This is a genomic window from Gilvimarinus sp. F26214L (assembly GCF_054401055.1).
The window spans coordinates 159,014-215,895 of record NZ_JBTIYG010000006.1; the positions used below are offsets into that span (position 1 = coordinate 159,014).

Below are 56,882 nucleotides of genomic sequence, written 5' to 3' on the forward strand. Positions count from 1 at the left end.
CGGCGAAGGTCGTTGGTTCAAATCCAGCCCCCGCTACCAATTACGATGTAGTGCCAGTAGACAGCAGCCCGACGAGTCGGACTGTTGGCACTACAGTCGGCGAGCGGTTCTTGAGGCCGTTGCCGTGAGATGTCGGTGGCACTTTTTCCGGAAGTGGCACTCTAAGAAAGCGCCCAGTAGCTTGGGTATGGCTTTTTTCCCGGGGCGGCAGAGTCGGCAGTGCTCGTCAGGCGACGCCCAGTCTTGAAGAGCTCCAGATGTATTCTCTTCGCGGATTCAGGCGCCGATGCGCTGACGTCAAAGCCCCTTCTTAGGGGCTTTTTCGTATCTTGATGGTCTGGAGCCGAGCTCCGGGCAGCCGCTGAGATGCGGCGGCGTGAATGGGCCTTGGTGCCCATTTTTTGTATCTGCGGGCCGCGAGGCCCGCCCGAGGAGTAATCGATGGCTCGGAATGCGCCTAATCACCTGGTGGAATTGGTCGAGCCCGTGGCCAGATCCCTGGGCTGTGAGTTGTGGGGGCTTGAATACCACGCCAGTGGCAGGCATCGCGGAACACTGCGGATCTATATTGATAAGCCGGACGGAGTCAATCTGAGCGACTGCGAAAGAGTAAGCCGGCAGGTAAGCAGTGTGCTGGATGTGGAAGACCCGATTCAGGGCGAGTACAACCTGGAGGTGTCTTCACCGGGTGTGGACCGGCCGCTCTTTACGCTGGAGCAGTTCGCGGAATATGCCGGTGAGCGGGTCCAGGTGCGGCTGCGTACACCATTTGAGGGACGACGCCAGTTCAAGGGCCTGCTTACGGGCGTGGAAGACGACGAAGTAAAGGTGGTGGTGGAGGATCACGAGTATCTGCTGCCAATTGAGTGGATTGACAAGGCCAATGTGGCCCCCGGATTTTCCGATTTGTCCGGCAAAAAGGGGCGGGGCAAGTAACGAGGTTAAGCATGAACAAAGAGATTTTGCTGGTCGCCGACGCGGTATCAAACGAGAAAGGCGTAGATCGCGACGTTATCTTCGAAGCCATCGAAGTGGCGCTCGCGACAGCCACCAAGAAGCGATACGACGAAGACTCGGATATCCGTGTAGCGATCGACCGCGAGACGGGTGATTACGAAACTTATCGTCAATGGCTGGTTCGCGATAATGATACGGTCGCGGCGCTGGGCACCGAGTTCACGCTTGAAGAAGCACACGAAAAAGATCCCGGCCTTCAGCCGGGCGACGTTTATGAAGAGCAGGTCGAAAACGTGGAGTTCGGCCGCATTGCTGCACAAACTGCCAAGCAGGTGATCGTTCAGAAGGTCCGTGAGGCAGAGCGGGCACAGATCATTGAGGAGTACCAGGACCGCATCGGAGAGCTGGTCAGTGGCAGTGTCAAAAAAGTAACGCGGGACAATATCATCGTCGACCTTGGCAACAATGCCGAGGGCCTGTTGCCCCGCGATCAGCTCGTTGGCCGCGAGATCTTCCGGATGGGCGATCGTATCCGTGCCGTGCTGATGGAAGTCAGCCCGGAGGCCCGCGGACCACAACTGAAGCTGAGTCGCGCCTGCCCCGAAATGCTCATCGAGCTGTTCAAGATCGAAGTGCCGGAAATCTCAGAGGAAATCATCGAGCTCAAGGCCGCGGCCCGCGACCCCGGCTCGCGAGCCAAAATTGCCGTCAACACGAATGACGGCCGCATTGATCCGGTCGGTGCTTGCGTGGGCATGCGCGGGTCCCGCGTTCAGGCGGTTTCCAATGAGCTGGCCAATGAACGTATCGACATCGTTTTGTGGGACGACAACCCGGCACAATTTGTGATTAACGCCATGGCACCTGCGGAGATCGAGTCCATCGTAGTGGACGAAGACGCCGGTTCAATGGACGTGGCGGTGGCCGAGGACAACCTCGCGATGGCCATCGGTCGCGGCGGGCAGAACGTTCGTCTTGCCGCAGAGCTGACCGGTTGGGACATCAACGTGATGAGCACGGAAACCTGGGAGCAAAAGCAGCAGGAAGAAACCGGCAGCGTGATGCAGAATTTCATGGACGCACTGGACATCGATGAAGATGTGGCGACTGTACTGGTAGAAGAGGGTTTTACCACTCTTGAAGAAGTCGCCTACGTTCCCTTGGAGGAAATGCTTTCCATCGAAGGCTTCGATGAGGAAATCTCCGAGGAGCTCCGCTCTCGGGCCAAGGACGCCTTGTTGACCCAGGCGCTGGCGAATGAAGAGCAACTGGAGCAGGTTGAGCCTGCCGAGGATCTGTTGACGATGGAAGGCATGGACAAGCCTACGGCCTTCAAGCTGGCCAGCCGCGGCATCGTCACCATGGAAGACCTGGCGGAGCAGTCGGTCGATGAACTGCTGGATGTCGAAGGCATTGACCAGGATCGCGCCAGCGCATTGATCATGAAAGCCCGCGAGCCCTGGTTTGCGGAAGTGCAGGCCTCAGAGGGCAATCAGTAAATGTACGAATTGAGGGGTGAATCCAAAAACTAGACGACTAACGTAGTCCCTTTGCGTGGCGTGACGGCCCGATCTGGCGACTGCTCATCAATCAGCAACAGGTGATCCGCGACCGGCGGAGATACAGTTTTTAGAGATTCACCCGAAAGAGAGGCTGGGGAAACAGAATGGCAGAAGTAACAGTTAGCGAACTCGCCAAATCCGTAGGCGCCTCGGTAGAGAGGCTACTCAACCAGATGAAGGAAGCGGGGCTTCAGCACAGTTCCGCCGACCAGGTCGTGTCCGATGCGGAAAAGCAGACCTTGCTGACCTTCCTGAAGGACAGCCACGGCGCCCGTGACGCGGCACCGAAGAAGATTACCTTGCGGCGCAAAACCACCACCACACTCAAAACCGGAAGTGGGTCGGCTCGAAAAACCGTGAACGTGGAAGTGCGCAAGAAGCGCACCTACGTGAAGCGCGACGCGGAAGAAGCGGAAGCGGCGCCGGTTCCCGAGCCCGAAGCGCCACCGGCACCGGAACCGGAGCCAACTCCCGTGCCGGAGCCCACGCCAACTCCGGCCCCTGAGCCCACTCCTGCCCCGGCCGCGGCGACGCCGGAACATCGGGTCGACGAGATCGAGATGAAGCGTCAGGCAGCGATGAAGCGTCGCGCCGAAGAAGCCGAGCGCGAGCGTTTGGCCGAAGAGGAGCGCGCTCGCCGGGCTGAGGAAGAGAAGGCCAGGGCAGCCGCTGAAGCTGCGAAGGCAGAGACTCCAGCGGCCAAGGAAGCTGCCCGCCAGAAGGCCGAAGAAGAGGAACGGATCAAGCACGGAAAACGCAAGGAAAAGCATCGCGAAGAGGAAGAGGCCGAGCCGCGCAAGAAGGGCAAGCGTGCCGCTGCGGCCGGGCCCAAGAAGGCGAAGCGCCTGGACTTGCTGATTGACGACGCTCTGACGGAAGATGACGCCGGTGATGCCACCGCGGCAGATCTGATTCCGACAACACCGCGCAAGCCCAAGCAGCCGCTGAAGCTTGTTAACAAGCACAAATTCAAGAAGCCGACGGAGAAGATTATTCACGAGGTCGAGATTCCCGCAAACATCGTGGTGAGCGAACTGGCTCAACGGATGAATGTGAAGGCGGGCGTAGTGGTCAAGCAGTTGATGAAGCTGGGTGTAATGGCCAACATGAACCAGGCCATTGATCAGGAATCTGCTCAACTGGTTGTGGAAGAGCTGGGACACAAAGCGAAGCTCGTAACCGGTAACGAAGTTGAGGAGCGGCTGGAAGAAACCATCGCCGTCGAAGGTGAGCAGCTGCCGCGAGCTCCCGTTGTCACCGTAATGGGTCACGTGGACCACGGTAAAACCTCACTGCTTGACTACATCCGTAACACCAAGGTGGCGTCCGGCGAAGCGGGCGGTATCACCCAGCACATCGGTGCCTATCGGGTGAAAACCGGCCACGGCGAGGTCACGTTCCTCGATACACCGGGCCACGCCGCGTTTACCTCCATGCGGGCGCGCGGCGCTCAGAGCACGGATGTAGTCATTCTGGTGGTTGCCGCAGACGATGGCGTGATGCCGCAAACCGAAGAGGCCGTTCAGCATGCAAAAGCGGCTGGCGTTCCCATGGTTGTGGCCGTGAACAAAATCGACAAGGAAGCGGCCGATCCGGACCGCGTCAAGAATGAACTGTCTGCGAAGGATGTGATCCCTGAGGAATGGGGCGGCGATACCCAGTTCGTCCACGTTTCCGCTCTTACGGGTGAAGGCATCGACGCGCTCCTGGACGCTGTTTCTCTCCAGGCGGAAATGCAGGAATTGAAGGCCGTGGTCGACGCCCCTGCCCGAGGGGTCGTTATCGAATCCCGTATGGAAGTGGGCCGCGGCGTGGTAGCAACCATGTTGGTACAGCAGGGCACCCTGCGCACCGGTGACATCATTCTGGCCGGGCAATCCTTCGGTCGGGTTCGGGCGATGACCAACGAACTGGCTGAACGCGTGAAAGAGGCGGGCCCTTCCACCCCGGTGGAAATTATCGGCCTCGACTCGGCGCCCGCGGCAGGTGACTCCTTTGTCGTCGCCCCCGACGAGAAGAAAGCCCGGGAAGTTGCCGAGCACCGGGCGGAAAAGGAGCGGCAGGAACGTCTCCAACGCAGCCAGGCGCTGAAGCTGGAGAACATGTTCTCCTCCATGGCTGAAGGCGAGAAGAAGGTGCTGCCGGTTGTACTCAAGGCGGACGTTCGTGGCTCGCTGGAAGCGATTCAGTCAGCGCTCATGGATATTGGCAATGAAGAAGTTCAGGTCAATATCGTTTCATCCGGCGTTGGTGGAATTACTGAAAACGATGTAAACCTGGCTCTGACTGCCGGTGCAATCGTGATCGGCTTTAACGTTCGCGCTGAGAGTTCGGCCCGCAAACTGGCGGAGAACGAATCGGTGGAGGTGCGTTACTACAGCATTATCTATCAGTTGCTGGACGAGGTGAAAAGCGCTCTGGCCGGTATGCTCGCTCCCGAACGAGTGGAAGAGATCGTGGGCATTGCCGAGGTGCGGGACGTTTTCAAATCGCCCAAGTTTGGCCAGGTGGCCGGCTGCATGGTGACCGAAGGCACGGTGTATCGGAACAAGCCGATCCGTGTACTGCGCGATAACGTCGTTATCTACGAAGGGGAACTGGAGTCCCTGCGTCGATTCAAGGACGACGTCAGCGAAGTGCGCAACGGCATCGAGTGTGGTATCGGGGTGAAAGATTACGACGTGAAGGTCGGCGACCAGATCGAAGTCTTCGATGTGAAAGAGGTTGCGCGGGAGCTGTAAGCAGCTTCCGCCGTCATCAGGTAAGGTCACCCGGGGACTAGCATGCCAAAAGAATTCAGCCGCCAGGTCAGGGTGGCGGACCAGATTCAGAGAAGTCTGGCCCAACTGATTCAGAGCGAGATCTCGGATCCCCGATTGGGGCTGGTTAACATCAACCAGGTGGATGTCAGCCGCGACTACTCCAATGCACGGGTCTTTGTCACCTTTGTCGGCGACGAATCGGACGAGGGGATCAAGCAGTCCATTGCAATCCTGAACAAGGCCTCGGGCTTTCTTCGCAGCTTGCTGGCGAAGAACCTCAACAGCCGCAGCACTCCGCGTCTGAACTTTGTGTACGACAAGACCTCGGTCGAAGGCCAGCGACTCTCGCATCTGATTGACCAGGCGGTACGCCCCAGGAGCGACGATTAGCCGGCTGTTGAAAAGCTCTTTTTCAACAGACCGCAGGTCGTCTTCAATGTTTTTTACGACGCGGGCTTCCGGGCCCGTGATTGCTATGATGAGGTAAGGTTTGTCACGCAGACGGCCTAAAGGGCGCCCGGTCAATGGGGTGCTGTTATTGAATAAGGCATCGGGAATTACCTCCAATGCCGCGCTCCAGCAAGCCAAGCGCCTGTTTTTTGCCGCCAAGGCCGGACACACCGGAAGCCTGGATCCGCTTGCCACGGGTATCCTGCCCATCTGTTTCGGAGAGGCGACCAAGTTTTCACAGTACCTGCTGGACGCCGACAAGCGCTACCAGAGCACTTTCTGCCTGGGAATCGCCACTGAGACGGGCGATGCGGACGGGGAAGTAATTGCGGAAGCGGACGCAAGCCGGGTGGACCGCTCAATGGTCGACGCCGCGTTGAAGAGCTTCGTCGGCGCGATCGAGCAGGTTCCCTCCATGTACTCGGCCATAAAGTACAAGGGGCAGCCCCTCTACAAACTGGCTCGCGAGGGGAAGACTGTTGAGCGGGAACCGCGCCGGGTCCAGGTCTACAGTATTGATGTTTTGTCCTTCGAGCCCGGAAACCCCGCTGCGGTGACCCTGGACATCCACTGCAGCAAGGGGACTTACATCCGTACCATCGCTGAGGATCTCGGCAAAGCACTGGGCTGCGGCGCGCATGTAGCCAGTCTGCACAGAACCCAGGCCGGTCCGTTCCACATCGAAAACGCGTTTTTGCTGGACGAGCTGGATGCGGAACGGGGCGACCAGCGGGCGGAAACGCTGGATCATCACCTGTTGCCCAGCGATGCACCGGTTCGTCAGATGCCGCCCTTGAACCTGCCCGAGCAGAGTGCGTTTTACTTCCGTCAGGGGCAGCCGGTGATGGACCCCCAGGTCTATCAGATTGGTTCTGAAGGTGATATGGTGCGGGTCTTTTCCGCAACTGACGATTTTTTGGGCGTTGGCGAAATCACCGACGATGGTCGGGTGGCGCCGAAACGCCTGCTGGTCTGACCTGAAGCTCGTCGAGCACCGGTCAGACGCAAAGAGTTTACCGGACGGCCGCCATCAACCAGCATTGCTGGCGAAGCTTGGCGGTCCGGTAATATAGCCCACCTGTAAATGTGCACGGGCGGGCTGAACCGATGGATTCCGGCGACCTTGCTGGAGTCCGGAAACGTCGCATATTAAACGAGGAAATTGACATGTCATTGAATGCCCAAGAAAAGGCAAAGATTGTTCAGGAATATCAGCAGTCCGAGGGCGATACCGGCTCTCCGGAAGTACAGGTCGCATTGCTGACCGCCAACATCAACAAACTTCAGGAGCATTTTGCGGCTCACAAGCAGGATCACCACTCTCGTCGTGGTTTGATCCGCATGGTGAATCAGCGCCGCAAGCTGCTGGACTACCTGAAAGGCAAGGATGTCAATCGCTACGCCGAACTGATCCAGAAGCTTGGACTGCGTCGCTAAAGCTGTCGGAAGGGCTCGCATTCGCGGGCCCTTCCGCGTTTTGTTCAGAGCAGGGACGTCACGAAAACACTCGAAGCCGGAGATCGCAAAGGATCATCCGGTGCACACTGAATAAGAAGACGACCGAATATTTGAGAAGGATACTATTGTGAATCCAGTGATTAAAACATTCGAATACGGTAACCAGACCGTAACCATCGAGACGGGCCGTGTCGCCCGACAAGCGACGGGTGCCGTGCTCGTCACTATGGACGAAACCAGCGTGCTGTGTACCGTAGTTGGTGCAAAGGACACGAAGCCCGACCAGGACTTCTTTCCGCTGTCCGTGTTCTATCAGGAGCGGGCTTACGCAGCGGGCAAGATCCCCGGCGGCTTCTTCAAGCGCGAAGGCCGTCCAAGTGAAAAGGAAACCCTCACTTCGCGGCTTATCGACCGTCCGATCCGCCCCTTGTTTCCCGACGGCTTCATGAATGAAGTACAGGTTGTTTGTACTGTCATGTCCACCTGCAAGACTGTGGACCCGGATATCCCCGCAATGATTGGTACCTCCGCGGCGCTGGCCGTGTCCGGTATTCCGTTCAACGGTCCGATCGGTGCGGCGCGTGTTGGTTTCACCACCGACAAAGGTTACCTGTTGAACCCCAGCTATGAGGAGCTGAAGTCCTCCGAGTTGGACATGGTCGTCGCAGGCACAAAGCAAGCCGTTCTCATGGTGGAGTCCGAAGCAAGCGAACTGCCGGAAGATATCATGCTGGGTGCGGTTCTCTATGCACACCAGGAGATGCAGGTAGTCGTGCAGGCGTGTGAAGAACTGGCCCGCGACGCCGGCAAGTCGCGCTGGGACTGGCAGGCGCCTGCCGAAAACACCGCGTTGATCGACCGGGTCAAAAGCGGGTTCGAAGATTCCATCGGGGTTGCTTACACAATCACCGACAAGCAGAAGCGTCGCGAGCGCCTCGATGAACTGCGAGCGCAAGCCGCCGCGGAAATCGCCACGGAAGACAGTGGCATCGATGCGGACGATGTGAAGAAGGTTTTCTCTTCCGTTGAGAAGAAACTGGTACGCAAGCGCATCATCGATGGGCAGCCGCGCATCGACGGCCGCGACCAGAAGACCGTACGGCCCATCGACGTTGAAGTAGGCGTGTTGCCGAAGGCACACGGCTCGGCATTGTTTACCCGCGGTGAAACCCAGGCGCTGGTTGTGGCCACCCTCGGTGCCGTGCGCGATGCACAGATCATCGATGCGCTGGAAGGCGAGCGTAAAGATCCCTTCATGCTGCATTACAACTTCCCTCCCTACTCCGTCGGTGAAGCGGGTCGTATGGGCGGCACCGGTCGCCGTGAAATCGGCCACGGCCGTTTGGCTCGCCGCGGTGTAGCAGCGGTCATGCCTTCGCCTGAAGAGTTTCCGTACGTCATCCGGGTGGTGAGTGAGATCACCGAATCCAATGGGTCCAGCTCCATGGCCTCCGTGTGTGGCGCGAGCCTGGCCATGATGGATGCCGGTGTACCCCTCAAGGCGCCCGTGGCCGGTATCGCCATGGGTCTGGTGAAAGATGACAACGGGTTCGCCGTTCTTACCGATATTCTTGGCGACGAAGATCACCTGGGCGACATGGATTTCAAAGTCGCGGGTACCTCACAGGGCATCACCGCCCTGCAGATGGATATCAAGATCGAAGGGATCAACGAGGAGATCATGGAGACTGCCCTGCAGCAGGCACTCCAGGCTCGCCTGCATATTCTGGGCGAGATGAACAAGGTCATCTCCACCTCGCGCACGGAAGTATCCGACAACGCGCCCCGCTTTGAGATCATGAAGGTCGATACCGACAAGATCCGTGACATCATCGGTAAAGGCGGCGCAACGATTCGCGCCTTGACTGAGGAAACCGGAGCGGCGATCGACATCGATGATGATGGCACCGTGCGGGTGTACAGCGACGACGCGCAGTCCCTGAAAGCGGCAACTGATCGGATTCTTGCCATCACCGCGGAAGCCGAGATTGGTCGGATCTACGAAGGTACGGTGGTTCGGATCGTTGACTTCGGGGCCTTCGTGAATTTCCTTCCCGGCAAGGACGGCCTCGTTCATATTTCGCAGATCGCCGATGAGCGGGTGAACAGCGTATCGGACTACCTGAACGAAGGAGATGTGGTCCGCGTGAAGTGTCTTGACGTGGACCAACGCGGTCGGATCAAGCTTTCCATCAAGGAAGCCAAGCGTGACGATGCGGCTGGCACAGAAGAGCCTCAGCCTTCCGAAGGCGAGTAAACTCTGCTGCTCGAGCCATAAAAAAACCCGCCTCGGCGGGTTTTTTTATGGCTGAAGGTTGTTGAGCCTCCGACCTGTAAGGCGCGACGGACTGGGCTTTCCTTAGAACACCGCCTCGATGAGTTGCGGTCCTTCCGCGGCGAGAGCGCGCTTCAACTGCTCGTTGAATTCGTCGGCGGTGGTGGCTCGGGTGGCGTTGACCCCCATGCCTTGAGCGATCTGCTGAAAGTTCAGGTCCGGGCGGGAGATGTCGAGCATGTCCAGTGTCTTCTGGTTGGGGCTGCTGGCGCCTACCCGCATCAACTCAACCTGCAGGATCTGATACTTGCGGTTGGCAAAAATCACATTCACAACATTCAGGTTCTCTCGAGCCTGGGTCCACAGCGCTTGGATCGTGTACATGGCTCCGCCGTCCCCGTGGAGGCACACTACCTTGCGGTCAGGGCAGGCAACCGCGGCCCCGGTGGCTACGGGCAGCCCGTAGCCGATACTTCCCCCGGTCAGTTGCAGCCAGTCATGGCCTGGAATCCCCGCAGTCAGTCCGGTGGCGGGTCCGCCCGAGGTAGCCGCTTCGTCCACAATGATCACGTCCTCGGGCAGCAGGGCGCCAAGGGCGAACCCGATGCTTTTCGGACTCAGGGCGCCAGTGAGCAGTTCGGGCCGGCGCTCCTCCTGAATGCGCGGTTTGAACGTGCCCGCGTTCAGTGCCTGCACCAGGGCGTCCACCGCTCCAGCCACATCTTCGTGGGCCTCCGCCAGTACATGTTGCTGGCAGCCCTCGGGCAGCGGTGTGCTGGGTTTGTCCGGGTAGGCGAAAAACGCAACCGGGGATTTCGCCCCGATGGTTATCACGTGGTCGCAGTCCTTGAACTGCTCCTGCGCCATCTCCACGAAATAAGCGACCCGGTCGAATGCCGGGTGCCCGGCGCCGCGGCGGGTACGGCCGTTGAAGGTCTCGTAAAGAACTGTTGCGCCGCTGGCCTGGACTATTTGATCCAGCGCCGGGAGCAGAGCTTGATCAGTTCCCGGGCCACCCACGACGATGACCGTCCTGGCACCGGAATCGGAGTTAAGGACCCGGGCCACCTCCTCGATCCGCTCGCCCGAGACCGCAGGCGCCGCGGGAACCGCCAGCGGCTCAGCCGCAGAGGCGGTCTCATTCCAGGCGCAATCGGCAGGTACAATCAGGCTGGCAATCTGCCCCGGGTGAGTGAGAGCGGCGCGAACCGCCTCTGCTCCATCCGCCGCCACCGAGTCTGCATTTGCGGAGGATCTCACCCAATCGGAAAAGGCCCTCGCCAACCCGTTCACATCCGATGCCAGCGGAGCATCGTACTGCAGGTGGTAAGTGGCGTGGTCGCCGATCAGATTCACCATGGGAGAGTGCGCCCGGCGGGCGTTGTGGATATTGGCCGTGCCGTTTGCCAGACCCGGGCCCAGGTGGAGCAAAGTTACGGCCGGTTTGCCGGTCATTCGCGCATAGCCATCGGCAGCGCCGGTGCATACTCCTTCGAACAGGCCCAGCACAGAACGCATTTTCGGTTCGTTGCCGAGCGCCCGCACGAAATGCATTTCGGAGGTACCGGGGTTGGTAAAACAGGTATCGACACCGGCTTTCAGCAGGGTTTGAACCAGACTTTCTGCACCGTTCATGGCTTCGCCTCTTGTTTCGGTAAATCGTGAATCCGCAAGAGGGGAGTTTAAGGCAGATGGGCGGGAGTCTCTACCCCGCCTCGGTTTGGGGCTCGGGGGAGGATGGATCAGACCGCGGAGCCGAACTCCCCTGGGCAGCCTGTTGTGGTGCCGTACAGGAGGAAGATTGCTGCAGCTGTTCAAGTTTGCGTCGCAGCGTCGCTCGCGAAATGCCCAGTCGTTCCGCTGCAAGCTTTTTGTTACCGCCGCAGCGACTCAATACCTGCAATATCACCGCGCGTTCGAACGCCCCTACGCTGGCCTGGAGGCCGGCGGATTCCCGCTTCCACGCCGCTTCGCGAAGAACTCCGGTCCACCGGAACTCCGACGTTCCCGGCCATACGGCCAGCAGCCGGAATAGCTTCTCCTCGCTCGGGGCAGCGGTGACACGAACGACCTCGGTCTCCGTGGCGATAACCGCCAGCAGGAAAACCAGTATCGCCGACGATCCGGTTGCGACTCCGTTGATTTGCACTCCGAACTCCATCAGCACCACGACTCCGACACCTGCGACAAACAGCGGGGAAGTGGCCAGCAACAGGGCCTTGGCCCTCCGTCGAACGCTAGGGTTCTCGTTGCCCGTGACCTCCCGGGCCAGCAGAATGACTCCCCCGGCGAGCTGCGCGAGAAAAACCACCTGAAAAACCCAGTAATAGGGTCCTGCCACCCGCGACAGGCTGTATCCGATCCACTGGACTCCGGCGATACACAGGCCGGGGAGAAGGACAACGATCGATGCAAAGAGGGAACTGCCGATGGTTATCGTCTGCCATTTCACGGCGAGCTTGCCGTTGATCTGAAGGATAATGCAGACCAGAGCCCCGCTGGAGATGAAACAACTGATGTAGTACCCCTTGAGTATTGCCAGGCCGAGAACGTCCTCGTGCCGGTACAGAATGCAGAAAAGCTCAAAAAGGTTCAGGCCCAGCAGGCCGAGGAAAAAAACACAGATGCGAGGGTTTGACAGGGTCCGACGAACATTGCGGAAGAACAGCAAGGCGAACTTGATCGCCATGGATGCGAGGCTGAGAGTCGCGAAGGGAAGGAAGGATTCGGCCACGTATGCTCCAACTGTTGTCCGTGATCCTATTCCCGAAGAAGTTTTCTGCGCAGACTGGTCCTGGAAATGCCAAGAGCCGCAGCGGCGGAGGTCTTGTTCCCGTCATAGCGGGAGAGGGTCTCGGTAATCAGAGCGGCCTCGAATCGCGAAAGGGCTTCCGGCAGGCTGACTGTATCGATGTTGTAAACGACGTGTTTCAACGCCCTGATCATCTTGAATTCCTCAGTGTGAGGAACGTAGGAGAGAAACTTGAAAAGTTGGTGCTCGTTGTTGGTGATCAGAAATATCGCGAGAAACATGAGAATCGCGCAGGAGCCAATAACGGATCCGGTAATCCGGACCCCGAACTGCATCAGGCACAGAACGGTCACCACCGCCACAAAGATCGGACTGATGGATATCAGCAGCGCCTTGGCTTTTCTTCGTACCAACTGGGAGGAACTCCAGCGCGCATGAAAGGCCAAAGCGCCGACACTGCAGGCGAGGGTGCCCAGCAGGAAAGCCTGGAACACCCAGTAGAGTGGACCCGGAACCCGGGTGGAGGTGTAACCAAGGGAAACCACACCCTTGATTACAGCTCCGGGCCACACGATCAGTGCACCGAGGGCAATGATCGTGACCACAAGCCCCTGCTGCACTCGCCAGCTCAACTTTCCGGTCACCGAGAGTGCGGTTGCCAGAAAGGACAGCCCCATGGCCATCACCGAGAGGTGATAGACCGTGAGGAACATGAGCGCGAGGCGACCGCCCGCTGGATACAGGAAGCCCACCAACTCCAGAATATTGATGGAAAACAGGGCTCCGAAAAAAACCAGAAACCAGCGATTGACAGCCCTCAGCTCACCTCTGCCGATCCAGAGGATGAGGATCTTCAGAAGCAGAGCCGAGAGGCTGAATGCAGCGTAACCGGGAAGGGACGCAATCAAAATATCATTCCACCCTGAAATACCGAAATGCCGCTTCCCGAGCAGAAGAACTGAATCTTCTGTCCCCGTTGCGGTCGGTTCAAGTCCATGAGAACGGGAATCGTTGCTGTGGTCAGATTCCCGAACCTGTCGTAGCTGATTGGAGCTTTGGCCGGATCGAGATCGAAGCGCTGCGCAAGTACCCGGTGGGGAGGCGCTCCCACCTGATGGCAGTAACTAACGTCGGCGCCCGGACCAAACCAGCTCACCTTCGCCCTCGCTTTCTTGTAGACCTTCGCATGGCGGGTCAGGGTGACGGCGCAGATCTTGTCCATAACCATCTGTCCTTCGAAGCCGCCCGGTTTCTTTGCGTAGTAACAAAGCTCCGAATGCGCTCCATCGGACTCGGTCCGGAACCATTCCCAGCCCTGGTCGCGGTGTTGCTTGCGACGAATCAGCATCGCTCCGCCGGCATCGCCCACTGTTAACACTCCGAGTTTTGTCTTGAACACTCTTTTATCGGATGTGTTCTTCAGCAAAGGCATGAACAAATCGCGGGTCTGGCTCGGAACTTCGCCGGAGCACACCAGAACCGTTTCCGCCATCCCGCTGTTAATGTAGGCATCCGCGACCGAAAGGCCGGTCATGAAGCCCAGGCAGGCATTCGAGATGTCCATGCAGGCAGCGCGCGACGCACCGATCTTATGCTGTACGTTATGTGCAGTCGAAGGTTCTTCGTAGTCGCGCGTGATGCCGGTGAAGATGATCAAGTCTACCTCATCAGGACTGGCACCAGCATCCCTCAATGCGGATTGTGACGCCAAACTCGCAAGGTCCGACGGGCACTGGGATCGGTCCGCCTCGCGGCGTTCTTCAATACCAATGTGGCGTGACAGATACTCCGCCGGCACGCCGAAACGCTCGCTGTTCACTTCCTTCATCAGTTCATCCGAGCTGACCACCGCGCGAGGAAGGTAAGTGCCGATCCCTGCGATGTGTGAATTGCCCAATGTTTCCATGGTGAATCTCCTTCTTTTTCTGGTTGAGGAAGGAGCAGAATAGCGCCTGCGTCATATAGAAGATGCACCGTGGCGCGAATGCTTTCTTCTTGGCGCGTTATCAGTGGACCAAAAGCGGCCACCCCCTGAACAAAGCTGACCGGGGGGCGGACGGAAACGGATTTCTTGACAGGAAAAAAAAGAAATTCAAAGCTCCGGTGAGAGGGTGGAACAATTTCATCGAGCCATTTGGGGAAGCGCCAATGCTGCAGAAAACAATCAATAACCAGGATATTGTGGAGACGCTCAATCGAAGGGAGTGCGACGACCTGGAGGAGCAGATCCTTCAGTCCATTGACAAGGTGCAGGCACTTTGCGCCGTTCACACCCAGGTGGAAACCGGCGACAGCCGGGTCAACTCCCGGACGCGCGCAAATTTCGCCTTCGTTCTGGAGGACCAGGTGAATCAACTGCGTGACCTTCTGGAGTCACATTTCGGTGCATAGTTCGGAAGCTCGCGATCGGTTTCGTTGTTGGGCCTACGAGGGAGGCTGAAGGGCTGTTTCCTTGTACAGTGGCTTCCCCGCGACTATAGTTGGGGGACCTTCCGTAGAAATCAGTACCTCCTCACGGGCTGAAGCGCTGTGCGCTCAGTGCCCGATCGGTCAGGTGTCCTTGTTTCTCGGAACATCCCAACACCGATGCCCCGACCAATCCAGCCCATGCAGTTTCCCAAAGGCCACTTTGTTTTTCTTGATCTGGAAACGACCGGTTCCCGGGCCGGATCGGACCGCATCACCGAGGTCGGTCTGATCGAGGTTCTCGACGGGGAAGTCATCGATCAATATCAGACCCTGGTCAATCCCGAGACGCCGATTTCACCCTTCATCAGTTCGCTGACCGGTATCACCGACCCGATGGTGGCGGATGCGCCGGTATTTGCGGAGATCGCCGAAGAGCTAATGGGTCGATTGCTGGGTAGAACTCTGGTGGCTCACAACAGCCGCTTTGACCACAGCTTCCTCAAAAATGAGTTCCGGCGCCTTGGGCTGGACTATCGCACCCGGGTGGTGTGCACCGTCAAATTGTCGCGCCGGTTGACGCCCGAGTTGCGCAGCCATGGCCTGGACAGTCTGATTCACCACCACGGGCTCCATGTGGAAGCCCGGCACCGGGCCATGGGTGATGCGGACCTGCTGGTGCAATTGATGGCCAAATGGAGCCGCACGCTGGGCGCAGACTCTGTGCAGGCTGCGCTGGAGCCGCAACTGCGGCGGCCTACCCTCCCGGCCGGCCTGTCCGAGGCGGCGGTCGACGATCTGCCCAATACTCCCGGGGTTTACCTGTTCTACGACGAGAAGGACACGCTGCTGTATGTCGGCAAGTCCGTGAAGATCAGGGATCGGGTGAAATCCCATTTTTCCGGCGATCACGCCAGCGACCGGGAACTGGAGATGTGCAGCCAGATTGCCCGCATCGACTGGCGGCGCACCGGAGGAGACCTGGGCGCACAGTTGCTGGAAGCGCGGCTCATCAAAGAGCGCCGACCCATCTACAATCGTCAGTTGCGCAAGACAAAAATGCTCTGGTACCTGGCCGTGGGTCGGGATTCACGGGGTTACCTGACTCTGGCGCCCCGCAGCGCCGCGTCGCTGCCGGCCGATGATTTGAGCTCAGTCATCGGGCTGTTCCGATCGCGGCGCATGGCCGAGGAGTGTCTGCGCCAGGCCTGCGACGCGGCCCGGCTCTGTCACCGCCTGACGGGGTTGGAGAAAGCGCGAAGTGGCGCCTGTTTTGCCCATCAGCTCAAGCGATGTGCCGGCGCCTGTGTAGGTGCGGAAGATCCGGCGGCCTACAACGCCCGCCTACAGGAAGCCTTTGCACCCCGACGGTTCGCAGTCTGGCCCTATGAAGGACCGATCCTGATCCGGGAGGGGGAGGATTATCACCTGGTCGACCAGTGGTGCCACCTGGCCTCCTCCCGTTCGCCGGATACGCTGGCTCAGCACTCACAGACGCGAAACATCGAATACGACATTTACAAGATCCTGGTGAAGTTCATCGAGAAAGGACGCCTTGAGATTCTGCCCTTCAGGCAGCCGGCCCCAGTGAAATCTGAGGCCTAATCGACCTCCCATTCCGCACGGGGGCGGCCCGCCCGCAAACCTCCGCGAAGATCAGCCACTCAGGCGGCCTGATTCGCGAACCCATCGTCATCGGCCCGGCAGGCCGTCTAAAAGGGCTTTCCAGCAGCCTGCTAATTCTGCTGGCTTGCGGTCCAGGCTTTGCGGCTCCAGACCGCCACATAGTTGCCGCCGCTGATCAGTGCCAGGGCAATCACGAGCAAGGTCCCAAATTTGAAGAGGAACAGCGGAAAGACGGGGTAGACCTTCTGGGTGATGACCATCAGCACATAGCACACCTGCACCAGTGTGCTCGCCTTGCCCCAGAACGTCGGCGCCATCTGGAAGCGGCCAATCAGCCAGTGGTAGCTGAGGGCGCCGCCTACGATGACGAGGTCTCGCAGGACCACGATGATTGCCACCCCCGGCGGAATGGCGTTTACCAGTGCCAGACAGACGAATGCGCCCATGAGGAGGGCCTTGTCCGAGATTGGATCGACCACCGCGCCAAACCGGCTCTGGACTCCCATTTTCCGGGCCCACCAGCCGTCGATGCCATCAGTGAACGCGGCGATGGCGGCAATCCATAACACCTCCGCGTAGCGTTCCTGCAGAATGAAGATGCAAACGGGAACTGCGAGCAGCAGCCGCAGGCTGGTCAGCACGTTGGGAAGCTGTTTGATATAGGGGTTCATCATTCGGTCGAGTCGACGTCTGATCAGAGGTTCACATCCGGTGCTTGAAGCCATCTGCTCCCGTCAGCGGAGCAGCCTAATCGCACCGCCCGGGAGCCACGCATTATGCCCGGCCCGGGAGAAAGGCGCCAAGCCTGATCAGCGAACAAAGCCAATGATGGAGATGAAGTGGGATACGGAACCGACCAGCACGAAAATGTGCCAGATCCCGTGGGAGTGCTTCAAAAACTGCAGCCCGTCCATGACGTAGAAAACGATCCCCACTGTATAGGCCACCCCGCCGACGGTCAGCCAGATGAGTCCCTGAGTCGGGAGCGAAGCCTGCAGGGTGGGAAACTCGAACACGCAGATCCAGCCCATAAACAGGTAGACGGCCAGTTGCAGTAACTCCACGCGGTTCGGATTAAGCACGTCCAGGAGCAGGCCTGCGACTGCCAGCCCCCAGACGATCCCCAGCATTCGATAACCCACATCATTCCCGAGCGCCACCACCATGTAGGGTGTGTAGGTGCCGGCGATGAGCAGGTAAATAGTCACATGGTCCAGCTTGCGGAAAATGGATTTGATGCGATGCGGATGAAAGCTGTGGTACAGAGTGGACATGGTGTACAGCAACACCAGGGTCAGGCCAAAGATGGAGAAGCTGACGATGGTTCCGGCGTCGCCGGATTGAATGCTCACCGTGAGTAGTGCGCCGAAGCCAACCAGAGCCAGGGCGGCGCCCACCAGATGTGAAATGCTGTTAAATCGTTCGCCGTAATACATGACTCGAAGACGAGTACCCCAATCGATCATCATTGTCGGGCTTGTTGGACCGCCCGCACCGCCGGGAAGTTTAACGGTAAAGCGCGTGACTCGGAATTCCCGCCCGCAGCAGACCTTGGAAGAAGCCTACCAACGTCTACCCTTCCGCGTGCCGGTCCAGCACGTCAGTGCCTGTTCCTCGCGGAGCGTTTACGGCATATCGTAACCCTGTTCGCCTGATCGGGGACCAGGCGAACAGGCGACCGACCGCTAGCCGCCAATCCATACCTGCTGGGCATTGACGAACTCATGGATGCCGTGGGGCCCCAGTTCCCGCCCGTACCCGGACCGCTTCACACCCCCGCTGGGCAGGCGCGGGTCGGTTTTGACAATGCCGTTAACAGCCACCTGGCCACTGACGATTTCCCGGCTCAAGGCCTCGCCGCGCTTGCCGTCGGTCCAGAGAGCGGCGCCCAGACCGTATTCCGTGTCGTTGGCGATGCTCAGCGCGTGCTCGGCGTCTTCCGCCTGCAATACCACCGCCACCGGTCCGAAGGTCTCCTCGCAGGCCGCAGTCATATCGTTGCGAACGTCCGCGAGCAGGGTGACCGGATAGAAGTAGCCGGGACCTTCGGGGAACTGGCCTCCCAAGACACACCGGGCCCCTTCGGCGATGCTTTCCTCCACCTGACGGTGCAGATTGTCGCGCAGGTCGCTCCGGGCCAGCGGGCCCACGTCCGTTGCCTCATCTTTGGGGTCGCCTACCCGAAGGCCTTCGAGTCGAGCTTGCAAGCGCTCCACCATCTGCGGGTACACGGATGCCTCCACAATAATGCGTTTGGCCGCGATACACGACTGTCCCGCATTGATCATGCGGGACAGGCAGATGACTTCAGCGGCTTTGTCCAGGTCGGCGTCGGCCAGCACAATGGCCGGATCCGACCCGCCCAGCTCAAGCACGGCGGGCTTGATTTCGGAAGCCGCGACCGCAGCCACGGCGCTGCCCGCACGGGTGGAGCCGGTAAACGACACCCCACGCACGGCCGGGTGGCGAACCAGGCTCTCCACGTCTTCGGTCATCGCCGGGACATTCTGGAAGACGCCGGTCGGTGCACCTGCGGCCTCAAACAAGTCGGCAATAGCGCGGGCACAGCCGGGCACGTGGGGATCGTGTTTCATCAGGCAGGTATTTCCGGCCATCAGCGCCGGGGCGCAAAAGCGAAAAGCGAGCCAGAAGGGCGCATTCCAGGGCAGAATGCCCAGGATAGGACCGAGGGGCAAATGTTGCACATAGCTGCGCGCCGCGTCGGAGTCGATGTCCACAGGGGCCAGATACCGTTCGCCGTGCTCTGCATAATGTTCCGCGCACCAGGCGGCCTTCATGACCTCGCCGCGGGCTTCGCGAATGGGTTTGCCCATTTCCTCGGTCATCAGGGGCGCCAGTTCCTCACAGCGAGACTTCATCTGCGCAGCCACCCTCCGCAGCAGGTCCGCTCGTTCTCCGAAGCTGCTCCTGCGCCAGGTGTCGAAGGCCCGCTCGGCATGCCCGGCGGCATCGTGCAGCCGGGATTGGTCCCAGCACGGCACTTCGCGTATCGCTTCACCTGTGGTCGGGTTGACGGCTTTCAGCATGCCGATTCCTCCTGTTTCACGGGAGCTCAAGAGCTGGTCTCGTTTTTGGCAATCGCCCGGCGCTCGGTCAGGCTGGCGGGCGAGGGAAGTTGCGTCGGGCGCACCTTGCCGTGCCCCTCATCTGGCTTGACGACGAAATCCTCGTTCAGTGAGAAGAAGGATTGGCAGCTGTCCGCCGTTACGTACAGGGTGTCGGAAATTCCGCAGGTCTTGTCCCCGTCCACACCCCACATCCAGGGGATGATGTGGAAGGTCATCCCCTCTTCCATAATTGTGGCATCGCCCTGTTTCAGGCTGATGATGTAGCCTTCGTCCCAGCTTGGCGGGAAGGCAATGCCGATAGAGTAGCCGGAGCGTGTCGGCAGGCGCGCGCCCACTTCGTTTTCGGTGATGATCTTGCGAATCAGGTTGTCGGCGTCGGAAACGGTCAGGCCCGGTCGAATGATCTCCTTCACTTGTTTGAGTGCCAGTTTCATTCGTTCCTGGGCGTGATGCATGCTGTCACTCATCTCCCCGAGGATTACCGTTCGCATCATGGCTGTGTGATAGCGCCGGTAACAGCCGCCCACTTCCAAAAAGACGTGCTCGCCCGGCTGCACGATGCGCCCCTCCCAGGTGGCGTGGCCGATCATGGTACGCGGCCCCGAGGTGACGTAGGGCATGACGGCGGGCGCCTCACCGCCCGCGCGGAACATTCCACTGCATACGGCGGCTGCGATCTCATTCTCCGTCACACCCGCTGCGCAGGCCTCGAATCCCGCCTTCATCCCGGCTTCGGTCGCGGCAGCCGCCTTGTACATCAGGGCGATTTCTGCGGGAGATTTGCGAATGCGCCCTTGTTCGACGATTCCGAAACAGTCGAAAAGACGACCGTCGGTGAAGGTGGTGTGAATGCTGTCCTGATGATAGGCGGGGAAAAAGTAGCTGTTGCGTTCGTATCCGATATCCTTGCGCGCGAGACCGAACTCGCGCAGAGCCTCCACCAGCATCTGGATCGCGTCGCCTGTGTCCGGGTACGGGCGCGTTCGTTCCACCCAGGTGCGCGCGTGGATATTCGATTCCTCCATGGCTCGGGTAATCATGAAGGGCTCATCGTCCAGTGGCACCACCAGACACTGGAAAAAAGAGTAGCCTGTGGTCTGGTAATCGGTGAGGTACATGATGTTTTCCGGATCGGAAATAATCACCGCGTCCAGCAGGCGGGCGCGCATGCGCCGCCGCAGGGCCTCGATCCGGCTCTTGTATTCCTCAAAGGGAAAAGTCATATCGTCCCGGCGTTTCATTGGCCCTCCACACAATCGTCAATGGCCGCGCCGAGGATGTTCAATCCTTCGGTCAGGTCGTCAGCGGGAATCGTGAGCGGCGGCATCAGTTTGATCACCCGCCCGCCGGTACCACAGGGCCCGATCAACAGCCCTTTTTCGAAGCAGCGCGCCGCGACAGTTTTGGCGAGTTCGCCGCTGTTCAGGTCAATGGCCTGCATCATGCCCTTGCCCCGCACCGCGAAATTCTCACCGCTGTGCGTTTGGGCAATATCGCGCAAATGGTTGTTCATTTGCGCACCTTTCTCCTTCACCGCTGCGAGGAAGTTCTCATCGTCGAAATAGCTGAGCGCTTCGCGACCGGCGACGAAGGAAAACCCCTGACCGCGAAAGGTGCCCGTGTGCTCACCGGGAGACCAGTGCTGGTCGTGTTCGGGCTTGATCAGGTTCATGGCCAGGGGGGTGCCGTACCCACCAATCCCCTTGGCCAGGCAGATGATGTCGGGGTCCAGACCCATGTCATCAAAGCTGAAATAGGAGCCGGTCCGGCCGCAGCCTGCCTGAATGTCGTCCACAATCAGCAAGGCTCCCAAATCCCGGGCCAGATCCTGGAGCGCGAGCAACCAGTTCTTGCCGGCCACTTTGACTCCGCCTTCCGCCTGAATCGCTTCAACGATGAACGCGGCAGGCTTCGCCGTACCGCTGGAGGTGTCCTCGAACCGGGCGCGCATGCGCTCGATGGATTCCATTCCGCAACCCAGTTCACAGCCAGGGCAGTGGGGCTCGCAACCGAAGGGTTGGTGATCCACATGCTCCAGCGGAACGCCCGAGGCGGCCCGAAAATACCCGTTGGCCGTGCAGGCCAGCGAGCCGAGGGTCATCCCGTGAAAGCCGTGGTGAAACGCGACCACGCCGGTGCGACCCGTGACCCGACGCGCAAGTTTGAGAGCCGCTTCCACCGCGTTTGTACCCGTAGGGCCGATGAACTGCATCTTGTGTCGCATGTTGCGGGGTAGGAGAACGGTCTCGACAAACTTCTCGAGAAAGTCCCGCTTGGCACTGGTGTACATGTCCAGGCTGTGGGGAACGCCGTCGGCTTCCAGGAAGCTGATCAGGGCCTTTTTCATGCGCGCGTTGTTGTGGCCGAAGTTCAGTACACCGGCACCTGCAAAAAAGTCGATGAACGATCGACCGCTTTCATCAATCTGGCGGGCGTTGGATGCGGAAACAAATACCGTGGGGAAGGCGCGGCAGTAACCGCGAATATTGGATTCCCACTGCTCGAAGACATCGGTGTTCATGGATCGACCCCCTGGTTGCGTGGGTCGCCGCGGCGACGTAAGTGAGCCGGCCCCGTACGGAGACGGCCGGAGATTTGCTGGCCCCGACCCATTCAGCGCGCCCGCAGCCGTTGATTCACCGCTGCAGCCAGACGGCTGACAGCCTCAACTGGGTGGCGGGGCCGCGCCGACCAGGCTGGAGAAAATGCGAACTACTTGAGAAATCAGTCCGTCATTGAACTGATAGTGGGGGCTGTGAAGAGGCTCGCCGAAACGGTCGCCCTCCCGGGCGCCAATCAGCGCGTAAGCGCCGGGAATCTGTTCCAGATAGTAGCTGAAGTCCTCCGAGGCCATCACCGGCGCACGAACCTGCTGGCACTCCCAATCGTCCCCGTACTCTGTGGCAACCGCCGCACGCAGTTGTTCCGCTTGCGGAGAGTGGTTGCATGTGGGGTTGTAGCGGGGAGTCAATCGGGTTTTCGCAGTCACTCCGTAGGCGCGCGCCGTATCTTCGGCAATCTGGGTAATCAGGTTCCCAATTGCCTCCCGCGTGGCGGTTTCAGTGATGCGCATGCTGCCGCCGAGAGTGACTGATTCAGGGATGACAGTAAGCCCGCTTTTGCCGTCCAGGGACGTTACGCTGAGTACAGCGGAGTCCTTCGCGGAAATCCGTCGACTGATGATTTGCTGCAGGGCCAATACGATGGCCGCCGCGGCAAGCACCGGGTCACGGCAGGCCTCCGGCTGGCTTGCGTGTCCGCCCTGGCCTCTCACGACGATTTCAAAGGTGCCGTTTCCGGCCATCACGGGGCCATCGGGGCATAACGCCTGGCCATTGGCAATGGCTGGCCAGTTATGCCAGCCGTAAATTTCCTGGACCTCTTCAAGGGCGCCTTCGCGAATCATTTCGCGGGCGCCGTGACCTCCTTCCTCCGCAGGTTGAAACAGAAGGGTCACAGGCCCGGGAAGCTTCGATTCCTGGCGCTTCAGCCAGGCGGCAGTGGCAAGTAATGTCGCTGTGTGGCCGTCGTGTCCACAGGCGTGCATGCAGCCCTCATTGCGCGATTTCCACGCAATGGCCGCCGCCTCGGTGACCGGCAGCGCGTCGATGTCGGCGCGCAATGCGATGTGTTTGCCTCGCGCCTGGGGTGCCAGACGGGCCACCGTTCCGGTGGCTGTGCACTGGCGCCATGGAATCTGCAGATCGTCGAGTCGGCGGCGAATCAGAGCCGCGCTATGTTCCTCGTGCCAGCCGAGCTCGGGTTGTTGATGCAGCTCACGACGCAGTTCAATTGATTCATGCAGCACTGTGTCCCATGGATTCATCGGCGGCCTCCGTCGACTTGTTTCTGGCCAGTGTAACAGAGCCATGCAGGCAGGCACCGGTCGCCCGGAACATTTTGTGCAGCCCCATTCCGGGCAGCGCCCTTTTCGCCTCTACTCGTTAACCGGTCTGCGGGAGCCATTCGATGCATGCGATGAACCGAACCGAGCTGGAAGAACTGGTCAATGACGCGGAATCCAGCTTTCTGCTCGTCAACGTCCTTGGGAAGGATGATTTCGATCGCCAGCACATTCCGGGATCCGTCAACATTCCCCTGAAAGACCCCACCTTCGCTCAGCAGGTGGAGGCGGCAAACAGCGGGAAGGAGCGCACCGTGGTCGTTTACTGCGCCGGTCCGGAATGCGACGCCTCCACGAAGGCTGCTACGGAACTGGAAGCGGAGGGGTTCTCCTCGGTCTATGACTATGAAGGGGGCACAGCGGACTGGTTCGGGGCGCGTTGATGGGTTGCCGAAGCACCGGCTGGAAGAGGCTTTTCAAGCTGTCAGGCCGTGAGATCGTCGCGGCGGACAACAGGCAGCGCGGTCAGATCCACGTTATCCAGGCAGCGTACATTGATCAGGGCCATTGAATCTCCGCTGCCGACGTAGCCAAAGCCCAGCGGCGCGCAGCCGCAATGGGGACAAAAATGATGCTGAATCACATGCTTGTCGAATGTGTAGCTGCCCAGGTCGCTTTTCGACGTAGAGAGCACCACCCGATCGCGGGGAAGGAGCCAGAACAGATAACCCTTCTTCCGGCAATGAGTGCAACTGCACTCAATCACCTCATGAATATGTCCTTCCACATGAAAGCGAATCATTCCGCAGTGGCAACTGCCTTCGCATCTCATCCCTGTCCTCCGCTGTCGGGCCCGCTGCTGAGGAGCCAGTGTCAAGCCGCGGCGTTCATATGCGCTGATCCGCCCGGCGGGTTTCGGCAACGGTCGCTTCTCAACGGTCTGGCTTATTTGTCGCAGTTCAGCCCGTAGAGTTCCTGAAATTGTGCGGCGTTCTCGGGTGCCTCGCGCTCCAGAAGGACGCAGCCGGTGTAATTGCCGTGCATGATCTCCGTGGCCGTGTCTTCAAAGGTCCAGTCAACGATCTGCCCCCGCTGGAACGAAACAATCTCGCCTTTGAAGACATTGTCCACCAATTGCGGTTCGCTATTGATGCGGCCGGTGAATCCTTCTTCCTCCTGATCGAACGGGTAGACCCAGAAAAATTCAGTTAAATCGTTGTCCTGTACTCCGACCTTCACGGAAAAGCCCTGGGTATCCGGCGGCGGGTCGTTGGCGACTCCAAGGAAGTAATCCAGGGTCTTGCGCGCCTTGTCGTAGGCCGCCTGCATCTGCGGGTCATCCGCGGCCTGGATCAGACCTCCCAGCTCCACATCGGCTTCGGAGGCTCCGCCGGACTGCCGCTTGATGGAGTACTGCACGGCCACGAGGCCAGCGAGGATCAGGATCATTCCGAAAAAAATCGTCTTGTGCTTCACGGTTACCTCAAGAATTACAAAATGGCCGCGGGGGGCGCAAATGCATCACCCAGAGAATTGGATGGCATCGCGGTGGCGCTCCGCGGGTACAAGATAGAGCAGGCAGTCATCTCGTGCAATCTCCGCATTGGTGGTTACCATGAAGAGCTTGAGCGCTCGCCGGGTTACCAGACGTCCCCCGATCAGCGAAAAATAACGGTCGAGCCGGTCGTGTCCGCGGCTGTCCGGAGCTATCAGAACCTCGCGCAGAGCTCGCCGGGAAAAGCCCAGTTCGGTACCCGGGTCCACAATTCCGAAGTTGTAGGTTTCGATCTGTGGGAGCAGAGTGAGGTCGTGGCGGGCGCTTGGCTTGTCCCCGTAGGTAAGGCTGGCCTTGTCGCGCAGTTCCAGGCGGATCGGGTTATAGAAGAAATCCATGGCGAAGTCAGCGGGGGGAGGCGTAAGCACATTCTCACGGCAGGCAAACCCGGTGAGCCCCTCTTCCGCCAGACGCGGTGATTCCGGGTCCTGGGCGCCGCCGCATTCCACTGTCACGGTAGGGAAGTGGGTTTCGCTGATTTCCATCAGGGCACCCAGCTTCAGATCGGTCACCATGATGCGCGGCGTGAACAGGGAGACAAGCGCCTCGTGACGCGGATCCATAAAGGTGGTGACCCCGAAAGCGGGGCCGCTGCCCGATGTGTTATGGATATCCAGAACGGCTTCGGGCTGGAACTGCATCAGCGTGTCCAGTATGCCTTTTGCCAGCCGTGATTCCGGAGCGGACGTAAACGGTGGCTTGAAGCACCGGTTCAGATCCGTCTCCCCGGGCAGGGTGCGGTGAAAAAACACAGGGTCGGCCTGGGCGGCCCTTACGTTTGCAATCAGGCAGTGCAGATCCACAGCAGGCTGGACTTGCTTTCGCAACAGTTGAAAAGTTGCAAAGAAGCCCGAGGGCTCATTGCCGTGCAGCAGAGTAATGGCAGCCCTGCAGCGGCTCTGGTCCCGGCCGGGAATGTAAACGTGGGCCGGTCCGGTCAGAGCATGCAGGAACTCCGTAGCTGTTTCGCCGATTTCCCGAGCGCCCGCATGCCAATAATGGAATGGATAGTGGTTGGAGCGCTGCTCTACAAAACTGTTCATAGACATTCCCGATCGTTCCTGGCTCCACCTCGGTCAGGACCACCGCGCCACCGGCACATTCTCGCGGCTGAACTGCTGGTACTGTTTGAGCATTTCGGCGAGAGCCTTGGGCCGGGGCATTTCAGACTCAAGTTCGATCAGTTTCTTCAGTTGCCACTGGCTCCCTGTCTGCTTGCTGTCCAGACGTTCCTGGATGACCTGAAGCAGGGGAGAAAAATCAGCTTCCTGAAATCCGGCGGAGGTCAGAGCTTCCGGCACCCGGGGAAGCAGCTCCCGGAGAATGTCCGCAACCTTGAAGTAGCGGGGTTCATTCTGGTCCGGCGCGGGCCAGATGAGTTCAGCGTCGAGTCCCTTTTCCGCCGCCCGGTAGAAGTTGCGAATACAGTATTCGAAGGGGATGGCGGGCAGAAGCCGGTTGATCTTTTTCTGCATCAGTTTCCCGAGGCCGATCAGTAACGCAGCATTGGCCAGCATGTCCACGACACTGGGGCCGGCGGGCAAGGCCCGCATCTCGATGCGCAGATGGCCGTGATCGGCGGGGTCATAGACTGGCCGATTCCACAGCCATACAGACCCCTGCTGTAGCCGCAATTCGGACAGCTGTGGAATGCCGCCGGCTTTCAAAACATCAAGCGGGTCCTCCTCACCGAGCACGGGTAGAACGGGCCGATAAAGATAGACGCACTCTGCAAACAGCTCGACCGCACCGTGGCGCAGCCAACTGTGCCCGTAGTTCACCCGTGCCGGGCGAGGATGCAGGGGATCGACGGGACGACAGTCAATGGATTGTTTGAACAGCGGTATCCGGGTTTCCTGCCACAGGCGATGGCCGAACAGGGTTGGCGAGTTCGCAGCAATGGCCAGCACCAGGGGAGTGACCAGCTGCAGGGCGTTGTAGGTGTTGGCGAACTCCCGCACCGAAATGCGCCAATGGGCCTGGAACGAGGTGTTGGCTCCCTCCAGGGTCACATCCTCCATTTCCAGGAGAATCGGCTCCTCGCCCTTGATATCAATGTGGAAAGGCCCGCCGCGGATCTTGCGCAGTTCCCGCGTGAGAGCCTCGTAGCGGGGCGTTTTGGTCATGGCGTGATAGCCGGTGTCCGATTGCTGCAGGGTCGGGAGGATCCCAATGGCGACTGTGTCACCGTGCCACTTTTGCGCGCAGGCGCGTAAAGCTTCCAGTGAGGCGAGCGCTTCACTCTGGGTCTGCGCGAAGCAGTGGTCCCGGGCGAGGACCGGCTTGAAGTTGTATTCGAGGTTGTAGCGATTCAGTTCCAGGGTGAGTTGGGCATCCCGCATCTCAGCCTGTATTTCCTGATTGATCAGCAGGGGTCGGCCCAACTCGTCGATAATGTAGAGCTCGAGCTCGGCGCCAAAGGATGGGGGCCCGTCACCAAAGCCGGGGGTGGCCAGAAGTTTACGCAGGGCATTGAGGTTGTCGCGAAGCCGGGCCGAGAAGCGGCGGTAGTCCTCTTCCTCGAAACTGATGCGGTCGATGGCTGTACCCATGCCTTACTCCCGCCCGCCGTATGCCCCGGCCCCTGTGCAGTGCTCTGTGCCGCGCTTACTCCCCAATCGGCCGGACGGAGCCGCAGTCGTCGGCCAGCCAACTGCCGTGCTGACTGGCGACCAATTGTTCCGCCTGGCCGTTGACGGTGGTGTTGAGCGTGACTTCGCCCTGATATTCGCGCTCGCTGACCAGCCGCAGCTCTCCTTTGCCACTGGTAGGGGGGTTGTCTTCGCAATGGAATTGAACCTTGTAGACGTCCCCGTCCTGCTCAAGGGTCTGCTGGCAGTTTTCGCTGGGCTGAGGAAACTCCCGTCGCGCTGCCTGTTCCGCAGTGATGCAGGCTTTTGCGGTGTAGTTCTCCAGGTCAAAACTGATACCCTGATTCGCCATCTGCGATTCGATCATCCGCCGCTGTTCTGGTGGCAGAGATTCCAGCATCTTGCGTGCCTGTTCCAGTGCCGCTTCCAGTTCACCGCTGGTACTTTCCATTTTGAAGCTGTGCTCCCACAATCCGGGGCGCAGCTCGGGTGCCCCAAGGGCGGGGCCGGAGAGCACCGCTGAAAAAAAGAATAAAACCGGGAACGCCGAACGTTTCATGTGAGCTCCTTGTTGTTGTGGATGTTTGGCTATTGGCTCGCGGCGGCGCTGTCAGGCACCAACCGGGCGCTACCGCCCACGGCCCCCTCATCGGTGTTCCGAACCCAGTCGGCGACAGTCTGTCCGCCCACCTGATCTTGGAAAGAGTCTTCCACCAGGTCGGCCATTGCACAGACTGCCTTGTCATTGGCGATGGACGGGGGCATGGGCGTTTCCGGCGCTCTCACCGCCTGCATGAGTTCGGTGAGAGTGATCTTGTCGAGAGAGCGGGCGGGCAGGAGACCGGCGCCGTCAGAGGTGTTGACCAGGAGCTTGCGTTTGATGAGTTTCCGGGTCATGCGTTCAATGACCTCGGGCCCCACGGAAAGGTTTGATTCCATGTCCGCGATGGAGGTGGCACCGCCACCGGTGTCGAACTCCCGGGCGACCCGGTACATCATGGACAGGCCCGTGCGTTCATCCACGCTCGCGCTGGGGAGCAGCCGGCGGCTGCGGGTGATCTGTTGTTCATGCTGGGCGTAGAAGGCGACGGAAGAGCCCACCAGCAGAATCAACCAGGCCAGGTAGAGCCACCAGAGAAAGAGGATGCCGACCACGAAGCTGGAGTAGATGGCTTCGTAGCGAGTGGACCCCGCAACGAAGTTCGCGAAAACGAGGCTGGTGGCCTGCCAGATCACCCCGGCCACCACTCCGCCGAGAAACGCGTACTTCACTCGGACCCGGGTGTTGGGGATAAACACGTAGAGGAAGGTGAACAGGCCAATGATAACGAAGAAGGGAGTGAGCTGGCTCAAAGCGGAAAACAGCCAGCCGAAGGGCTGCACCTGGCGCAGTTCGGTCACGAAATCGGAGCCGACAATGGTGCCGGTGGTACCAAGCGCGGACACGATCAGCACGGGGCCTATGATGATGACGCTCAGATAGTTGCTGAAGCGCTGGCCCAGGCTTCGCAGTTGGCTGACCCGCCAGATGCTGTTGAAGGCCGTTTCGATCTTCTGGGTCAGGGAAATGACGGTATAAATCAGAAAGCCCATGCCCGCGAAGCCCAGGACCCCGACCCGGATATTGTCCACAAACTGCAGCACATTGTCGGTGATGACCGGGGCTCGCTCCCCCAGCGGCTCCAGAAAATTCTCCAGCAGGGGTTCGAGCTGATTGTGAACACCCAGGGCGGTGAGCACCGAAAACGCCAGAGCCAGAAAGGGTATGAACGACAGAATGGTGGTGTAAACCAGCCCCATGGCGTGCAATGCCATGTCTCCGTAGATGAAGTCCCGGATCACGGCAAAGATAATGCGCGTAAAGCGCCATGCCATGCGCAACAGCGGAGAATCACCCTGATGCTCCGCCTTCCACAGCCAGTTGTCGAACCGTACGCTCCAACTCTCGGCGTGTTTCATCATTGTTGTTGCTTCCCTGTTCGTTGACCCGTTCGAGAATCGGTTTGGGCCAGGCGCTAGCCGAACGTGTGCTCCTCGGCGGGGAACAGGCCTTTTTTCACGTCGTCGGCATACTTGAGCAGGGCGTTGGGAATGTCCCCTGCCTCCTTCAGAAAGTTTTTGGCGAACTTGGGCGGACGGGGAGTGAGTCCAAGAATATCATTGATGACGAGAACCTGAGCGTCCGTGTGGGGCCCGGCGCCGATGCCGATGGTCGGGATGGACACCGCCTTCGTAATCCGGCGTGCCAGTTCGACGGGGACACACTCCAGGACCAGCAAATCCGCTCCCGCGTCAGCCAGTGCCTGTGCGTCACGCAGGATAATTTCGGCTTCCTGCTCCGTTTTGCCCTGGGCCCTGAATCCGCCAAAAATGTTGACCGACTGGGGTGTCAGCCCCAGGTGAGCACAGACCGGAACACCGCGCTGGGTCAGCATCTTTACGGTTTCGGCGAGCCATTCCCCGCCTTCAATCTTGACCATGTTGGCTCCGGCCCGCATGACCCGGGCAGCATTTTCCAGAGCCTGTTCGGGCGTGCCGTAGGCCATGAATGGCAGGTCGCCCATGATCAGCGATTTGTCGTTGCCACGGGCTACCGCCTCCACGTGGTAAATCATCTGATCCATCGTCACGGGGATGGTGCTTTTGTAGCCCAGCACGGTCATCCCGAGACTGTCGCCCACCAGGAGCACTTCCACACCGGTTTGCTGGGCCATGGCGGCCATAGGGGCATCGTAGAGCGCCACGGTGACAAATTTTTCCCCGGAGGCTTTCATTTTGCGCAGGGTGTTGATGGTCACTGTCTTCGCGAGCGCGGTTTCTGCAGAGATCGTTCCGTAGGGCATGGTTTCACCTGTGGCAGAGTGGTCTGCGCTTAAAGAATGGAAGGGTTGTAGTAGTGTCGACCGCTCTTGATGCTGAGCAGGTATTCAACAAACTGTTTGTAGTGGCGCTCATTACCCACCAGGTCGAAATCCGCAGAGTTGACGATGAGCAGGGGAGAGCGGTCGTAGTAATGGAAGAAGCGCGTGTACGCTTCATTCAGCCCCTCGAGGTAGGCGTGATCAATGTAGCGCTCGGCCGGATTGCCCCGCCCGCGAATGCGCTCCGCCAGAATTTCCACCGGTGCCTGCAAATACACGACGATGTCGGGCGTCGCAGTATCCAGGGTCAACTGGTCGTAGACCTGCTGATAGAGGCGAAATTCGTCATCATTGAGGGTGACCTGGGCGAACAGTTGGTCCTTTTCGATCAGAAAGTCCGCGATGCGTACTGGTTCGAACATGTCGCCCTGACGCAACTCCTGAAGCTGCTTGGCCCGTTCGAACAGAAAATGCAACTGGGTCGGCAGAGCATGGGTCCGCTGGTCCTGATAGAAGCGCTCGAGAAACGGATTGTCTTCTGTTCGCTCCAGAAGCGTCTCATAGCCGAAGGTCTTGGCCAGGTTCTTGGCCAGCGAGGTTTTGCCCACCCCGATCGGCCCCTCGATGGCGATGTAGCGGGGCAGGGCGTCCGGGTCATGGTCGATTTTCAGATTGAGGGCGGTGGTCAAAGCTAACTCCTGACTCTTTTCAATCCGTCCGCGGGACAGCGATTCAATAGCTCGGTAAGGGGAATACCATTAGGCAGCACCAGGTCGGGACTGATGTCCGCGAGCGGGTAGAGTACAAAATTGCGCTCGCCCAGGCGAGGGTGAGGAATCTCCAGCCGGTCGGTGACGATCACCTGATCCCCGTAGAGGAGAATGTCCAGATCAAGGGTTCTGGCGGCCCATCGGGTGGTGCGTTCCCGGCCCTGGTCGGCCTCGATCCGCTGCAGGTGAGTGAGTAGTTCCTCCGGCTCCAGCCGGGTCTCCAGCAGCGCAACACCGTTGATGTAGTCCGGCTGTGATCCAGGTCCTAGAGCAGGGTTACGGTACCAGTGGGAGCGGGCGCGAAAGCGGGTAAGGGGCAACTGTGTCAGCGCCTGCAGGCCCCGCTCGATCTGCCGGTGCGGGGCTCCAAGATTGCTGCCCAGGGCGATATAGACGCACGCAGCGCCTGGTCGGGTGCGCTTTGCTTCACTTGCCATCGGGCTTTCGTTTGCGGGGGGAGCGTTTGCGCGGACGCTTGCGCCCGCCACCATGCAACTCAGCCACCATTGCATTGCGCTGGGGTTCGTCCACTTCCTGGAAGGTGGTCCACCATTGGCCAAGGCCCTGGTGGTCCTCCCCCGCCTGCTCCCGGAGCAGGAGGAAATCATAGGCGGCGCGGAACCGGGGATGGGACAGAAGGCGGAATGCCTGCTGGCCCGAGCGCCGCGGCAGACGGGGCTGCATCTCCCAGATTTCGCGGATCGGAATGGTAAAACGCTTGGGTATGGCCACCCGCTGCACCTGCCGAGAAATGACCCATTGGGCTGCCTGCTGCAGGGCAGGCATCGGTGGAACACCATCCCCATGCAACTGCTGCTGGCGCGTGACAACGGCGGGCCAGAGAATAACGGCGAACAGAAATGCCGGGGTAACCCGGCGCCCGTTGCGGATGCGCTCGTCCGTGTTGTGGGCCGCCTGGCGGATCAGCTCATCGACCTGACTGTCGTGGGCGAGCACTTCGCCGGTCTCGGGAAACAGTCGTTCGAACAACCCGAATCTCCGCAGTTCCGGGTAGACGGCCTCCGCATGACCACTCATCAGGAGTTTCAGAGCCTCATCAAACAGGCGTGCCGGGGGGACGTTGGCCAACAAATGGCCCAGTTCCAGAATCCCCTGCGCTGTCTGGTCTTCGATCTCGAACCCCAGTTTGCTGGCCAGCCTGACCGCGCGCAGCATCCGCACCGGATCTTCCTGATAGCGGGTAACCGGGTCGCCGATCATCTTGACCTGTCTGGCGGCAACGTCCGCCATGCCCGTGGTGAAGTCGATGATCTCACCCTGGGTCGGTGAGTAGTAAAGCGCGTTCATGGTGAAGTCGCGACGCAGGGCGTCCGACTGGATGTCGCCGTAAACATTGTCCCGGAGCAGCATTCCGTGTTCGGAACTGGCGGACTCGTCGCCGCTGCCATTCTCGTGATGCGCCCGGAAGGTGGTGACTTCGGTGATTTCGCGCCCGGACCGCACATGGACGATGCGAAACCGACGGCCGATGATGTGGGCCCGGCGAAACAGGGCGCGGACCTCTTCGGGCGTGGCGCTGGTCGCTATGTCGAAATCCTTGGGGTGTCCGCCTACCAGCAGGTCCCGTACGCAGCCGCCCACCAGATAGGCTTGAAAGCCAGCCTGTTCCAGGCGCTCCACGATTTCGACGGCACTGGGGCTGATCTGATCAGGTGTAATCCCGTAATTGCGGGCCTTCAGGCGCACCGCTGTGGCGACGGGCTGATGGGGGTCTTTCCCTGGACTGGGCGGCTTGGGCATAGTACGTCGGATACTGTCGCGAGCGCCGGGGATACGCCTCCGGGCGGTCAGAAAGCTGGCGATTCTAGCACGTAGGCGGGAGAACGAGAATTCAGGGATGGTCAAAGGCAGCCAATGGTTGAAGTGGGATTGGGCAGGAACTAAACGCGGACGGAAAGCAAAAACGGGAAAGCCGAAGCTTTCCCGTCGTTAAGCGTACATCTACCGTTGTTATTAGTCAGACGTCCCTGCATGAATTTGCGAATTGGCAAACCCTCTCCAAATAATCATCAGTCACTTATTGTTATATTTTGTTGTTGTTATTGTCTGTTTTTGCGTTCTTCTTATTGTTTGTTGTTGTTATTGTAAAGTTTACTAAAGCACGGCCTGTGCCAATGTGAAGAAGTTCAATGAATTCAATGAGTTGAGTGTCGTGCGGGGCTTTGAAAATTCTGGGCGGCAGCGGCCTGCGTTACCGAAGGTGTCAAGAAGCGTTACGAACAATATGGATGGGTAACAGTTCACAGCGCGAATGCGAAGGGCGTGCTCGAGCGAGGCGTGGGAGAGCGCAGCGAGAGAGGGCAGACGGGCGGGGCGAGCGGCTCAACCTGCCTTGGCAGCGCTCTTCTTGCGCGGAATGCCCAAACGCTGGCGCCGCTCCCAAAGGCATTTCCGGCTGACCCCAAGCTTCCGGGCCAGTTCCGTTTCGCTCATGGAATCCTGGTGTTCGAGCACGAAACGCTGGAAATAGTCTTCCAGGGACAGATCCTCGGCGGGGTCCAGGCCATGGCGCCGCACCTTCCGGTCACTCTCCTCGGGCGCGGCATCATTATCTTCATCCTCCTGGTCCATAAGGATGTAGTCGCCATCCAGGGACAGCAGTTCATAGTGGATCTCGCCCTCCTCGCAGAGAATCACCGCTCGCTGAATGGCATTCTCCATCTCCCGGACGTTGCCGGGCCAGGGGTAGCGACTGATGGCCTGGACCGCTCCGGCGGAAAGTCTGAGACCGGGCTTGTTGAACTGTTCGCTGTAGCGACGCAGCAGGAACTCGGCCAGAGCGACAATATCCGCCCCGCGCTCCCGCAGTGGCGGCAGGCATAGTTGGACGACGTTGATTCGGTAGTACAAATCTTCGCGAAAACGCCCCTCCTGAGCGAGCTTGCCCAGGTTGCGGTGGGTAGCGGCGATGAGCCGCACGTCCACCTTTCGGGACTCTACCGAGCCTATGGGTCGGACTTCCCCCTCCTGCAGGACCCGCAGCAGGCGCGCCTGGGCCTCCAGGGGCAATTCTCCGATCTCGTCCAGAAACAGCGTGCCTCCGTCCGCTGCAGCCACCAGACCTTCGCGCATGCTGGCCGCACCCGTAAAGGCGCCTTTTTCATGGCCGAACAGTTCGGATTCGATGAGGGTGTCCGGAATCGCTGCGCAGTTTACGCAGATCATGGGTTGATTCTTGCGCGGGCTTTCGTTGTGAATGGCCCGCGCGACCAGCTCTTTGCCGGTCCCTGTTTCCCCGTGAATCAGGACTGTGGCGGCGGTGGGGGCGACTTTGTGAATGCGGCTGTAAATGTCCTTCATGACCGGGCTGTTGCCGATCATGCCACTGGTCTCCTGCCGCGCGGGCGGAGCGGAGGCCTTGCTGCTCCTGGTACTTTCTTCCGTTGTGCCGATAGCCTGCCGGACCGCGGCGATCATTTTGTCATGGTCGAAGGGTTTGGCGATGTAGTCCACCGCCCCCATGCGCATGGAGTCCACTGCCGAGCGCAGGCTTGCATAGCTCGTCATGATCAGAACGGGGGTTCCGCTCGCCAGTTTGATCAGGTCGGTTCCTGGCGCGCCGGGTAGTCGCAAGTCACTGATGATGAGGTCGAAATCATCCAGGGAATGCTTCGTGGCCTCCTTGACCGTAGCCGCCACCGCCACCTCGTACTTGTTGCGCTCCAGCAGTTTGCGCAGGGCAGTGCGAATAACGGCTTCATCTTCAACGATCAGAACTTTATTCATAACTTACAACAACTGTCAGAGTAACATGCAATCCTTCCCGACCAGTTCCCTTCGGTAACACTTCAGGTAACAAGCTATGCTAGGGTATTTTTCAGCCAAAGCAAAGCCAGTGAATGTAAAGGAGCCTCTGGAAGCTCTGATGAGGCACTGGGGTCGGGACCTCATGCAGAAATCCTGGCCGTCTGTCGGACTCAGCGCTCGCTCAGGCCGGGCGAGCGGCGGAACCGAAGCGTAAATCGCGATCCGCGACCATTTTCCAGGGGGCTGGTCACTTCGATGTTCCCGTGGTGTTCGGTAACAATACTGTAGACCATGGAGAGCCCGAGCCCGGTGCCTTCGCCCGGCTGTTTGGTGGTGAAGAACGGTTCCAGGATGCGGTCAGCCTCTTTTGGATCGATTCCCTCTCCTTCGTCCGTCACCGAGACCAGAATGGCGTCGTCGCGCTGTTCCCCGTCGATGCGGACTTGCCCCCCCGGGAAACTGGCGTCGCGCGCATTGCTCAACAGGTTGAGAAAGACCTGAACCAGCTGCTGGCCGTCTCCCTGGATAAAAAGCTCGTTCGGTACCGCATTCACGAAATTGACGGGTGTCTTGTCCCGCTGCAGGGACAATAGCTCAGTTGCCTGCTCGACGCTTTGCCGCAGGGCGACGGGCGCCAGCTCGGTGATGTTGCGACTGCCCGCGTGGCTGAAACTCACCAGCGATTGGACGATGCGCGCCACCCGGTCCGTCTGACACAGTATCTGCTCCGCCGCTTCGAGGAGTTCCGGATCCTCCGCCTCGTAACGGATGTCCTGAGCCAGACAGGCGATACCCGTGATGGGATTGCCGATTTCGTGGGCAACACCTGCTGCCAGACGACCGATCGACGCGAGGCGCTCGCTGTGTAACAGCTCTTTCTCGAGCTGCTGCAACTCGGTTACATCCTCGACCAGAATGACCTGGCCATCGGCACTGTTGGCGACGGGACCCTGAATCGTCGCCTTGTGGAGGCTGAACCAATGCGCTTCATCGCCGATCATCATTGCGTGCCGGTGGCTGTGAGGCGCCTGCTGCGTGCTGAAATCAGAGATCAAGGTCCGCCAGGGTTCTGTCAGGTTGTCCAGATGGGAGCCGCTGACCTCCTGGCTGTTGACATTGGTGAGCTCCGCCATGGCGTTGTTCCACATCAGAATCTCGCGGTCGGGGCCGAGCGAGCAGATGGCCATCGGCAATTCCTGCAAGATCTTGCGATAGTAAAGGCGCAGGTTGTTGAGCTGGGCTGTCAGCCCGGTAAACGAAGCTTCATCCCGGGCAAAACCTTCTTCAATGAGCTGAATGTCGGCTGTTCCACTATCGCTTGGCAGCGTGTAGGGGAGATATTTTCCGAGCACCTCGCCCGCCACGCTCACGCCCATCAATCCCGACAAATTGGCTTCCAGGCGGTTGCGCAACCGGCGCAGGGCGTAGGGCCGCCGCTCGTTACGGCTCAAACCCAGCTCACGCAGGGCCCGGTTCACCTCCTGGTGCGCGATCTCGCGCCCCAGACCTTCACTGAGCCGGTCTTTGAAGTCGGCGGCGGAATGGGCATCGAGGGTCGCCCGCACGGGATGACTGATCTCGTCGGCAGCACACAACTCCGCACTGTAACGTTCTTCGAAACTTGTTTTGCTGAGCCAGGACGCCACAGCGAAAAATGCCACGTTCAGCCCCAGGGACCAGAGTGTCACCAGGTTCCACTCATCGAATCCCACCGGGATGGATTGAACAGTCCCCGGTAGGGCGAACTCCCCGATGCCGCTGATGGTTGGCACCAGCAAGCCCAGAGCCCACACGGACATACCTGCCAGTAGTCCGGCAACGAAGCCGCGGCTGTTCCCCCGCGGCCAGTAGGCGACGGCCACGATCCCCGGCAGAAACTGCAATCCGGCCACGAAGGCCAGCAATGCCAGGCTGGTGAGGCTGTAACGGTTGTGGACCAGGAAAAAGAACAGAAAGCCGCCCACGAAGATTGCCAGGATCACCAGCCGGCGGAGCCAGAGCAGCCGTAAATAAAAATCCCTGCGGGTGTCGAGGCGAAAGAGGGGCAGCAGCCAGTGGTTCAACACCATGGTAGCCAGTGCGAGGCTGATTGCCACCTGGGCCCCGGTGGCGGCGGACAGCCCGCCGAGGAAGGCCACGATGGACAGCGCCCGCGAACCCCCTTCCATTGGGACGCCCAGAGTGAAGTACTGGGATGGGAAGGTGACATTCAGTTCGAAGCCGGCCCAGAGCACGGGGAAGATCGGCAGGGCCATGAACAGCAGGAACAGGGGAAAGGCCCAACTCACCATCGCCAGCGAGTTGCGGTCACGGTTCTCCACCACGCTCATGTGAAAGATGTGAGGCATGGCAACAGCGCTCGCCAGAAAGACCAGGAGCAGGGTGGACGATGCGCCTTCGCGCACCGGCGAGTGGAGCAGGTGGGTGTTCTCGGGATTGTCCGCCAGCCAGCGGTCGAGGCCTTCGAATCCGCCGAAGACGCCGAACAGCGCAAATAAACCGATGGCCGTAAAGGCGCAAACCTTGATCAGGGATTCCAGGGCGAGCGCGGTAATCAGGCCCCAGCGCTGTTCCCTTTTCGAGCCGAACAGGATGGTGAACACGGCCAGGATCAGACAGTAGGTCAGAGCCAGTGCTTCGCGGCTGCTGAACCTTGCATCGCCCAGGTCCCATTGGGATTCGCTGTTGGCGGTGATCAGGCTCAAAGTGTCCGCCACCGCCTGTAATTGCAGGGCCATGAGCGGTACTACCGCGAAGATCATGCACAGGGTGACGAGCGAGCCTACAGCGTGGCTGTGATAACGAAATACCAGCAGGTCGGCGAGCGATCCGATCTGATAACGCCGGACGATCTCCGTCAGTGGTTTCAGGGCCACTGGGGCGAACAGGAAGAATGCGCCGGTGCCCAGGTAATAAGCCAGGGCGCCGTAGCCGTATTGAAAGGCCAGGTCGACGATCCCGTAGAAGGAAAACGCACTGGCGAACACGCCGAGGGAGAGAATATAGGTGATGGGGTGGCGAACCACAGAATCGGGAATCCAGCCCTTCTCGGTGACAAAGGCGATCCCGAAAAGCACCAGCATGTAAGCGATACAGATCAGCGCGATCTGGGCGAGATCAAAAATCATTGGGACGGGTCCGCTCCTGCAGAATATACGCGATGACGATCACGATCACCCAGATGATATAGGGCCGGTACCAGGCACCATTCGGGTTGATCACCCAGTTGAACAACGTGGGCGAGAAAATATAAAGAACCAGCAGGAGCAGGATCAGCGGACGCGTTTTCATGTGTGTTTAACAGGGTCGGTGGTGGAGGAAAGACATACTACGCGCGGTTTCCAGGTCCGCAAGCGGCGACGCTATCGCCCATGGCCGGATTGGCTGCGATCATCGACCGCAAGCCCCTCGCAGCGCGGAACGCGGTCCAGATCCCAATGGACCGTTGCGGCTGCAAGTATCTCACTGCAGCCCGCGCCGCGGGAGACATCCACTTGCTGGCCCAGGAAGCGAAGAGCCATCAGGAGATTGTCCGCTGCTGCGCGGTTGTCCAGCGGGCGTGCTCCCTGTTGTTTGCTCAGTTTCTGTCCGTTTACGTCCACCGCCAGGGGAATGTGGCCATAGGCCGGTGCCGGTGCGCCAAGGAGGCGAAACAGAAAGATCTGTTGGGCCGTGGAAGCCAGGAGATCGCCCCCCCGAATTACGTGGGTGATCCCCTGGGCCATATCGTCCACGACAACAGCGAGCTGATAGGCGAAGTACCCGTCCTTGCGCAGGACCACGAAGTCTCCCACCTCCTGTCCCAGGTCCACCCGTTTAGTGCCGAAGATCAGGTCGTCGAACGTCACCGGCGCCTCCAGAGCTGCCAGGGGACCGGGCAGCTCACTCGTCCTGAGCCTCACGGCCATGGGTTCGCGCCGATTCGCTAATTGCTTGAGAGCCGGCCCTTCGGCTCGCGCCGCGCGGCAGGTGCCGGGGTAGATCCCGCCTGCCGCGGCAATCGCTTTGCGGCTGCACACACAAGGATAGACCAGGTGTGACGCATCCAGCTGTTCAAGGGCTTGCCGGTAAGCGACTCCGCGGGCGCTCTGATAGAGAACGTCTCCGTCCCACAGCAAACCATGGGCTCGGAGGCTGGCGAGAATGCTATCGGCCGCACCGGGTATTTCACGAGGCGGATCCAGGTCCTCCATGCGCACGAGCCAGCGGCCACCGTGCGCATGGGCGTCCAGATAGCTGGCAAGGGCGGCCACCAGTGAACCGAAGTGGAGCGGGCCGGTGGGGGATGGCGCGAAACGGCCGATGTAGCTGTGGTCGGGTGTGGCAGTCATTGAGCTCTGCCGGGCGGAGGCTTGCGGGGCGCGCGGATGGTCGTTAGCTGGCGGGCCCCGCCGGGATGGTGCGGCAGGTCTTCAGCCGCTGATTTGCTTTTCTTTGATCTCATCGAGGGTCTTGCAGTCCACGCACAGAGTGGCTGTGGGGCGTGCTTCGAGTCGACGGATTCCGATTTCAACGCCACAGGCTGTACAGAAGCCGTATTCGTCGTTGTCGATCAGCTCGAGAGTACTGTCGATTTTCTTGATCAGTTTACGTTCCCGGTCACGGGTTCGCAGTTCCAGACTGAAAGCCTCTTCCTGGCTGGCGCGGTCCGCGGGGTCCGGTGGGTTAGAGGCCTCATCCTTCATATGGCTCATGGTCCGATCCACCTCTTCCATGAGTTCTCTTTTCCAAGCAAGCAAAAGACCCCGAAAATGTTCGCGCTGGTTTTCGTTCATGTACTCCTCGCCCTTTTTTTCCTTGTAGGGCGTAAAACCATGCATGCTGAAGGCTTCAATCTTACTGGGTGCAGATTTGGGCATCGGAAAGGCCTCTTTCTCAACACGTAAAGGGAACCCGGAGCCGACCCTCGTTCACTGAGTTGAGCTCCGATTTTCGAACCGTGCAACCTACCAGAACTCGCATCGGGGCGCCAGCAATATTTGAGCCGTTTCGAGCCAGCGTCCCGGCGCTTAAAATCGCGTCTGGCGGCGGGTAAAATGGTCTGGACACCGTTCCGCCACGGTCGGGCAACCCGCCCCCCGTTTTATCACATCACTCCAGGCGCTGTGGCAGCCACTGTTCAGCGCCAACCACACAGCGGCTTTATGACGACCACCACGCAGCAGATATTCCGGCCCGCCACGTTTCTGCGGCGCTACAAGCGTTTTCTTGCGGATGTCCGCTTGGAGGATGGTCGCGAAATAACCGTGCACTGTCCCAATACCGGAGCCATGACCAATTGCCTGGTTCCAAACAGTCCTTGCTGGATCTCAGAGTCGCACAACACAAAACGCAAATACCCGCACACCTGGGAGATTGCCACCACCCCATGTGGAAATATGGCGGGTATCAATACCAATCGGGCCAACCACCTGGTGCAGGACGCAATCCGCGCCGGTCTCGTGCATCAACTCGAGGGGTACCGCAGCCTGGCTTCAGAGGTTCGATACGGCAGCGAAAGCAGTCGCATCGACTTGCTGCTTGAGGACCACCCGAACCGGCCCGGACAGCGCTGCTATGTGGAAGTCAAGAATGTGACTTTTGGCTTTCCCGATGGGCGGGGGTTGTTTCCCGATGCGGTCAGCGCTCGCGCCAGCAAGCATCTGCGCGAATTGATGGCCGTGGCGGAAGAGGGGCACCGGGCCGTTTTGTTTTTTTGCGTTCAGCATTCAGGCATTGAATGGGTGGAAGCCGCGCAGGAGGTTGACCCAGCCTATGCGGAAGGAGTCCAGGAAGCGCTGGCCAGGGGGGTGGAAGTGATCGCCTATCGTGCGAAGTTTTCCGACCGAAGCATCATGCTCGATCGGGAAGTTCCGTTTCGCTGCTGAAAGTCGAGCTCGCTATACAGACCATGCCGTTGTGTTCAATCCAGGGAAGTGACTCGAGTCTTGTACCGGGACAGGGGCCCGCCACGCAAAGGCCGTCCTCGATCTTGAACAGCGCCCCGTGGCTGCTGCACAGGATCAATTCTGCATCCCGGTCAAGAAAACGGTCCGGAAGCCAGTTGAGGGGCAGCCCCCGGTGCGGGCAGCGGTTGTGGTACAGGAAGATGCGGCCGCGTTTCTTCACAGCGAACAACTGGCGACCGCAGTATTTCAAGCCCTTGCTGCCGCCTTCGGGAATGGCCTCGGTGCTGCACAATTCAATAGTTGAATCCGAGTTCACGGCTGTTCGGGCTGACGCTCGGCCTGCTCGACCAGTTGCGCCTTGACCTCTGGGTCCAGGCTTTTCCAATGCACATCCAGAAGCGCGCCTTCGAGCGCGTAGAGCATTACTTTGGACACACTGATCCCCCGCCTCTTGATACGCAGGTAAGTCTCCACGGAGCCCAGTGCCTTCAAGTCGTCGTAAGTGGTCACCCCGACCGCATGAAGAATGTTAACCGTTGCAGCCCCGAGATTTTTCAACTGACGCAAATCGCCGTAGTCAGCCACAGCTTCAACTCCCCAAAAATTTCCGGAGCCTCCAGTAAATCGTGCCGCTGCTGCGCACACCCGGATTTAATGGAGCCTGATGAGAACCATTCCACTGGCGGTGCCCGCCATCACTGCGGCCCCGACAGGGAAGTCCCGGGCTCTGTTTTTGTTGTGGGCCCTGATTAGCCTGTTGAAGAAGCCCGGAGCAGGGCGTATTTCAACAGGTTTATATATAGCTGCGAGTTATATTATATTTGTCTAACTGATGCAATTCGGTTTTTCCTGTTTCAGCCCCCGGTTGCGATTGTGTGCGGTGGTGCACTGGCGTTCAGGGTGCAATTCCGCTCGCGAGGGGCTAGTCTTTTGCCCGGACCCCGGCATTCTCATCGATGATCGCGCGAGCCGGGTTGCAAACGTTTTGGTGACTGCTCGGGGCCGAAGGCGCTGCGAATCCGCCGCCCGATCAGTGGTCTATTGTCTCGGATTTGGAAGGAGCGGTCTGTGGCCGAGTTCACCGTCGACCCCGTTGTATGGAGCGGACAATGCGAGCACCACCTGGTGGAGGACGCGGATCTCGGATGCCGTCTTCACCCCGAGGTGGTGGAGCCCCTCCGGTTGCTGCGGGAGCAGGCTCGGGACGAGGGCTTCGAGCTGGCGGTGGCCAGCAGTTTTCGGGATTTTTCCCGCCAGTGCCGGATCTGGAACGACAAGGTTGCGGGTCTGCGGCCCGTGCTGGACGATGAGGGGCGCCCCATCGACCTGCATCAGTTGGACGACTGGGGCAAACTGCAAGCCATTCTGCGCTGGTCCGCCCTCCCGGGCGCCTCCCGCCACCACTGGGGAACCGACCTGGATATATTTGACCGCGCTGGCCTTACTGCAGCCCATCCGCGCCTGGAGTTGACCATTGCCGAGTGTGAAACCGGTGGACCCTTCCACGCCTTTCATTGCTGGCTGGATCAGCGCTTGGGCCTGGAACCGGACACGGGGTTTTACCGGCCCTACGCCGAGGACCGCGGTGGCGTTGGCCGGGAGCCATGGCACATCAGCTATGCGCCCGTTGCCTCACGGTTCGAGCGATCACTGACACCGGCGGCTCTCCGGCAGGTGATCAGCGGCTCGTCGATTGCCCTTCGCAGTGCTGTCCTGGACCATCTTGACGAGATTTACGCCCGTTTTATCTGCCCCGGCTGACAGCACGGCCTTCCCGATCAATCCCCACTTTTTGTCGCCCCGCAAGCCACGATATCCGCGCCGCACCGTTGCGGCAGCCAAAAACTGCACCCTTGTGGAAAACACAAGCTAAACTGATAATAAGCAAAGCTTACTTGTTTGTGCACCGCATTCTTAGAGGACTTCAGTGGATCTGTATAAAGAGACCGGCCCCGGCTTCCTGATGATGGATATTACCCGGATGTTGCGCCGAATTTTCCAGAAGCGAATGGTGGGCGGGGAGCTCACTCTGGCCCAGTCCCGTGCGCTGATTTACATTGCCCGCAATCCCGGTATTCGCCAGGTGGAGTTGGCCGAGCGGCTGGAGGTGCAACCCATCACTCTGGCGCGGCTGGTCGATCAGCTCGAAGATTGCGGCCTTGCCGAACGGCGCCCCCACCCCACCGATCGACGCGCTTACCAGCTATACCAGACCGCAAAGGCGGAAACCTACCTCCAGGACATGCTGCAGGTCCTGAGGTACATCCGCGAATCAGCCTTCGGATCTCTTAGTGAAGTGGAGATGGTTTCACTGGTCGACCTGCTTGAAAAGGTCCACGCCAACCTGGGTCATAAGCACTCCCGTCATGGCTGAAGAAAGCGAACCGAACTCCACATCCACAGCAGGACGCGGAACTCGGATTCTGTTGCTGGTGGTGGTACCGGCAATAGTGCTGGGAGGTGCTCTCGGGATCTATTTGCATGGCGGCCGGTTTGTGGAAACCGATAACGCCTATGTGAAGGCCGACGTTGTACCGATCAGCGCCGAGGTCAGCGGTACGATCAGCCGGGTGCATGTGTCCGCCAATCAGGCGGTCGAAGCAGGGCAACTGTTGTTCAGCATCGATAGCGAGCCATTTGCAGTGAATGTGGAGAAGGCGCGGGCAAAGCTGGCTCAGGTCCGGACCGAACTGGCCGCGCTTCAATCCAGCTACCGGGAAGCCGACGCGCGCATCGGACTGGCAGCGAGCAATCTTGCCTTCGCGATTCGCGAGTTGGAACGGCAACGAGATTTGCAGGGGCGGGATTTTGTTTCCGCGTCGGCACTGGACACTCTGAACCAGCAGGTGGAGGTGCACCGGCGGGAACAGGAGCTGGTTCGGCTGGATCTGCAACGAATCGCGGCGTCGCTGGGCGGGGATGCCGATCGCCCGCTGGAGAAACACCCCGCCTATCGGGCCGCGCTGGCGGATCTGGAGGAGGCTCGCCTGCAACTGCGCCGGGTGGATGTGAGGGCGCCGCGGAACGGTACCCTAAGCAAAGCGCCTCTGGTGGGCCAGTATATCCGCGCGGGGAACATGATTACGGCGTTGGTCTGCAATGACCAGGTGTGGGTGGAAGCCAACCTGACGGAAAAGGAACTGACCCATCTGCGCATCGGGCAGGTCGCAACCGTGGAACTCGATTCCTACCCCGGCCGTCGCTGGCATGGCAGCGTGGAGAGTATCAGCCCGGCAACGGGCGCTGAGTTCTCAATCATTCCCGCACAAAACGCCACCGGAAACTGGGTCAAGGTTCCTCAGCGAGTGCCGGTCCGGATTCGACTTGAGTCCGGCGGGGACGCTCCCCCGCTGCGCGCGGGACTCAGCGCGGTGGTGGAAATCGACACCCGGCATCAACGCAAATTATTGGGCATGTCCTTCTGAGGCGCGTTGCGGGGCCGCCGAATCCAAATCCGGAATCTTCCCGGTCCTGTTTCGATGACGAGGTAAGCTAAAGATGGAAACCGAGGTTCGCACGACCCCGGCGGCTGCTGAAACCGGTGGGCATAACCGGGCCCTGGTAACCTTGTCGGTGATGGCGGCCACCATCATGCAGACCATCGATACGACCATCGCCAATGTGGCCCTGCCGCAAATGCAGGGCAGCATGGGCGTATTTCAGGATCAGATTTCCTGGGTTCTCACTTCTTACATCCTCGCCGCCGCCATTTTCATACCGCTCACCGGACACCTGGTGGCGCGCCTCGGCCGCAAACGCCTGTTCATCATCTGCGTCGTAGGTTTTACCCTGACCTCGATGCTGTGCGGTGCCGCCCAGAACATTTACCAGATCGTCTTCTTTCGTTTCCTGCAGGGCGTGTTCGGCGCGCCCCTTGTTCCGCTTTCCCAGTCAGTCATGCTCGACATCTACCCCCGGGAAAAGCACGGATCGGCGATGGCCATGTGGGGCATGGGGGTGATGCTCGGGCCGATTATCGGCCCGACGCTCGGTGGCTACCTCACCGAATACTACAGTTGGCGCTGGGTGTTCTACATCAACCTGCCCCTCGGGCTGGTCACCTGGGCCGGATTGACCATGTTTCTCCGGGAAACGCCCCTTGAGCGCGACAGGCGTTTTGACCTGCTCGGCTTTACCCTGCTGGCGGTGGCCATTGGCGCTCTGCAGATGATGCTCGATCGCGGCGAATCCCAGAACTGGTTTGCGAGCGCAGAGATTGTCATCGAAGCTTTGCTCGCCGCCCTGTTCTTCTATCTCTTTATCGCTCACATGCTCACCTCGAAGCGGCCCTTTCTGGATCCCGCTCTGTTCCGCGACCGCAACTTCAACAGCGGCATGGTGCTGATGTTTGTGGTGGGTATCATCCTCCTGGCCGTGCTGGCGCTGATGCCTCCTTTCATGCAAAACCTGATGGGCTATCCAACTCTGGATGTGGGGCTGCTGCTGGCACCGCGCGGAATGGGCACCATGCTTGGCATGATGTTGATGGGGCGCATTGTGGGTCGGGTGGATCCGCGTGTGATCATTTTTGCCGGGCTGATGCTCCTGGCCTGGTCGCTGTGGGACATGAGCCGATTCACCGCCGAGGTGGCCAGCCGGGAGATCGTGACGTCGGGCGTGATTCAGGGACTGGGACTGGGGTGCATTTTTGTGCCCATGGCCACCGTCACCTTCGCCACGCTTGCGCCCCGTTACCGCAACGAGGCGACCCCACTCTACAACCTGGTTCGCAATCTCGGCAGCAGCATCGGTGTATCCATCTCCATCACTTTGCTGGCCCAAAACAGCCAGAGCAACCAGGCCGTCTTCTCGGAATTCATTACGCCTTTCAACCTGGGGCTGCGGGAGTTGGCGCAGAACACGCCGTGGAGTCTTGACTCCACCGCTTCAATCCTGATGCTGAACGGGGAGGTCTCGCGCCAGGCCGCAGTGCTGGCGTACCTTCAGGACTTCCGGTACATGATGTGGCTGACGATCGCCGCGGTCCCGCTGCTCTTGCTTATCCGCGTGCCGCGGGATCCGTCGACAAATTAACTGCCGCTCCCATCAATGTTACACTTGCCCGGCCAAGCAGCGAGACGATCAATATGGGTTCATCCGTAGAAGAGGTCTGGCGGGAAATCCGCACCGAAGCCGCCGCCATGGTGGATGAAGAACCGACGCTGGCGAGCTATTACTATGCCGCGGTTCTCAAACATCAGACTCTGGTTCAGGCCATCAGCTTTGAACTTGCCAACAAGCTGAACTCCTCCACCGTGCCCGCCATGCTGCTGCGGGAGTTGATCCAGAGCACGATGGAAGCCAAACCCGCCATTTACGAAGCGATGGTTCGTGACATCTGCGCCCACCGGGAGCGGGACCCCGCCTGCGACAAATATTCCACTCCGCTGCTTCACTTCAAAGGGTTTCACGCCCTGCAGGCCCATCGCATCAGTCATGAATTGTGGCTTCAGGGACGGCAGTTCCTCGCGTTCTATCTGCAGAATCGAATCTCCCAGCAGTTCAGCGTCGACATCCATCCGGGAGCCCGAGTGGGCAGCGGCATAATGCTCGATCACGCCACAGGACTCGTAGTGGGTGAAACGGCTGTGCTGGGGAACGATATCTCCATCCTCCACTCCGTCACGCTGGGGGGTATCGGCTGTGAAGCGGGAGACCGCCACCCCAAGGTCCAGGATGGGGTGCTCATCAGCGTCGGTGCCAAGATCCTGGGCAACATCACCATCGGTGAAGGTGCCCGCATCGGTGCGGGCAGCGTCGTGCTCAGCGATGTACCGCCCTATACCACGGTGGCCGGCGTTCCGGGACAGATTGTGGGCCGGGGCAGCCAGAACCATTCGGCTCTGTCCATGGATCACTTCTGGGAGAAGATGAACTGTGACTGAGCCACTCGCGGGCTAGCCCGATCTGGGCTAGGCTGTTGCGGCAAGAATCTGTAATCAGCGCCTGTCATCAGCGAGAGCCACTATGACCGCATCGCAATTCGATCTCATCTTCCGCGGGGATGTCGTTCCGGGTCACCGGGTTGAGGACGTCAAACTGCGCCTGGCGAAATTGTTTAAGGTGGACCCCGCCAGAATCGAGGCGCTCTTTTCCGGCAAACCGGTCGCACTCAAGCGAAACCTGAACCGCGACACAGCGGAGAAATACCAGGCGGTACTGTTGCAGGCGGGCGCACAGGTTCGACTCAGGCCCCAGCAGGGCGGTGGAGGGGCAACTCCTTCGCGACCAGCGGCCGGTGCTGTCCGGAAGGCCCCCAGCGAAGCCCCAAAGCGGACCGATGCTCCTCAGGCGGCGCCCGAGTCTGGAAGCGGCCAGGGGTTCTCGCTGGCCCCTCCCGGAGCCAACCTGCTGACGCCGGCGAAAGCCGCCGGGGCCCCCGAGCCCGAGCTGGATCTCAGTGCATTAAGCGTCAGACCGGCGCAGGGCGATCTTCTGGATGAATCGGAAAAATCAAAAGATGCGGCGTTAACCCTCGATCTCAGTGCATACAAATTGGCGGAGCCGGGCACGGATCTGCTGGAAGGCTACCACCGGGACGAGCTGCCCCTGATGGAGCCAATGGCCGAATTTGATCTGGCAGAGCCTGGCGCCGATGTACTTAGACCCGAGGAGCGCCAGGGCAGGGAGGTTGTGGACGTCGATGTATCGCACCTCCAGGTCGCGCCGCTTCCCGAATGACCTGTGCGGCTGTTCGCGTACTGAGGGTCCCCGGGCCCCTTCCCAGTTTCCCTTCCTGACTTCCTTCCGGTCCGCCTGACTTTCCGGTCGTGCTCGGGCCAACCTTTCCCGTTGATGTCTCTGTCGATTCGGTCCCATCAAGAAAGCCGGTAAAAAGCCGTGAATAATGCGCCGTATCAAACTCAAATACGAAGAAAGACTGATAAGCGGCGGAAAGTAGACTGCTACACTGCGTCCCGGTTTCAAAGCAAAAAAAACAGGGTTTTAGGGAGGAAGTCAGTCAATGAAAAGAAGAAACCAGCTGCTGAGTGCCGCTATCGCTGCAACAGCCTCAACCTGGGCTGTGTCGCCCCTGGCGACGGCACAAGAGGGAGGCGCAGTGCTTGAGGAAATCATCGTGACCGCAACACAGCGGGCGCGGTCCGTTCAGGACATTCCTGTCTCCGTCAACATGCTGGGCGGTGAGGAATTGGAAATGGCGGGCGTTACCGATGTGGGTGGCCTGAACCAGATGGCGCCCACCTTCTACATGACCAGCACCACGTCCGAGACCATCGGGACCACCGCACGTATTCGCGGCATCGGAACCCAGGGTAACAACCCGGGGCTTGAGTCCGCCGTGGGTATTTTCATTGACGGCGTGTACCGCAACCGGACTGCCGTCGGGTTTACCGATCTGGGCCGGGTTGATCGAATCGAAGTTCTGCGCGGACCCCAGGGTACTCTGTTCGGCCGCAATACTTCGGCCGGTCTGGTGCATGTGATTACCCAGCAGCCCCAGTTCGACGAGACTGATGCCTACGTAAAACTGAGCGCGGGTAACTACGGCTACGCCAAGGTGGATGGCGGCGTTAGCGGCGGCAGCACCGATCTGGCGGCCGGCCTTGATTTCACTTACACCAAGCGCGACGGCTTTTTCGAAGATGAGCTGAGCGGAGAAGAGCACAACGATCGTGATCGCTATGCACTCCGGGGCCAGCTGGTGTTCGATCCCAGCGACGATTTGAGCGTACGCCTGATTGCGGACTACGGCGAGCGCGATGAGACCTGCTGCGCGGCCATGTACACGGAAAAGGGGCTGCGAACCAGCTTCGCTATTGAACAGCTCAGTCCCCAGCAGCTTACCAACGATGTGAACGATGTTTTCGATCGCGATTCCTACACCACTCCAGGCCGCACCTACGATACGGAAGTGGAAGAGTACGGCCTTTCCGGTCAGGTTGACTGGAACATCGGTGAGCTGGCGTTTACTTCCATCACCGCCTACCGGGACTGGGACGCGCGCAATGCGGGCGATCTGGATTATTCCGGCGCCGACCTGATCTACCGGGATACGGACGATTACATCCAGGAATTCGAGACCTTTACCCAGGAGTTCCGCCTCAACGGGCAGCTGCTGGACGGTGATCTGGACTGGCTGGTGGGCATGTTCTACGGCGACGAAACCCTGGATCATACCCTCGGCACCAAGGTCGGAGCCGATTATCAAGCCTATGTGGAGCATACTCTCGGTGCCTTTGCCGCAGTGCTTGGGGGTCCTGGTACTCCTCTTGCTCCGATTCCGCTGCCCTGGGGACCGGCATCCGGCGATGGGGCCAGCGACCTCTTCACCACCGAGACCGAGAGCCTCGCATTCTTCACTCACAACACCTGGCGCCCAATGGACAACCTCGAGTTGACGTTGGGTCTGCGCTGGACCTCGGAGGAAAAGGACTTCGATGGTGAGGTTGCGACCACGGGTGACGCGTGTGCAATTGCGCTGGCGGCGGGCGGCTACACGGGCGTCGACGGGCCCCGCACTCCCATCACCGGCCCGCTCGACGACGTTCTATACGGTCTGTACTGCCTCGGCGGGACCCTCAACCACACTCTGGACGGTACCTACACGGACAACCGTGACGAAGAGGATGTGAGCGGCACTGTAGCGGCCAGCTACTATTTCACCGACCAGTTGATGGGCTATGTGAGCTATGCCAACGGCTACAAGTCCGGCGGCTTCAACCTGGATCGGTCCGGTCTTGATCCCGACACAGTCACCGGTGGGCAAGGCTTCGATATCGACCGCGATGTGGCCGCCCTCGAGTTTGAGGAAGAGACAGTTGATTCCTACGAACTGGGTGTGAAAGCAACCTTTGCTGGCGGCACCACGACTCTGAACGCCACCTACTTCTACCAGGACTTCGAGAACTTCCAGCTCAACACCTTCAACGGACTCACCTTCTTTGTGGTAACTCTGGATGAGGTGACCTCCCAGGGCGTGGAAGTCGATCTTCGGACCACGATCGGGGATAACCTGTCCCTGACCGCCGGTCTGTTGTGGAACGAAGCCGAATACGCCGACGACGTAACCCGTTCGGACGGCGCGCCGGCCACAAACCTGGCAGGGCAGCAGATGACCCACGCTCCCGAGTGGAGTGCCACTGGCGCGGCAACCTATGACTTCCAGTTGGGCAACCTCAACGCTTTTGCGCACCTGGATTTCCGATTCACCGACGAGCACAACACGGGCTCGGATCTGGACCCGGAGAAAGTGCAGGACGCATTCACCGTCTGGAATGGTCGAGTTGGCGTGCGTTCTGCGGATGAAACCTGGACTGCGGAGTTGTGGGCACGAAACCTGACGGACGAGGATTACTATCAGGTCGTGTTTGATTCACCGTCCCAGAACTTTGCCGGTGTTCAGCCCCTGGAGTCCTACAGTGCCTACCTGGGTGATCCCCGCACCTTCGGTGTCACCGTCGGCTACAATTTCTGACCGGCACTGCTGCAAACAAAAAGCCCCGGGGCATCCACCCCGGGGCTTTTTTTGTATCCGAACATTTCGCTTCGAGACTGCTCCGCGGTCATCTGTCCGGCCGCGGTCCAGCGCCTCAGAAGTTGGGTTTGTCCGGTGATTCCTTGTAGCGCTTGATGGAGTCCATGATTTCTTCACGCGCTGTTACAGGGCCATCCCAGCCTTCGATCTTGACCCATTTGCCTTCTTCCAGGTCTTTGTAGTGCTCGAAGAAGTGTGCAATCTGACTCAGGGTAATGGCAGGCAGATCGCGAACCGACTCGATGTCGCGGTAAAGGGTAGTGATCTTGTCCACCGGTACGGCCACGATCTTGGCATCTTCACCTGATTCGTCGGTCATCTTCAGTACGCCGATTGGGCGGCATCGAATAACAGAGCCGGGAATCAGAGCCAGGGGCATGATCACCAGTACATCCACCGGGTCACCGTCACCACACAGTGTATGAGGAACATAGCCGTAGTTGCAGGGGTAGTGCATGGCTGTGCCCAGCATGCGATCTACGAAAATCTGGCCACTATCCTTGTCCACTTCGTACTTGATTGGGTCACCATTGAGGGGAATTTCAATGATGACGTTGATATCCTCGGGCACGTCGCGTCCGGGCGGTACTAAATCTAAACTCATGGCAACTTCTCGCGGTGTGTGGGGAGCAGGAAATAAAGGGCGCGTATTCTACCACACGGGCTGCGCCCATCGCAGCCGGTGCGGGCCTATGGGGCGCCTTGAGTTCAGGCTCGACTATTCCACGGTCGGGGGTACGGCAACAAACCGGGCCAGAGTTTCCCGATAGAGCTGCTTTTCCTCGGCGCTTAGCTCGGCAAAGGGTTTGCCGCGCAGTTGCCCAAGCAGTGCCTCCGCTTTGCGGCGCTCCACCTGGCTTTGCAGTCGCTGGATGGCCTCCCTGAACTCCCGCCGGGGGTCATAGCCTTGCAGTTGCTGGGCACGGCGAATCAGCTCGCCCACACCCGCACTCAACTCGGCGAGGCTGCCGGCGGCTTCGTCTCCCGTGCCCTGCAAATGCCCGATGATCTGCGCGGTTGTGAAGTGGGGGCGTTGTCGGAGCAGGTGCAGCAATTCAAGAAACTGATCGAGCCCGCCGTCAGTCTCGGCCGCCAGGTGCTCTGTTTCCAGGTCCGCTGCTTCCGGAGCGAGTTCCGGGTAGTGGAACAGCAGGAGAGTCAGCAGTCGCGCAGTGGACAATTTGACCCGCTCGCCGGCTCGGATGCTGTGCGCCTGACGCTGAACCGGTTGTGCCCCGGAGTCGTACACCATTTCATAATCGGGCGGTGGCGGGGTTTCGTCCACGACAGCGGGTTCGCGATCGGGTCCGTCCGGCGGTGCGAGCGGCTGCAGCGGCACTTCCTCTACCAGCTCGAGCAGGGTATGTACTTCCAGGCCGGTGCGTTTGGCCAGGCTGCTGAACATCAGTTCGCGATAGACGCCCTTGGGCAGCCGGTTGAGCATGGGGGCGGCCAGTTTGCTCAGCCGGGCGCGACCCTCCATGGAGCGAACGTCCAGGTCTTCGCACAGGGCGTCAAAGAAGAACTCTTCGAGGGGCAGCGCGTGTTCGATGAGGTGGGTGAATTTCTTGGCGCCGATCTGTCGGACCAGCGTGTCCGGGTCCTCCCCATCCGGCAGGAACAGGAATCGCACCTGGCGCCCATCGGTCATCACAGGCAAGCTGTTCTCCAGTGCCCGGCGAGCGGCCATTCGGCCGGCATTATCACCGTCGAAGCAGAACACCACTTCCTGGGTGTACTTGAAGGCCTTTTTCAGGTGGTCTTCGCGGCACGCCGTTCCGAGGGTGGCGACCCCATAACTGATACCGAACTGGGAAAGGGCAACCACGTCCATATAGCCTTCCACGACCATTACCCGTTTGAGCTGGGAATTGGCCTGGCGCGCTTCGTAGAGGCCGTACAGCTCCTCCCCCTTGTGGAAGACGGGCGATTCGGGGGAATTGAGGTACTTGGGTTTGCCATCGCCCAGGACCCGGCCGCCAAAACCGATCACCCGTCCCCGCACGTCGCGGATGGGGAACATGATCCGGTCCCGGAACCGGTCATAGAGCTTGTGGTTGTCGTCCCGATTGATGAGCATGCCGCTCTCGATCAGCAGGCGCTGGTCATCGGGCTCTGTCCCCAGGGCCCGGAGCAGATTGTCCCAGCCGGGCGGAGCAAAGCCGAGCCCGAAGTCTCGGGCCACCTCCCCGCTCAGGCCCCGCCGCTGCAGGTAGCCCACCGCGTGCCCCTTGGCAGGATGTTGACGCAAAGCCTGCTGGTAGAAGGAGGCAGCCGCTTCGAGCAGGGAGTAAATGGTTTTGCGGTCCCTCTCCCGGGCAAGCTCCTGGGAGGAGGCCTGTCGCTGTTCACGCGGGACTTCCAGCCCTGACAGGCGCGCCAATTGCTCCACCGCTTCCGGGAAGCTCAGGCGGTCGTAATCCATCAGAAATCCGATGGCGTTGCCCGAGGCGCCGCAGCCAAAGCAGTAGTAGAACTGTTTGTCCTGGGTGACGGTGAAGGAAGGGGTTTTTTCGTCGTGGAAGGGGCAGCAGGCCGAGTAATTCTTGCCGCTCTTTTTGAGTTTGACCCGGGCATCCACCAATTCGACGATATCGACCCGATCCAGCAGATCGTCGATAAAGCTCTGAGGTATGCGGGCACTCACGACAGTGGGTCTCCGGGGTGATCGGCGTTGGGGCGCCGGCGGCGCCCCATCCGAGTGTAAGAGCTTTGGAGACGGGTGATCAATATGTGGAAGAGCGGCGCTGGGAGCTGAAGGCTCAGGACAGCTTTTGCTTCACCATCTGGCTGGCTGCTCCCATGTCCGCCCGGCCCTGGATCTGTGGCTTCACGAGCCCCATCACTTTACCCATGTCCCGGGGGCCTTCGGCGCCGCTGTCCGCGATCGCCTGCTCGATAACGGCCGCCAACTCGTCGTCGGTGAGTGCTTCGGGGAGAAAGTCGCTGATGACAGAGATTTCGTAGTCTTCCTGCTCCGCCAGCTCGGGACGGTCAGCATCCCGGTATTGCCTGGCTGAGTCCCGGCGTTGCTTGGTCATCTTGTCCAGAATGGCCAGCACACGCTCGTCGGAGAGCTCAATGCGCTCATCCACCTCAATGCGCTTGCACTCGGACAGAATCAGGCGCAAAACACCCAGCCGCTCTTTGTCTTTGGCCCGCATGGCGGCCTTCATCGCGTCGGTGATCTGGTCTTTGAGTGCGGGCATGGAGATCTCCAGCTTACGGGGCGGTATTGGCTGTGGATGCCAGCGGCCCGCCCGGCAACTGCCGGGTCGGTAGCTCGGAGGTAGGGCCGGACTTAGTAAAGACGCTGAAACTTGCGGGTTTCGCGCTGAACTTTCTTGGCGTGGCGTTTAACTGCCGCAGCCGCCTTGCGCTTGCGAACCGCAGTGGGCTTTTCGTAGTGCTCGCGGCGACGTACTTCCGCCAGAATGCCTGCCTTCTCGCAGGAGCGCTTGAAGCGGCGCAGAGCAATATCAAAAGGCTCGTTCTCTTTCAGCTTTACTGATGGCATATTGGGTCCCGTATTGATCAATTTTGTCCCGGGGAGCGGCCGTGGGCTCTGCTGTTGGATAGCGGGCCGGAGGGCTCCCAGTTCAGGGGGCGCTGATGATATACACTTCCCGGAGGGAGATCAACTTCCTCCCGTCTGAAACTCCCACCCTCCGCGGGGTGGTTTTGCTGGTCTTGGCGCCGCCAGCTCATTATCATTCGTCTCTTTTCCTTCAGGTATGCCATGCGCGTTCTAGGTATCGAAAGCTCCTGCGATGAGACCGGCGTCGCTGTGTATGACAGCGAACGGGGCCTGCTGGACCACAAACTCTACAGTCAGGTGGCCGTTCATGCGGAGTACGGCGGGGTTGTGCCGGAACTGGCTTCCCGGGACCACATTCGTAAAACCCTGCCGCTGGTCCAGCAGGTGCTGCGGGACTCCGGCAGCGGGCCGGGCGACATCGACGCGGTGGCTTTTACCCGGGGCCCGGGCCTCGTGGGCGCACTGATGGTGGGAGCCTGCATTGGTCGTTCTCTTGCCTACGCGTGGCAGGTTCCGGCCATCGGTGTCCACCATATGGAGGGACACCTGCTCGCCCCCATGCTGGAGGACAATCCACCCCGGTTTCCCTTTGTGGCGCTGCTGGTCTCCGGTGGCCACACCCAGCTTATGCGGGTCGACGGCATCGGCCGTTATGAACTGCTGGGGGAATCTCTGGATGATGCGGCGGGGGAGGCTTTCGACAAGGCGGCCAAAATGCTCGACCTGGACTATCCGGGCGGCCCTCAGATCGCCCGCCTCGCCACCAGCGGTCGCAAACGCTTCAGATTTCCCCGGCCCATGACCGACCGCCCCGGCCTTGATTTCAGCTTCAGCGGGCTGAAGACCTTCACCCTTAATACCATCGCCGAGCATGCCCAGGCGGACGGCCTCCCGGACCCGCAGACCATGGCCGACATTGCCTACGCCTTTCAGGAGGCGGTGGTGGACACGCTGCTCATCAAGTGTCGCCGCGCCATGGAGCAGACCGGGCTGAAAACACTGATTATGGCCGGCGGCGTCTCCGCCAACCAGAGCTTGCGGGAGAAACTGCAGGCGACGCTGGGAAGCAAGGGAGTTCAGGTGTATTACCCGCGCCCGGAATTCTGCGTGGACAACGGTGCAATGATTGCATTTGCCGGCTGTCAGCGCCTCCTTGCCGGACAAAAGGAAGATCTCGGCATCACGGTCAAGGCGCGCTGGCCGCTCACTACCCTGGCCGCCGTCTGAGCTGTGCCCCATTCTCTGTTGTGGATCGTCTATGAACATTCTTTTTATCCGCGAGCTTCGCATCGATACCATCATCGGTGTTTACGAGTGGGAAAAGCGAAACAAGCAGGAACTGATAATCGATATCGAAGTGGCTGCGGACATCAGCAAAGCCATCGAATCCGATGACCTGCAGTACACTCTGGACTACAAGGCGATTGCCGACCGGCTGACTGACTACGTCGAGAGCCATCACTTCAATCTGGTGGAGGCGCTGGCCGAGGGCGCAGCCCAGGTGCTGCAAAAGGAGTTCGGAGCGAGCTGGCTGCGGCTGCGCATCGCCAAACCAGGTCCGCTCGACAACGCTCGCGATGTGGGCGTGATCATTGAGCGGGGCGAAAAGCCCTGAACCAAAAAAACTTCAGTGTATACATGAACCGGGTCTTCATCAGCGCAGGCAGCAACCTAAGCAGGCAGGACAATATGGCTCTCGCTTTGAAGCGGCTTGAGCAGATGTTTGGCCGTGTGGAGCGTTCGCCTCTTTATGAGAGCCCCCCGGCGGACGGGAAGGGCCCCAACTACTACAACCTCGTACTGTCCATCGTCACCGACTTGCCTCCCCCCCGGGTGCGGGAGATACTCCGGACCGTCGAGGCGGAGTTGGGACGTGATCGGCGCCAGGCCGAGGCGGTTCCCATTGATCTGGACCTGTTGCTGCACGGTGACCTGTACGGCGACTTCGGCGATTTTCAGCTCCCTCATCCGGACATCTTCCGGTACCGCCATGTACTGCAGCCGCTTGCCGATATCGCGGGTGATCTCCGACTACCGGGAACTCAGCAGAACTTGACCTCACTTCTGGCCTGCACCAACCCCAATCAGATGCTACAAGCAGTGGCGGAGCCTTGAATATCGAACTGCAAATCCTGGCCGCATTCTCCACCGTCGTGGTAGGTTCCTTCATTCAGACCAGTATCGGGTTTGGCATGGCCGTGGTATCCGCGCCCCTGCTCTTCATGCTCGACGAGGCCTACGTGCCCGCGCCCATGATCATCGCGGCGCTCTTCAACGGCCTGTTCACAAGCTGGCACTTCCGCGCGCACCTGTCCCTGCGGGGCTTCATGCCGGCCATCGCGTGGCGGATTCCCGGCAGCCTGGTAGGAGTCGGTTTGTTGATGATTGTCTCTGAGCAGATCCTCGCAGTGGTGATTGCACTGGTGATCGGCTTCGGAATCGTTGCGGGTTATCTGAAGATCGCCATTCCCTTTACCCGCCGCAATCTCGGCATTGCCGGCTTTCTGTCCGGCGTCATGGGAACCTCCACCTCCATCGGGGGGCCACCGATGGCGCTGGTGATGCAGGGGCAGTTGGCCAACGTGATTCGCGTCAACCTGGCTGCGTTTTTCATCTTCAGCTGCATCATCTCCCTCGTCATTCTCTGGCCGGCAGGCTATCTCGGGAAATCCGAGTTGCTCCTGTCCTTGCCCCTTATCCCCGCTGCCCTGACGGGAAGCTGGCTGTCGAGCCGGGTCAGTCGGCACATCAACGACGAGGTGATGCGTTACGGCTGCCTGGCGCTCTGCACGCTGTCCGTTGTGGGGATGCTGATCCGCTACGTGTTCTGACGACCGCTGGGCACGTGACGTTCAGACCGGGTCAGCCAGGCCCTGCCGCGACCTTCACCAGCAGGGATGCTGGTGAAGAGCCTCCAGGGATGGATTTACGGCGTGTCGCGGCAGGGCCTGGCTGACCCGCGTCCTGGCACGATCTCTCAGCAGGCTTACGTTACTTAGGACGATTCGAAATAGCCTCCCGGAAAAATTCGCCTGAGAATTTATAAAACCCCGGGTCATGACAATTCTTTACATGGGACTCCGCCAGCCCGATCTCACTTCCAGGCCAGTTTGCATAGAATGTGATTCCGTTCAGCTCGCGTGTGCGGGCCTGTCCACGAATCCTGCTGCGATCCGCCGAAGTGAGGTGAAGCGATGAAAAAAAATCTGTTGCCGGACATGCAGCGCGTAAAAA

General features: G+C 59.8%; 54 protein-coding genes (1 of these 54 cut by a window edge). 23 read left to right on the top strand and 31 right to left on the bottom strand.

Annotation, left to right across the window (positions count from 1 at the left end; all coding sequences use genetic code 11):
• Positions 1–441: 441 nt before the first annotated feature.
• From rimP to pnp, 7 genes are all read left to right on the top strand, one after another.
• Complete coding sequence (gene rimP / locus ACURWW_RS08775; RefSeq protein WP_445616435.1) at positions 442–936, top strand: ribosome maturation factor RimP; 495 nt, start codon at positions 442–444, stop codon at positions 934–936.
• Between the two features lie 11 nt (positions 937–947).
• On the top strand, positions 948–2,456 hold the full coding sequence (gene nusA / locus ACURWW_RS08780; protein ID WP_445616436.1) for a transcription termination factor NusA: 1,509 nt from the start codon (positions 948–950) through the stop codon (positions 2,454–2,456).
• 167 nt (positions 2,457–2,623) lie between these two features.
• Positions 2,624–5,260, top strand: coding sequence for a translation initiation factor IF-2 (gene infB, locus ACURWW_RS08785; protein ID WP_445616437.1), 2,637 nt, complete (start codon positions 2,624–2,626; stop codon positions 5,258–5,260).
• 42 nt (positions 5,261–5,302) lie between these two features.
• Positions 5,303–5,671 carry a 30S ribosome-binding factor RbfA gene (gene rbfA / locus ACURWW_RS08790; protein WP_445616438.1) on the top strand — a complete coding sequence of 123 codons (369 nt, stop codon included), beginning with the start codon at positions 5,303–5,305 and terminating at the stop codon, positions 5,669–5,671.
• 100 nt (positions 5,672–5,771) lie between these two features.
• Positions 5,772–6,707 carry a tRNA pseudouridine(55) synthase TruB gene (gene truB, locus ACURWW_RS08795; RefSeq protein WP_445616439.1) on the top strand — a complete coding sequence of 312 codons (936 nt, stop codon included), beginning with the start codon at positions 5,772–5,774 and terminating at the stop codon, positions 6,705–6,707.
• A gap of 191 nt (positions 6,708–6,898) precedes the next feature.
• Positions 6,899–7,168, top strand: coding sequence for a 30S ribosomal protein S15 (gene rpsO, locus ACURWW_RS08800; RefSeq protein WP_445616440.1), 270 nt, complete (start codon positions 6,899–6,901; stop codon positions 7,166–7,168).
• A 148-nt stretch (positions 7,169–7,316) separates the two neighbouring features.
• Positions 7,317–9,446, top strand: a complete 2,130-nt coding sequence (pnp, locus tag ACURWW_RS08805; protein WP_445616441.1) for a polyribonucleotide nucleotidyltransferase — start codon at positions 7,317–7,319, stop codon at positions 9,444–9,446.
• 102 nt (positions 9,447–9,548) lie between these two features.
• Here pnp and ACURWW_RS08810 read toward each other — a convergent pair whose 3' ends face one another.
• The 4 genes from ACURWW_RS08810 to ACURWW_RS08825 form a co-directional block, all read right to left on the bottom strand.
• A complete protein-coding gene (locus ACURWW_RS08810; protein WP_445616442.1) occupies positions 9,549–11,099 on the bottom strand; it encodes an acetolactate synthase large subunit in 1,551 nt (516 codons plus the stop codon).
• A 70-nt stretch (positions 11,100–11,169) separates the two neighbouring features.
• Complete coding sequence (locus ACURWW_RS08815; protein WP_445616443.1) at positions 11,170–12,198, bottom strand: helix-turn-helix domain-containing protein; 1,029 nt, start codon at positions 12,196–12,198, stop codon at positions 11,170–11,172.
• A 26-nt stretch (positions 12,199–12,224) separates the two neighbouring features.
• A complete protein-coding gene (locus ACURWW_RS08820) occupies positions 12,225–13,124 on the bottom strand; it encodes a helix-turn-helix domain-containing protein (RefSeq protein ID WP_445616444.1) in 900 nt (299 codons plus the stop codon).
• On the bottom strand, positions 13,121–14,122 hold the full coding sequence (locus tag ACURWW_RS08825) for a 3-oxoacyl-ACP synthase III family protein (protein ID WP_445616445.1): 1,002 nt from the start codon (positions 14,120–14,122) through the stop codon (positions 13,121–13,123). Before ACURWW_RS08825 ends, ACURWW_RS08820 begins: the two co-directional genes overlap by 4 nt.
• Before the next feature lie 242 nt (positions 14,123–14,364).
• Between ACURWW_RS08825 and ACURWW_RS08830 the strand changes: the two genes are divergently transcribed.
• Both ACURWW_RS08830 and ACURWW_RS08835 read left to right on the top strand, forming a co-directional pair.
• Positions 14,365–14,607: a hypothetical protein gene (locus ACURWW_RS08830; RefSeq protein WP_445616446.1), complete on the top strand. Its 243-nt coding sequence runs from the start codon at positions 14,365–14,367 to the stop codon at positions 14,605–14,607.
• A gap of 216 nt (positions 14,608–14,823) precedes the next feature.
• Positions 14,824–16,227 (top strand): exonuclease domain-containing protein, encoded by a 1,404-nt coding sequence (locus tag ACURWW_RS08835; protein WP_445616447.1) that lies wholly within the window; start codon positions 14,824–14,826, stop codon positions 16,225–16,227.
• 131 nt (positions 16,228–16,358) lie between these two features.
• Here ACURWW_RS08835 and ACURWW_RS08840 read toward each other — a convergent pair whose 3' ends face one another.
• The 6 genes from ACURWW_RS08840 to doeB2 all read right to left on the bottom strand — a co-directional run bounded on the left by ACURWW_RS08840 (position 16,359) and on the right by doeB2 (position 23,163).
• On the bottom strand, positions 16,359–16,922 hold the full coding sequence (locus ACURWW_RS08840; RefSeq protein ID WP_445616448.1) for a CDP-alcohol phosphatidyltransferase family protein: 564 nt from the start codon (positions 16,920–16,922) through the stop codon (positions 16,359–16,361).
• Between the two features lie 135 nt (positions 16,923–17,057).
• Positions 17,058–17,717, bottom strand: coding sequence for a PAQR family membrane homeostasis protein TrhA (gene trhA / locus ACURWW_RS08845; RefSeq protein ID WP_445616449.1), 660 nt, complete (start codon positions 17,715–17,717; stop codon positions 17,058–17,060).
• A 216-nt stretch (positions 17,718–17,933) separates the two neighbouring features.
• Entirely contained in the window at positions 17,934–19,295 is a 1,362-nt protein-coding gene (locus ACURWW_RS08850; protein WP_445616450.1) for an NAD-dependent succinate-semialdehyde dehydrogenase, read from the bottom strand.
• 26 nt (positions 19,296–19,321) lie between these two features.
• A complete protein-coding gene (doeA, locus tag ACURWW_RS08855) occupies positions 19,322–20,578 on the bottom strand; it encodes an ectoine hydrolase (protein ID WP_445616451.1) in 1,257 nt (418 codons plus the stop codon).
• Positions 20,575–21,858: an aspartate aminotransferase family protein gene (locus ACURWW_RS08860; protein WP_445616452.1), complete on the bottom strand. Its 1,284-nt coding sequence runs from the start codon at positions 21,856–21,858 to the stop codon at positions 20,575–20,577. The genes doeA and ACURWW_RS08860 overlap by 4 nt, the downstream gene beginning before the upstream one ends.
• Before the next feature lie 144 nt (positions 21,859–22,002).
• Complete coding sequence (doeB2, locus tag ACURWW_RS08865) at positions 22,003–23,163, bottom strand: N(2)-acetyl-L-2,4-diaminobutanoate deacetylase DoeB2 (RefSeq protein WP_445616453.1); 1,161 nt, start codon at positions 23,161–23,163, stop codon at positions 22,003–22,005.
• A 143-nt stretch (positions 23,164–23,306) separates the two neighbouring features.
• On the opposite strand from doeB2, the gene ACURWW_RS08870 reads away from it, so the two are divergent.
• The gene (locus ACURWW_RS08870) at positions 23,307–23,624 is read left to right on the top strand and encodes a rhodanese-like domain-containing protein (RefSeq protein WP_445616454.1); all 318 of its coding nucleotides are present in this window, start codon (positions 23,307–23,309) and stop codon (positions 23,622–23,624) included.
• Positions 23,625–23,665: 41 nt separating this feature from the next.
• Here ACURWW_RS08870 and ACURWW_RS08875 read toward each other — a convergent pair whose 3' ends face one another.
• From ACURWW_RS08875 to dksA, 15 genes are all read right to left on the bottom strand, one after another.
• Positions 23,666–24,013 (bottom strand): GFA family protein, encoded by a 348-nt coding sequence (locus tag ACURWW_RS08875; protein ID WP_445616455.1) that lies wholly within the window; start codon positions 24,011–24,013, stop codon positions 23,666–23,668.
• 113 nt (positions 24,014–24,126) lie between these two features.
• A complete protein-coding gene (locus ACURWW_RS08880) occupies positions 24,127–24,657 on the bottom strand; it encodes a YegJ family protein (protein WP_445616456.1) in 531 nt (176 codons plus the stop codon).
• Between the two features lie 45 nt (positions 24,658–24,702).
• A complete protein-coding gene (locus ACURWW_RS08885) occupies positions 24,703–25,779 on the bottom strand; it encodes a succinylglutamate desuccinylase (RefSeq protein WP_445616457.1) in 1,077 nt (358 codons plus the stop codon).
• 33 nt (positions 25,780–25,812) lie between these two features.
• Entirely contained in the window at positions 25,813–27,288 is a 1,476-nt protein-coding gene (locus tag ACURWW_RS08890; protein WP_445616458.1) for a glutamate--cysteine ligase, read from the bottom strand.
• A 55-nt stretch (positions 27,289–27,343) separates the two neighbouring features.
• Entirely contained in the window at positions 27,344–27,886 is a 543-nt protein-coding gene (locus ACURWW_RS08895) for a DUF3617 domain-containing protein (protein ID WP_445616459.1), read from the bottom strand.
• 29 nt (positions 27,887–27,915) lie between these two features.
• On the bottom strand, positions 27,916–29,289 hold the full coding sequence (locus ACURWW_RS08900; protein ID WP_445616460.1) for a YihY/virulence factor BrkB family protein: 1,374 nt from the start codon (positions 29,287–29,289) through the stop codon (positions 27,916–27,918).
• A gap of 53 nt (positions 29,290–29,342) precedes the next feature.
• Positions 29,343–30,170, bottom strand: coding sequence for a 3-methyl-2-oxobutanoate hydroxymethyltransferase (panB, locus tag ACURWW_RS08905; RefSeq protein WP_445616461.1), 828 nt, complete (start codon positions 30,168–30,170; stop codon positions 29,343–29,345).
• A 29-nt stretch (positions 30,171–30,199) separates the two neighbouring features.
• Positions 30,200–30,877, bottom strand: a complete 678-nt coding sequence (locus tag ACURWW_RS08910; protein ID WP_445616462.1) for a deoxynucleoside kinase — start codon at positions 30,875–30,877, stop codon at positions 30,200–30,202.
• 2 nt (positions 30,878–30,879) lie between these two features.
• Positions 30,880–31,395: a 2-amino-4-hydroxy-6-hydroxymethyldihydropteridine diphosphokinase gene (folK, locus tag ACURWW_RS08915; protein ID WP_445616463.1), complete on the bottom strand. Its 516-nt coding sequence runs from the start codon at positions 31,393–31,395 to the stop codon at positions 30,880–30,882.
• Positions 31,385–32,719 carry a polynucleotide adenylyltransferase PcnB gene (pcnB, locus tag ACURWW_RS08920; protein WP_445616464.1) on the bottom strand — a complete coding sequence of 445 codons (1,335 nt, stop codon included), beginning with the start codon at positions 32,717–32,719 and terminating at the stop codon, positions 31,385–31,387. The genes folK (ACURWW_RS08915) and pcnB overlap by 11 nt, the downstream gene beginning before the upstream one ends.
• A gap of 582 nt (positions 32,720–33,301) precedes the next feature.
• On the bottom strand, positions 33,302–34,705 hold the full coding sequence (locus ACURWW_RS08925; RefSeq protein WP_445616465.1) for a sigma-54-dependent transcriptional regulator: 1,404 nt from the start codon (positions 34,703–34,705) through the stop codon (positions 33,302–33,304).
• 191 nt (positions 34,706–34,896) lie between these two features.
• A complete protein-coding gene (locus ACURWW_RS08930) occupies positions 34,897–37,854 on the bottom strand; it encodes an ATP-binding protein (protein ID WP_445616466.1) in 2,958 nt (985 codons plus the stop codon).
• Positions 37,844–38,017 carry a hypothetical protein gene (locus ACURWW_RS08935; RefSeq protein ID WP_445616467.1) on the bottom strand — a complete coding sequence of 58 codons (174 nt, stop codon included), beginning with the start codon at positions 38,015–38,017 and terminating at the stop codon, positions 37,844–37,846. Before ACURWW_RS08935 ends, ACURWW_RS08930 begins: the two co-directional genes overlap by 11 nt.
• A gap of 71 nt (positions 38,018–38,088) precedes the next feature.
• A complete protein-coding gene (gluQRS, locus tag ACURWW_RS08940) occupies positions 38,089–39,057 on the bottom strand; it encodes a tRNA glutamyl-Q(34) synthetase GluQRS (protein WP_445616468.1) in 969 nt (322 codons plus the stop codon).
• Positions 39,058–39,138: 81 nt separating this feature from the next.
• Positions 39,139–39,546, bottom strand: coding sequence for an RNA polymerase-binding protein DksA (gene dksA, locus ACURWW_RS08945; RefSeq protein ID WP_445616523.1), 408 nt, complete (start codon positions 39,544–39,546; stop codon positions 39,139–39,141).
• A gap of 324 nt (positions 39,547–39,870) precedes the next feature.
• Here dksA and sfsA point away from each other — a divergent pair, with 324 nt between their 5' ends.
• Entirely contained in the window at positions 39,871–40,593 is a 723-nt protein-coding gene (sfsA, locus tag ACURWW_RS08950; protein ID WP_445616469.1) for a DNA/RNA nuclease SfsA, read from the top strand.
• Here the strand turns inward: sfsA and ACURWW_RS08955 are convergent.
• On the bottom strand, positions 40,559–40,930 hold the full coding sequence (locus ACURWW_RS08955) for a Rieske (2Fe-2S) protein (RefSeq protein WP_445616470.1): 372 nt from the start codon (positions 40,928–40,930) through the stop codon (positions 40,559–40,561). The genes sfsA and ACURWW_RS08955 overlap by 35 nt on opposite strands.
• Positions 40,927–41,199 carry a TfoX/Sxy family protein gene (locus ACURWW_RS08960; protein ID WP_445616471.1) on the bottom strand — a complete coding sequence of 91 codons (273 nt, stop codon included), beginning with the start codon at positions 41,197–41,199 and terminating at the stop codon, positions 40,927–40,929. The genes ACURWW_RS08955 and ACURWW_RS08960 overlap by 4 nt, the downstream gene beginning before the upstream one ends.
• A gap of 483 nt (positions 41,200–41,682) precedes the next feature.
• Between ACURWW_RS08960 and ACURWW_RS08965 the strand changes: the two genes are divergently transcribed.
• The 7 genes from ACURWW_RS08965 (at position 41,683) to ACURWW_RS08995 (ending at position 50,050) form a co-directional block, all read left to right on the top strand.
• Positions 41,683–42,375, top strand: coding sequence for a M15 family metallopeptidase (locus tag ACURWW_RS08965; protein ID WP_445616472.1), 693 nt, complete (start codon positions 41,683–41,685; stop codon positions 42,373–42,375).
• 166 nt (positions 42,376–42,541) lie between these two features.
• Positions 42,542–42,988, top strand: coding sequence for a MarR family winged helix-turn-helix transcriptional regulator (locus ACURWW_RS08970; RefSeq protein WP_445616473.1), 447 nt, complete (start codon positions 42,542–42,544; stop codon positions 42,986–42,988).
• A complete protein-coding gene (locus ACURWW_RS08975) occupies positions 42,981–44,039 on the top strand; it encodes an HlyD family secretion protein (protein ID WP_445616474.1) in 1,059 nt (352 codons plus the stop codon). The genes ACURWW_RS08970 and ACURWW_RS08975 overlap by 8 nt, the downstream gene beginning before the upstream one ends.
• A gap of 73 nt (positions 44,040–44,112) precedes the next feature.
• A complete protein-coding gene (locus ACURWW_RS08980) occupies positions 44,113–45,648 on the top strand; it encodes a DHA2 family efflux MFS transporter permease subunit (protein ID WP_445616475.1) in 1,536 nt (511 codons plus the stop codon).
• Positions 45,649–45,701: 53 nt separating this feature from the next.
• Positions 45,702–46,499 carry a serine O-acetyltransferase gene (gene cysE, locus ACURWW_RS08985; RefSeq protein ID WP_445616476.1) on the top strand — a complete coding sequence of 266 codons (798 nt, stop codon included), beginning with the start codon at positions 45,702–45,704 and terminating at the stop codon, positions 46,497–46,499.
• Positions 46,500–46,581: 82 nt separating this feature from the next.
• Positions 46,582–47,295 (top strand): hypothetical protein, encoded by a 714-nt coding sequence (locus ACURWW_RS08990; RefSeq protein ID WP_445616477.1) that lies wholly within the window; start codon positions 46,582–46,584, stop codon positions 47,293–47,295.
• 283 nt (positions 47,296–47,578) lie between these two features.
• Positions 47,579–50,050, top strand: a complete 2,472-nt coding sequence (locus ACURWW_RS08995) for a TonB-dependent receptor (RefSeq protein ID WP_445616478.1) — start codon at positions 47,579–47,581, stop codon at positions 50,048–50,050.
• 115 nt (positions 50,051–50,165) lie between these two features.
• Here ACURWW_RS08995 and ppa read toward each other — a convergent pair whose 3' ends face one another.
• The 4 genes from ppa to rpsU all read right to left on the bottom strand — a co-directional run bounded on the left by ppa (position 50,166) and on the right by rpsU (position 53,627).
• On the bottom strand, positions 50,166–50,714 hold the full coding sequence (gene ppa, locus ACURWW_RS09000) for an inorganic diphosphatase (protein WP_445616479.1): 549 nt from the start codon (positions 50,712–50,714) through the stop codon (positions 50,166–50,168).
• Positions 50,715–50,828: 114 nt separating this feature from the next.
• Complete coding sequence (gene dnaG / locus ACURWW_RS09005) at positions 50,829–52,757, bottom strand: DNA primase (protein WP_445616480.1); 1,929 nt, start codon at positions 52,755–52,757, stop codon at positions 50,829–50,831.
• A gap of 115 nt (positions 52,758–52,872) precedes the next feature.
• Positions 52,873–53,319 carry a GatB/YqeY domain-containing protein gene (locus ACURWW_RS09010; RefSeq protein ID WP_445616481.1) on the bottom strand — a complete coding sequence of 149 codons (447 nt, stop codon included), beginning with the start codon at positions 53,317–53,319 and terminating at the stop codon, positions 52,873–52,875.
• A 92-nt stretch (positions 53,320–53,411) separates the two neighbouring features.
• Positions 53,412–53,627, bottom strand: coding sequence for a 30S ribosomal protein S21 (rpsU, locus tag ACURWW_RS09015; protein ID WP_445616482.1), 216 nt, complete (start codon positions 53,625–53,627; stop codon positions 53,412–53,414).
• A 222-nt stretch (positions 53,628–53,849) separates the two neighbouring features.
• Here rpsU and tsaD point away from each other — a divergent pair, with 222 nt between their 5' ends.
• The 5 genes from tsaD to ACURWW_RS09040 form a co-directional block, all read left to right on the top strand.
• Positions 53,850–54,875 carry a tRNA (adenosine(37)-N6)-threonylcarbamoyltransferase complex transferase subunit TsaD gene (gene tsaD / locus ACURWW_RS09020; RefSeq protein WP_445616483.1) on the top strand — a complete coding sequence of 342 codons (1,026 nt, stop codon included), beginning with the start codon at positions 53,850–53,852 and terminating at the stop codon, positions 54,873–54,875.
• 31 nt (positions 54,876–54,906) lie between these two features.
• A complete protein-coding gene (folB, locus tag ACURWW_RS09025) occupies positions 54,907–55,263 on the top strand; it encodes a dihydroneopterin aldolase (protein WP_445616484.1) in 357 nt (118 codons plus the stop codon).
• A 23-nt stretch (positions 55,264–55,286) separates the two neighbouring features.
• Positions 55,287–55,763, top strand: coding sequence for a 2-amino-4-hydroxy-6-hydroxymethyldihydropteridine diphosphokinase (gene folK, locus ACURWW_RS09030; protein ID WP_445616485.1), 477 nt, complete (start codon positions 55,287–55,289; stop codon positions 55,761–55,763).
• The gene (locus tag ACURWW_RS09035) at positions 55,760–56,479 is read left to right on the top strand and encodes a sulfite exporter TauE/SafE family protein (protein ID WP_445616486.1); all 720 of its coding nucleotides are present in this window, start codon (positions 55,760–55,762) and stop codon (positions 56,477–56,479) included. Before folK (ACURWW_RS09030) ends, ACURWW_RS09035 begins: the two co-directional genes overlap by 4 nt.
• Positions 56,480–56,842: 363 nt before the next feature.
• On the top strand, positions 56,843–56,882 hold the 5' end (the start) of the coding sequence (locus tag ACURWW_RS09040; protein WP_445616487.1) for a hypothetical protein. Its footprint extends 374 nt past the window's final position; the window shows 40 of its 414 coding nt (coding positions 1–40); it begins with the start codon at positions 56,843–56,845; its stop codon lies beyond the right edge, outside the window.

What these genes read in the sequence shown, in the direction of transcription:
- rimP (WP_445616435.1), top strand. Translation starts at nt 442, where the DNA reads ATGGCTCGGAATGCGCCTAATCACCTGGTGGAATTGGTCGAGCCCGTG.
- nusA (WP_445616436.1), top strand. Translation starts at nt 948, where the DNA reads ATGAACAAAGAGATTTTGCTGGTCGCCGACGCGGTATCAAACGAGAAA.
- infB (WP_445616437.1), top strand. Translation starts at nt 2,624, where the DNA reads ATGGCAGAAGTAACAGTTAGCGAACTCGCCAAATCCGTAGGCGCCTCG.
- rbfA (WP_445616438.1), top strand. Translation starts at nt 5,303, where the DNA reads ATGCCAAAAGAATTCAGCCGCCAGGTCAGGGTGGCGGACCAGATTCAG.
- rpsO (WP_445616440.1), top strand. Translation starts at nt 6,899, where the DNA reads ATGTCATTGAATGCCCAAGAAAAGGCAAAGATTGTTCAGGAATATCAG.
- ACURWW_RS08810 (WP_445616442.1), bottom strand. Translation starts at nt 11,099, where the DNA reads ATGAACGGTGCAGAAAGTCTGGTTCAAACCCTGCTGAAAGCCGGTGTC.
- ACURWW_RS08825 (WP_445616445.1), bottom strand. Translation starts at nt 14,122, where the DNA reads ATGGAAACATTGGGCAATTCACACATCGCAGGGATCGGCACTTACCTT.
- ACURWW_RS08830 (WP_445616446.1), top strand. Translation starts at nt 14,365, where the DNA reads ATGCTGCAGAAAACAATCAATAACCAGGATATTGTGGAGACGCTCAAT.
- ACURWW_RS08835 (WP_445616447.1), top strand. Translation starts at nt 14,824, where the DNA reads ATGCAGTTTCCCAAAGGCCACTTTGTTTTTCTTGATCTGGAAACGACC.
- ACURWW_RS08840 (WP_445616448.1), bottom strand. Translation starts at nt 16,922, where the DNA reads ATGATGAACCCCTATATCAAACAGCTTCCCAACGTGCTGACCAGCCTG.
- trhA (WP_445616449.1), bottom strand. Translation starts at nt 17,717, where the DNA reads ATGATGATCGATTGGGGTACTCGTCTTCGAGTCATGTATTACGGCGAA.
- ACURWW_RS08850 (WP_445616450.1), bottom strand. Translation starts at nt 19,295, where the DNA reads ATGCTGAAAGCCGTCAACCCGACCACAGGTGAAGCGATACGCGAAGTG.
- doeA (WP_445616451.1), bottom strand. Translation starts at nt 20,578, where the DNA reads ATGAAACGCCGGGACGATATGACTTTTCCCTTTGAGGAATACAAGAGC.
- ACURWW_RS08860 (WP_445616452.1), bottom strand. Translation starts at nt 21,858, where the DNA reads ATGAACACCGATGTCTTCGAGCAGTGGGAATCCAATATTCGCGGTTAC.
- doeB2 (WP_445616453.1), bottom strand. Translation starts at nt 23,163, where the DNA reads ATGAATCCATGGGACACAGTGCTGCATGAATCAATTGAACTGCGTCGT.
- ACURWW_RS08870 (WP_445616454.1), top strand. Translation starts at nt 23,307, where the DNA reads ATGCATGCGATGAACCGAACCGAGCTGGAAGAACTGGTCAATGACGCG.
- ACURWW_RS08875 (WP_445616455.1), bottom strand. Translation starts at nt 24,013, where the DNA reads ATGAGATGCGAAGGCAGTTGCCACTGCGGAATGATTCGCTTTCATGTG.
- ACURWW_RS08885 (WP_445616457.1), bottom strand. Translation starts at nt 25,779, where the DNA reads ATGAACAGTTTTGTAGAGCAGCGCTCCAACCACTATCCATTCCATTAT.
- ACURWW_RS08890 (WP_445616458.1), bottom strand. Translation starts at nt 27,288, where the DNA reads ATGGGTACAGCCATCGACCGCATCAGTTTCGAGGAAGAGGACTACCGC.
- ACURWW_RS08895 (WP_445616459.1), bottom strand. Translation starts at nt 27,886, where the DNA reads ATGAAACGTTCGGCGTTCCCGGTTTTATTCTTTTTTTCAGCGGTGCTC.
- ACURWW_RS08900 (WP_445616460.1), bottom strand. Translation starts at nt 29,289, where the DNA reads ATGATGAAACACGCCGAGAGTTGGAGCGTACGGTTCGACAACTGGCTG.
- panB (WP_445616461.1), bottom strand. Translation starts at nt 30,170, where the DNA reads ATGCCCTACGGAACGATCTCTGCAGAAACCGCGCTCGCGAAGACAGTG.
- folK (WP_445616463.1), bottom strand. Translation starts at nt 31,395, where the DNA reads ATGGCAAGTGAAGCAAAGCGCACCCGACCAGGCGCTGCGTGCGTCTAT.
- pcnB (WP_445616464.1), bottom strand. Translation starts at nt 32,719, where the DNA reads ATGCCCAAGCCGCCCAGTCCAGGGAAAGACCCCCATCAGCCCGTCGCC.
- ACURWW_RS08925 (WP_445616465.1), bottom strand. Translation starts at nt 34,705, where the DNA reads ATGAATAAAGTTCTGATCGTTGAAGATGAAGCCGTTATTCGCACTGCC.
- ACURWW_RS08930 (WP_445616466.1), bottom strand. Translation starts at nt 37,854, where the DNA reads ATGATTTTTGATCTCGCCCAGATCGCGCTGATCTGTATCGCTTACATG.
- ACURWW_RS08935 (WP_445616467.1), bottom strand. Translation starts at nt 38,017, where the DNA reads ATGAAAACGCGTCCGCTGATCCTGCTCCTGCTGGTTCTTTATATTTTC.
- gluQRS (WP_445616468.1), bottom strand. Translation starts at nt 39,057, where the DNA reads ATGACTGCCACACCCGACCACAGCTACATCGGCCGTTTCGCGCCATCC.
- dksA (WP_445616523.1), bottom strand. Translation starts at nt 39,546, where the DNA reads ATGCATGGTTTTACGCCCTACAAGGAAAAAAAGGGCGAGGAGTACATG.
- sfsA (WP_445616469.1), top strand. Translation starts at nt 39,871, where the DNA reads ATGACGACCACCACGCAGCAGATATTCCGGCCCGCCACGTTTCTGCGG.
- ACURWW_RS08975 (WP_445616474.1), top strand. Translation starts at nt 42,981, where the DNA reads ATGGCTGAAGAAAGCGAACCGAACTCCACATCCACAGCAGGACGCGGA.
- ACURWW_RS08980 (WP_445616475.1), top strand. Translation starts at nt 44,113, where the DNA reads ATGGAAACCGAGGTTCGCACGACCCCGGCGGCTGCTGAAACCGGTGGG.
- cysE (WP_445616476.1), top strand. Translation starts at nt 45,702, where the DNA reads ATGGGTTCATCCGTAGAAGAGGTCTGGCGGGAAATCCGCACCGAAGCC.
- ACURWW_RS08990 (WP_445616477.1), top strand. Translation starts at nt 46,582, where the DNA reads ATGACCGCATCGCAATTCGATCTCATCTTCCGCGGGGATGTCGTTCCG.
- ACURWW_RS08995 (WP_445616478.1), top strand. Translation starts at nt 47,579, where the DNA reads ATGAAAAGAAGAAACCAGCTGCTGAGTGCCGCTATCGCTGCAACAGCC.
- ppa (WP_445616479.1), bottom strand. Translation starts at nt 50,714, where the DNA reads ATGAGTTTAGATTTAGTACCGCCCGGACGCGACGTGCCCGAGGATATC.
- ACURWW_RS09010 (WP_445616481.1), bottom strand. Translation starts at nt 53,319, where the DNA reads ATGCCCGCACTCAAAGACCAGATCACCGACGCGATGAAGGCCGCCATG.
- rpsU (WP_445616482.1), bottom strand. Translation starts at nt 53,627, where the DNA reads ATGCCATCAGTAAAGCTGAAAGAGAACGAGCCTTTTGATATTGCTCTG.
- tsaD (WP_445616483.1), top strand. Translation starts at nt 53,850, where the DNA reads ATGCGCGTTCTAGGTATCGAAAGCTCCTGCGATGAGACCGGCGTCGCT.
- folB (WP_445616484.1), top strand. Translation starts at nt 54,907, where the DNA reads ATGAACATTCTTTTTATCCGCGAGCTTCGCATCGATACCATCATCGGT.
- folK (WP_445616485.1), top strand. Translation starts at nt 55,287, where the DNA reads ATGAACCGGGTCTTCATCAGCGCAGGCAGCAACCTAAGCAGGCAGGAC.